The sequence below is a fragment of the Streptomyces sp. NPDC002790 genome (assembly GCF_040295505.1).
GTDB lineage: Bacteria > Actinomycetota > Actinomycetes > Streptomycetales > Streptomycetaceae > Streptomyces.
Genome location: NZ_JBEOVM010000048.1, coordinates 1 through 46,202, shown reverse-complemented (window position 1 = coordinate 46,202; position 46,202 = coordinate 1). Strand labels below are relative to the sequence as shown.

General features: G+C 64.8%; 61 protein-coding genes, 1 tRNA gene and 1 pseudogene. 29 read left to right on the top strand and 34 right to left on the bottom strand.

Annotated features, from left to right (window positions below):
- Positions 1-383: 383 nt before the first annotated feature.
- The 18 genes and pseudogenes from ABT004_RS21645 to ABT004_RS21560 form a co-directional block, all read right to left on the bottom strand.
- Positions 384-2,186, bottom strand: a complete 1,803-nt coding sequence (locus tag ABT004_RS21645; RefSeq protein WP_351339281.1) for a DNA polymerase — start codon at positions 2,184-2,186, stop codon at positions 384-386.
- A 14-nt stretch (positions 2,187-2,200) separates the two neighbouring features.
- Complete coding sequence (locus ABT004_RS21640; RefSeq protein WP_351339279.1) at positions 2,201-2,443, bottom strand: hypothetical protein; 243 nt, start codon at positions 2,441-2,443, stop codon at positions 2,201-2,203.
- A complete protein-coding gene (gene thyX, locus ABT004_RS21635) occupies positions 2,440-3,108 on the bottom strand; it encodes an FAD-dependent thymidylate synthase (RefSeq protein ID WP_351339276.1) in 669 nt (222 codons plus the stop codon). The genes ABT004_RS21640 and thyX overlap by 4 nt, the downstream gene beginning before the upstream one ends.
- Positions 3,109-3,218: 110 nt before the next feature.
- Positions 3,219-3,755, bottom strand: a complete 537-nt coding sequence (locus ABT004_RS21630; protein WP_351339273.1) for a D29-gp49 family protein — start codon at positions 3,753-3,755, stop codon at positions 3,219-3,221.
- Between the two features lie 71 nt (positions 3,756-3,826).
- On the bottom strand, positions 3,827-5,878 hold the full coding sequence (nrdJ, locus tag ABT004_RS21625) for a ribonucleoside-triphosphate reductase, adenosylcobalamin-dependent (protein WP_351339270.1): 2,052 nt from the start codon (positions 5,876-5,878) through the stop codon (positions 3,827-3,829).
- Positions 5,875-6,102 (bottom strand): hypothetical protein, encoded by a 228-nt coding sequence (locus tag ABT004_RS21620; protein WP_351339268.1) that lies wholly within the window; start codon positions 6,100-6,102, stop codon positions 5,875-5,877. Before ABT004_RS21620 ends, nrdJ begins: the two co-directional genes overlap by 4 nt.
- Positions 6,099-6,674: a hypothetical protein gene (locus tag ABT004_RS21615; RefSeq protein WP_351339266.1), complete on the bottom strand. Its 576-nt coding sequence runs from the start codon at positions 6,672-6,674 to the stop codon at positions 6,099-6,101. The genes ABT004_RS21620 and ABT004_RS21615 overlap by 4 nt, the downstream gene beginning before the upstream one ends.
- Positions 6,667-7,434 (bottom strand): metallophosphoesterase, encoded by a 768-nt coding sequence (locus ABT004_RS21610; RefSeq protein ID WP_351339264.1) that lies wholly within the window; start codon positions 7,432-7,434, stop codon positions 6,667-6,669. Before ABT004_RS21610 ends, ABT004_RS21615 begins: the two co-directional genes overlap by 8 nt.
- Entirely contained in the window at positions 7,431-7,952 is a 522-nt protein-coding gene (locus ABT004_RS21605) for a DUF3310 domain-containing protein (protein ID WP_351339263.1), read from the bottom strand. The genes ABT004_RS21610 and ABT004_RS21605 overlap by 4 nt, the downstream gene beginning before the upstream one ends.
- Positions 7,952-8,632: a toprim domain-containing protein gene (locus tag ABT004_RS21600; protein WP_351339260.1), complete on the bottom strand. Its 681-nt coding sequence runs from the start codon at positions 8,630-8,632 to the stop codon at positions 7,952-7,954. Before ABT004_RS21600 ends, ABT004_RS21605 begins: the two co-directional genes overlap by 1 nt.
- A 43-nt stretch (positions 8,633-8,675) precedes the next feature.
- Positions 8,676-8,849, bottom strand: a pseudogene (locus tag ABT004_RS21595) (CHC2 zinc finger domain-containing protein); the annotation flags it as partial.
- Positions 8,830-9,294, bottom strand: coding sequence for an endonuclease domain-containing protein (locus ABT004_RS21590; protein WP_351339257.1), 465 nt, complete (start codon positions 9,292-9,294; stop codon positions 8,830-8,832). The gene ABT004_RS21590 and the pseudogene ABT004_RS21595, both read right to left, overlap by 20 nt.
- Positions 9,295-9,486: 192 nt before the next feature.
- Positions 9,487-9,912 carry an endonuclease VII domain-containing protein gene (locus ABT004_RS21585; protein WP_351339255.1) on the bottom strand — a complete coding sequence of 142 codons (426 nt, stop codon included), beginning with the start codon at positions 9,910-9,912 and terminating at the stop codon, positions 9,487-9,489.
- Positions 9,909-10,250 (bottom strand): hypothetical protein, encoded by a 342-nt coding sequence (locus tag ABT004_RS21580; RefSeq protein ID WP_351339252.1) that lies wholly within the window; start codon positions 10,248-10,250, stop codon positions 9,909-9,911. The genes ABT004_RS21585 and ABT004_RS21580 overlap by 4 nt, the downstream gene beginning before the upstream one ends.
- A 66-nt stretch (positions 10,251-10,316) precedes the next feature.
- Entirely contained in the window at positions 10,317-11,111 is a 795-nt protein-coding gene (locus ABT004_RS21575) for an AAA family ATPase (RefSeq protein ID WP_351339284.1), read from the bottom strand.
- A 125-nt stretch (positions 11,112-11,236) separates the two neighbouring features.
- Positions 11,237-12,010: a RecB family exonuclease gene (locus ABT004_RS21570; protein WP_351339249.1), complete on the bottom strand. Its 774-nt coding sequence runs from the start codon at positions 12,008-12,010 to the stop codon at positions 11,237-11,239.
- On the bottom strand, positions 12,007-12,363 hold the full coding sequence (locus ABT004_RS21565) for a hypothetical protein (RefSeq protein ID WP_351339247.1): 357 nt from the start codon (positions 12,361-12,363) through the stop codon (positions 12,007-12,009). Before ABT004_RS21565 ends, ABT004_RS21570 begins: the two co-directional genes overlap by 4 nt.
- 219 nt (positions 12,364-12,582) lie before the next feature.
- The gene (locus tag ABT004_RS21560; RefSeq protein WP_351339244.1) at positions 12,583-13,101 is read right to left on the bottom strand and encodes a hypothetical protein; all 519 of its coding nucleotides are present in this window, start codon (positions 13,099-13,101) and stop codon (positions 12,583-12,585) included.
- 516 nt (positions 13,102-13,617) lie between these two features.
- Between ABT004_RS21560 and ABT004_RS21555 the strand changes: the two genes are divergently transcribed.
- The 29 genes from ABT004_RS21555 (at position 13,618) to ABT004_RS21410 (ending at position 37,705) form a co-directional block, all read left to right on the top strand.
- Positions 13,618-13,687, top strand: a tRNA-OTHER gene (locus ABT004_RS21555).
- A gap of 20 nt (positions 13,688-13,707) precedes the next feature.
- On the top strand, positions 13,708-14,031 hold the full coding sequence (locus ABT004_RS21550; protein ID WP_351339241.1) for an HNH endonuclease: 324 nt from the start codon (positions 13,708-13,710) through the stop codon (positions 14,029-14,031).
- A gap of 44 nt (positions 14,032-14,075) precedes the next feature.
- Positions 14,076-14,252 (top strand): hypothetical protein, encoded by a 177-nt coding sequence (locus ABT004_RS21545; protein ID WP_351339238.1) that lies wholly within the window; start codon positions 14,076-14,078, stop codon positions 14,250-14,252.
- Positions 14,253-14,255: 3 nt separating this feature from the next.
- Positions 14,256-14,693: a phage terminase small subunit gene (locus ABT004_RS21540; protein WP_351339235.1), complete on the top strand. Its 438-nt coding sequence runs from the start codon at positions 14,256-14,258 to the stop codon at positions 14,691-14,693.
- A gap of 14 nt (positions 14,694-14,707) precedes the next feature.
- Complete coding sequence (locus ABT004_RS21535) at positions 14,708-15,313, top strand: terminase large subunit domain-containing protein (protein WP_351339232.1); 606 nt, start codon at positions 14,708-14,710, stop codon at positions 15,311-15,313.
- On the top strand, positions 15,306-16,322 hold the full coding sequence (locus ABT004_RS21530; RefSeq protein WP_351339230.1) for a hypothetical protein: 1,017 nt from the start codon (positions 15,306-15,308) through the stop codon (positions 16,320-16,322). Before ABT004_RS21535 ends, ABT004_RS21530 begins: the two co-directional genes overlap by 8 nt.
- Before the next feature lie 28 nt (positions 16,323-16,350).
- A complete protein-coding gene (locus tag ABT004_RS21525) occupies positions 16,351-17,838 on the top strand; it encodes a phage portal protein (protein WP_351339227.1) in 1,488 nt (495 codons plus the stop codon).
- Between the two features lie 74 nt (positions 17,839-17,912).
- The gene (locus ABT004_RS21520) at positions 17,913-18,455 is read left to right on the top strand and encodes a hypothetical protein (RefSeq protein ID WP_351339225.1); all 543 of its coding nucleotides are present in this window, start codon (positions 17,913-17,915) and stop codon (positions 18,453-18,455) included.
- Positions 18,456-18,582: 127 nt separating this feature from the next.
- Entirely contained in the window at positions 18,583-19,635 is a 1,053-nt protein-coding gene (locus ABT004_RS21515) for a hypothetical protein (RefSeq protein ID WP_351339222.1), read from the top strand.
- A 4-nt stretch (positions 19,636-19,639) separates the two neighbouring features.
- Positions 19,640-19,996: a hypothetical protein gene (locus ABT004_RS21510; protein WP_351339219.1), complete on the top strand. Its 357-nt coding sequence runs from the start codon at positions 19,640-19,642 to the stop codon at positions 19,994-19,996.
- Positions 19,980-20,306 carry a hypothetical protein gene (locus ABT004_RS21505; RefSeq protein ID WP_351339216.1) on the top strand — a complete coding sequence of 109 codons (327 nt, stop codon included), beginning with the start codon at positions 19,980-19,982 and terminating at the stop codon, positions 20,304-20,306. The genes ABT004_RS21510 and ABT004_RS21505 overlap by 17 nt, the downstream gene beginning before the upstream one ends.
- The gene (locus tag ABT004_RS21500; RefSeq protein WP_351339213.1) at positions 20,306-20,653 is read left to right on the top strand and encodes a hypothetical protein; all 348 of its coding nucleotides are present in this window, start codon (positions 20,306-20,308) and stop codon (positions 20,651-20,653) included. Before ABT004_RS21505 ends, ABT004_RS21500 begins: the two co-directional genes overlap by 1 nt.
- Positions 20,650-21,036 carry a hypothetical protein gene (locus tag ABT004_RS21495; RefSeq protein ID WP_351339211.1) on the top strand — a complete coding sequence of 129 codons (387 nt, stop codon included), beginning with the start codon at positions 20,650-20,652 and terminating at the stop codon, positions 21,034-21,036. Before ABT004_RS21500 ends, ABT004_RS21495 begins: the two co-directional genes overlap by 4 nt.
- A gap of 2 nt (positions 21,037-21,038) precedes the next feature.
- A complete protein-coding gene (locus ABT004_RS21490) occupies positions 21,039-21,386 on the top strand; it encodes a hypothetical protein (RefSeq protein WP_351339208.1) in 348 nt (115 codons plus the stop codon).
- A gap of 68 nt (positions 21,387-21,454) precedes the next feature.
- A complete protein-coding gene (locus ABT004_RS21485; RefSeq protein WP_351339205.1) occupies positions 21,455-22,357 on the top strand; it encodes a phage tail tube protein in 903 nt (300 codons plus the stop codon).
- A 103-nt stretch (positions 22,358-22,460) separates the two neighbouring features.
- The gene (locus ABT004_RS21480) at positions 22,461-22,748 is read left to right on the top strand and encodes a hypothetical protein (RefSeq protein WP_351339203.1); all 288 of its coding nucleotides are present in this window, start codon (positions 22,461-22,463) and stop codon (positions 22,746-22,748) included.
- A 38-nt stretch (positions 22,749-22,786) separates the two neighbouring features.
- Positions 22,787-23,161: a hypothetical protein gene (locus ABT004_RS21475; RefSeq protein ID WP_351339201.1), complete on the top strand. Its 375-nt coding sequence runs from the start codon at positions 22,787-22,789 to the stop codon at positions 23,159-23,161.
- Positions 23,162-23,170: 9 nt separating this feature from the next.
- On the top strand, positions 23,171-29,170 hold the full coding sequence (locus ABT004_RS21470) for a transglycosylase SLT domain-containing protein (RefSeq protein ID WP_351339198.1): 6,000 nt from the start codon (positions 23,171-23,173) through the stop codon (positions 29,168-29,170).
- A gap of 17 nt (positions 29,171-29,187) precedes the next feature.
- Positions 29,188-30,174, top strand: coding sequence for a phage tail domain-containing protein (locus tag ABT004_RS21465; protein ID WP_351339196.1), 987 nt, complete (start codon positions 29,188-29,190; stop codon positions 30,172-30,174).
- Between the two features lie 8 nt (positions 30,175-30,182).
- Positions 30,183-31,532, top strand: a complete 1,350-nt coding sequence (locus ABT004_RS21460) for a siphovirus ReqiPepy6 Gp37-like family protein (RefSeq protein ID WP_351339195.1) — start codon at positions 30,183-30,185, stop codon at positions 31,530-31,532.
- The gene (locus tag ABT004_RS21455) at positions 31,533-32,597 is read left to right on the top strand and encodes a hypothetical protein (protein ID WP_351339192.1); all 1,065 of its coding nucleotides are present in this window, start codon (positions 31,533-31,535) and stop codon (positions 32,595-32,597) included.
- A 17-nt stretch (positions 32,598-32,614) separates the two neighbouring features.
- Positions 32,615-33,376, top strand: coding sequence for a hypothetical protein (locus ABT004_RS21450; RefSeq protein ID WP_351339189.1), 762 nt, complete (start codon positions 32,615-32,617; stop codon positions 33,374-33,376).
- Positions 33,366-34,196, top strand: a complete 831-nt coding sequence (locus ABT004_RS21445) for a hypothetical protein (RefSeq protein ID WP_351339186.1) — start codon at positions 33,366-33,368, stop codon at positions 34,194-34,196. Before ABT004_RS21450 ends, ABT004_RS21445 begins: the two co-directional genes overlap by 11 nt.
- Before the next feature lie 4 nt (positions 34,197-34,200).
- Complete coding sequence (locus ABT004_RS21440; RefSeq protein ID WP_351339184.1) at positions 34,201-34,776, top strand: hypothetical protein; 576 nt, start codon at positions 34,201-34,203, stop codon at positions 34,774-34,776.
- Positions 34,776-35,423, top strand: coding sequence for a hypothetical protein (locus ABT004_RS21435; RefSeq protein WP_351339182.1), 648 nt, complete (start codon positions 34,776-34,778; stop codon positions 35,421-35,423). Before ABT004_RS21440 ends, ABT004_RS21435 begins: the two co-directional genes overlap by 1 nt.
- On the top strand, positions 35,420-36,049 hold the full coding sequence (locus ABT004_RS21430; RefSeq protein WP_351339180.1) for a hypothetical protein: 630 nt from the start codon (positions 35,420-35,422) through the stop codon (positions 36,047-36,049). Before ABT004_RS21435 ends, ABT004_RS21430 begins: the two co-directional genes overlap by 4 nt.
- Before the next feature lie 15 nt (positions 36,050-36,064).
- Entirely contained in the window at positions 36,065-36,352 is a 288-nt protein-coding gene (locus ABT004_RS21425; RefSeq protein ID WP_351339177.1) for a hypothetical protein, read from the top strand.
- A gap of 59 nt (positions 36,353-36,411) precedes the next feature.
- Complete coding sequence (locus ABT004_RS21420; RefSeq protein WP_502966963.1) at positions 36,412-37,413, top strand: peptidoglycan-binding protein; 1,002 nt, start codon at positions 36,412-36,414, stop codon at positions 37,411-37,413.
- A 22-nt stretch (positions 37,414-37,435) separates the two neighbouring features.
- Positions 37,436-37,705 carry a hypothetical protein gene (locus ABT004_RS21410; RefSeq protein ID WP_351339174.1) on the top strand — a complete coding sequence of 90 codons (270 nt, stop codon included), beginning with the start codon at positions 37,436-37,438 and terminating at the stop codon, positions 37,703-37,705.
- A 278-nt stretch (positions 37,706-37,983) separates the two neighbouring features.
- Here the strand turns inward: ABT004_RS21410 and ABT004_RS21405 are convergent, their stop codons facing one another.
- The 16 genes from ABT004_RS21405 to ABT004_RS21330 all read right to left on the bottom strand — a co-directional run bounded on the left by ABT004_RS21405 (position 37,984) and on the right by ABT004_RS21330 (position 46,137).
- Entirely contained in the window at positions 37,984-38,241 is a 258-nt protein-coding gene (locus tag ABT004_RS21405; RefSeq protein ID WP_308941113.1) for a hypothetical protein, read from the bottom strand.
- A gap of 322 nt (positions 38,242-38,563) precedes the next feature.
- The gene (locus ABT004_RS21400) at positions 38,564-39,217 is read right to left on the bottom strand and encodes a hypothetical protein (protein ID WP_351339172.1); all 654 of its coding nucleotides are present in this window, start codon (positions 39,215-39,217) and stop codon (positions 38,564-38,566) included.
- 20 nt (positions 39,218-39,237) lie between these two features.
- Positions 39,238-40,608, bottom strand: coding sequence for a DUF3987 domain-containing protein (locus ABT004_RS21395; RefSeq protein ID WP_351339170.1), 1,371 nt, complete (start codon positions 40,606-40,608; stop codon positions 39,238-39,240).
- A gap of 23 nt (positions 40,609-40,631) precedes the next feature.
- Positions 40,632-41,246 carry a BRCT domain-containing protein gene (locus ABT004_RS21390; RefSeq protein WP_351339167.1) on the bottom strand — a complete coding sequence of 205 codons (615 nt, stop codon included), beginning with the start codon at positions 41,244-41,246 and terminating at the stop codon, positions 40,632-40,634.
- A 465-nt stretch (positions 41,247-41,711) separates the two neighbouring features.
- A complete protein-coding gene (locus tag ABT004_RS21385; protein ID WP_351339164.1) occupies positions 41,712-42,080 on the bottom strand; it encodes a hypothetical protein in 369 nt (122 codons plus the stop codon).
- Positions 42,077-42,316: a hypothetical protein gene (locus ABT004_RS21380; protein WP_351339162.1), complete on the bottom strand. Its 240-nt coding sequence runs from the start codon at positions 42,314-42,316 to the stop codon at positions 42,077-42,079. The genes ABT004_RS21385 and ABT004_RS21380 overlap by 4 nt, the downstream gene beginning before the upstream one ends.
- Positions 42,313-42,543 (bottom strand): hypothetical protein, encoded by a 231-nt coding sequence (locus tag ABT004_RS21375; protein ID WP_351339160.1) that lies wholly within the window; start codon positions 42,541-42,543, stop codon positions 42,313-42,315. Before ABT004_RS21375 ends, ABT004_RS21380 begins: the two co-directional genes overlap by 4 nt.
- Complete coding sequence (locus ABT004_RS21370) at positions 42,540-42,902, bottom strand: hypothetical protein (RefSeq protein ID WP_351339158.1); 363 nt, start codon at positions 42,900-42,902, stop codon at positions 42,540-42,542. Before ABT004_RS21370 ends, ABT004_RS21375 begins: the two co-directional genes overlap by 4 nt.
- Positions 42,899-43,183, bottom strand: a complete 285-nt coding sequence (locus tag ABT004_RS21365; RefSeq protein ID WP_351339155.1) for a hypothetical protein — start codon at positions 43,181-43,183, stop codon at positions 42,899-42,901. Before ABT004_RS21365 ends, ABT004_RS21370 begins: the two co-directional genes overlap by 4 nt.
- Before the next feature lie 38 nt (positions 43,184-43,221).
- The gene (locus ABT004_RS21360; protein WP_351339153.1) at positions 43,222-43,446 is read right to left on the bottom strand and encodes a hypothetical protein; all 225 of its coding nucleotides are present in this window, start codon (positions 43,444-43,446) and stop codon (positions 43,222-43,224) included.
- 9 nt (positions 43,447-43,455) lie between these two features.
- Positions 43,456-43,974: an antirestriction protein ArdA gene (locus tag ABT004_RS21355; RefSeq protein ID WP_351339151.1), complete on the bottom strand. Its 519-nt coding sequence runs from the start codon at positions 43,972-43,974 to the stop codon at positions 43,456-43,458.
- Positions 43,975-44,270: 296 nt separating this feature from the next.
- On the bottom strand, positions 44,271-44,522 hold the full coding sequence (locus ABT004_RS21350; protein ID WP_351339148.1) for a hypothetical protein: 252 nt from the start codon (positions 44,520-44,522) through the stop codon (positions 44,271-44,273).
- The gene (locus ABT004_RS21345) at positions 44,519-44,890 is read right to left on the bottom strand and encodes a hypothetical protein (protein WP_351339147.1); all 372 of its coding nucleotides are present in this window, start codon (positions 44,888-44,890) and stop codon (positions 44,519-44,521) included. Before ABT004_RS21345 ends, ABT004_RS21350 begins: the two co-directional genes overlap by 4 nt.
- The gene (locus ABT004_RS21340) at positions 44,890-45,270 is read right to left on the bottom strand and encodes a hypothetical protein (RefSeq protein WP_351339145.1); all 381 of its coding nucleotides are present in this window, start codon (positions 45,268-45,270) and stop codon (positions 44,890-44,892) included. The genes ABT004_RS21345 and ABT004_RS21340 overlap by 1 nt, the downstream gene beginning before the upstream one ends.
- A 307-nt stretch (positions 45,271-45,577) precedes the next feature.
- Complete coding sequence (locus tag ABT004_RS21335; RefSeq protein ID WP_351339142.1) at positions 45,578-45,892, bottom strand: hypothetical protein; 315 nt, start codon at positions 45,890-45,892, stop codon at positions 45,578-45,580.
- A 2-nt stretch (positions 45,893-45,894) separates the two neighbouring features.
- Positions 45,895-46,137: a hypothetical protein gene (locus ABT004_RS21330; RefSeq protein WP_351339139.1), complete on the bottom strand. Its 243-nt coding sequence runs from the start codon at positions 46,135-46,137 to the stop codon at positions 45,895-45,897.
- Positions 46,138-46,202 lie beyond the last annotated feature (65 nt).

Here is a 46,202-nt window from a genome sequence, read left to right as displayed (position 1 = left end):
TGAGTGAAAGGCGGTAGCGGGCATGGCCAAAGAACGGCGTGGGTGTGGAGTGACGGTGTGGCTGTCGGTGGACGTGCGTCAGCGCGCCTTGGCCTTGGCGTGGCCCTCTGGTGTGCCGGATGGGGAGGAGCTGACTCCTCGGGAGAACTGGTGCGAGTTGCCCCATGACCCGTGGCACAAGTCGCACTACCGGCAGTTGGCCGGGGCCCCGGAGGTTGGGGCCTGGCTCCGCTGGACCGATGACATGGATGGCGAGTTGCTGGCGCTGCCCCACTGCGGCAGTACCTCGACGGGAGACGAGGACACCATGGCCACGGAACACTGCACGCTCTTTGCAGGCCACGACTGTGATCACACTTGGATGTGGGACTAGCTGACGCCCCCTAGTGCTTGCTTGCTTCGAGGTCGAGGACGCTCCCCCACGACTGCTTGCCGATTTCGGCGTCCACGGGGACCAGGAGGCCGCGGACGGCCATCTCCATGATTCGCGCGGTCTTCTCGGCCAGCTCGGCGGCGCGGTCTTCGGGGAAGGAGAAGACCAGTTCGTCGTGGATGGGGAGGCGAACGAACTCGGTGTATCCGTGGCGGTCGAGTTCGATCAGGGCTCGGGCCGTGATGTCGCGGCTGGTGGACTGGATGAAGTAGTTGAGGGCGGCGTAGATGCGGTCGCGGTCGACGGGGATGCGCCGGCCGGTGCCGGTGTAGATGTAGCCGGTTCGCCGGGCCTCACGCTGGAGGCGATCGGCGAGACGCTTCACGCCGGGGTAGGTCTCCCAGAACGCCTTGACGGCCTTCTTGGCTTCGGCGTCCAAGACGCCGTACTGCTCGACGATGGCCTTCCAGCCGCCGCCGAAGCAGACGGTGAAGTTGGTGCCCTTGCCGGCCTTCCGGTCGACGCCTGCGGCGTCGGCGGTGATCTGGTGGAGGTCCAGGCCGCGGTGGAACGCGTCGAGCATTGTCGGGTCGCCGCTGAAGGCGGCGAGGACGCGCAGCTCCATGTTTCCGTAGTCGCTGCTGACGGTGACGTGTCCGGGTTCGGCGAGGAAGCAGTGCCGTACGTACGAGTCGCCGGCCGGAAGGGTCTGCGCTGGGACGGCGCCCGAGATGGTCATGCGAGCTGTCCTGGCTTGGCAGGAGTTGATACTCGCGTGCACTCGGCCTTCGGCGTCCTGGCCGTGAAGGGCCCGGTCGAACCAGGTGGCCTTCCACTTCATCGCCTTCTTGGCCTGGATGATGGCCTCGGTCAGCGGAATGCCGACCGCGGACAGCACCTCGTCATCGACCGATAGGTTCCCCTTCTTGGTCTTCTTGGTGAGCTTGACGCCGCGCCCCTGGAGGGCGGCGATGATCTGCGCGTTGGAGTTGACGTTGTCGACGCCTTCGCGGCGTGCGACCTCTTCCCACTTGAGTTGCTGCTCGTACAGCTCCGCCGACTTGGCCTGTGCGTACTCCGTGTCGAGGAGGTACCCCCGGCGCTCGATCTTCGCCGTGATGTGGGCGAGGCGGTGCTCCCAGGAGATGAGCCCCTTCTTCCGGCTGCGCACCGGAACCATCGGCTTGAGGATCTTGAAGAGCCGGAAGGCGAGGACGGGGTCCATACCCGCGTACAGGTTGTAGCCGTGGTGGTCGATCGGGATGACGGGCCATACGTCGTCCTTCTTGACCTTGAGTTCCTTGGCGATGGCCGTCATGGAGCCTTTGACCTCATCGGCCACTACAGGGCAGATGTAGTGCTTGGTCAGCTCTTCAAGCTTGAGACCAGGCCCGCCTTCCTTGACGGCCCGAGGGTCGACGAGGTGGGCGAACAGCTTGGTGTCCCAGCTCTTGGGCGCAAGCTCCTCCATCGGGATGCCGAGACAGGCTTCGGCAACGTGCAGGTCGAACGTGCCGTTCTGCGCGATGAGCCGGTATGCGGTCTTGAGCGCCCAGCGGACCGCGTTGCGAAACGGCCGCCCCTTCTCGACGGGCACCACGAACGACTCGTGGGCGTTGCCGAACTGCCAGAGACGGGCCCGGAACGTGCCGGTAGTCGCGTTCCACCAGTCCAGGCCCGTTGTCTCGGAGTCGTGGGCAAGGAGGTCCTGGTTGGCCAGGATGAAGGACTCGAAGTCGGGAAGGTCGTCCTCGGTCTCAACGACGTGGATGCGAACCGTCTGGCTCTTGATCGGGTATTCGATGAGCCGCAAGGAGACCTCCTGTCTCATTCCTCTGCGAGGTATTGGGTGACTGCGTCGGCGAGGTGGGCGTCCAGGGCCTTGGCGATGTCGCGAACGACCTTGAGGGCTGCGGTCCTTGAGAGGTGGACGACCTCTGAACTGGCGAAGTGCTCGTCGGCCCGATAGGTGGCCTCGACGGTCACCGTGCGTTCTCCGGTGTGGGAGATCGTGGGCCGTGCGGACGCCTCGGCCTTGATGACGCCGTTCTGGTGCTGGATCTCGGTCACGGGGCGACACGTCCGTTCTTGTCGAAGGCCGCCATGGCGTCGGGGGCGACGGCGCGGGCGAACTGGTCGATCTGCTGGGCTACGGCCTCGATCTCGGCGAGGGGGAAAGTGGGCACGGTGCTGTCCGGGTGTGCCCAGCGCAGGGAGAGCAGGTTGAGGAGCGACCGGAGGTTCAAGGTCACGTAGAAGCTCGTGTAGAGGCTCAACGGCAGTACGTTGCGGGCCACTTCGCGGGCGATTCCGCGGTCGAGCATGAACCGATAGCGACTCCAGGCTTCGGCGGCGGCGTCCTGGTGCATGACCAGGACATCGATGGCCTGCTGTGGCGTGCCGGCCTTGAACTTGTAGGCGCCGGGCTTCCCGGTCTGCTTGAGGGGGCGGCGCTCGTCGGGGACGTAGAAGACGGGCTGCATCTCCTGGTAGCGGCCGGAGACTTCGTTGTACGAAGCGATGCGGTGGCGGAAGAACTCGCGGGCTACGAAGAGCGGGCACTCGATGCGGAACTGGAAGGTGACGGCCTCGAAGGGGCTGCCGTGCCGGTCGCGCATCAGCATGTTGATCAGGCCGCGGTCCTTCTCGGGGGTTCCGGTGGTGCCGGAGGAGACGCGGGCCGCACGGGCGATGCTGTGGTCATTACCCATGGAGTCGATCAGCTCGACGGTCATGTTGGAACGGAACTCGATGTGCACTGTGGTCCTTCGGTGAGGGGCGGGGGCCGGCCGAAACCGACCCCCGAATTACCGCAATCAACTTCCAGGTCAAAAAAGAGACCTAGTCAGCCCTTGGCGACAAACTTGCCGGTCTTCTTGTCCTTCCAGGCCGGCGGGCACTGCTCGGACTTCTCGCGGGCCGGGCAGAACATTGCCTCCCAGGTAGCGCCCGTTCGGTGCGTGCGCTGACCGTGGACGCAGGTCACGTCACCCTCGGCGGCGCCGTCACCGCCCGCCGCGACGACGCGGCCACCCTCGAACTTCTTCGGGGCTGCCTTCGCGACTGCGCCCTTGAACTGGCCGCGGGTGTATTCGGCCGCCTTGCTCGCCAGCTCGATGACGCCGTGCTCCTTGAGTGCGCCGATCAGGTCGACAGTGCGCTGTGCGACCTCGTCGGCGGAACCGCCGTAGACGGTCGGAGTGATCCACTCGGCGTCGAAGCCGGAAGCGGCCTTGAAGGTGAGGCCGATCTTGAACGGGTTGGGGGCGGCGGAAACGGCGGCGGGGGCAGTGGTCACGGGCGACTCCTTGGGGGTCTCGGTGATGGGGGCTTCGTTGGGCTCATCCCACGGGGAAACGTCGGCGAACGGGTCAGTGCTCATGCGCTTTCTCCTTCTGTTTCAAGGTTACGCGAATGCGTTACCGCAATCAACTTCTAAGGTGGCGATCTAGGTCACACGGGGCACGCGCCGGAGGCGCAGATCTCGTCGTAGGAGGTGTCTGCGGTCTCGATGCCGAGCCTGGCGATCTCGGCCGCATACTCCCCTGGCGTCAGGCGCTCGTAGGGCGCCTGCGATCGGCTGAACTCCGGGAAGAGCGTGGAGCCCTTGAGGTCCGGCATGAACTCCCTGAGCACTAGCTCAACGTCCTCGACTGCGTACAGCTCCGGGTCGATCGACGCCGTGTAGGACACTGCCTGGTCAGCCCAGCACTCCTGGTAGAGCTTCTGTACCGCGAGCATGTCGCGAAGCGAGAGCTGCCCGGCGTGCTGCACGTACGAGGGGTCGAGTACCTGCTCCAGGAGCGGGTCCTTCGTCGGGATCTCCACAACCGCAGTGTTCGCCGCGTAGATGCACGGCTCGACCTTGTAGCCCTTGCTCCGGTACTCCTCCACCTGCCTCACCTCGGACGGTTCGACCATCGAGAACCGGATGCGGCGCAGGAAGTACGTCGCGAACGGAGCGTGGATGCCCTCGCCCGAGGCGCCGGCCAGCTTGCTCGTGGTGCCGGTCGGAGCGATGACGCGAGTCTTGATCGGCCGCGGGATACGCAGCTCGTTCGAGTACTCGTCCGCCGCCTGGTCGACGACGCCTGCCAGGTTCTCCAGCGCGGCCCGGACAAGCCGGTCCTCGGGTGCCTCGGTGTACAGGACCCCCTGCTTGGCGAGGAAGTCAGCGAACCCGAGGTGCCCCACGCCGATGCGGTGGAACCGGTTGATCGCCTTCTTGGAGCGGTTGTCGGCGACCGGCGCCATGGTGGCGCGGATCAGGTACCGGGTCAGCAGGTAGTGGGCCTCGTGGAGGCCGTCCCAGTCGACGATCCCCGAACTGTCCACGTAGACACCGAGGTTGACGTTGCCGAGACAGCACGGTTCCCACGGAGTCAGGGTGGCCTCGCCGCACGGGTTGACCGTGAAGGCGCCGTCGACCTCGCCCTCCGCGGTCTTCGCGGAGTTCCAGAAGCCTGGTTCGCCCGTGGTGCGGGCGCCCTCAGCGATCTTGCGGAGGATGGGGTGGCTCGGGCTGTCGAGCTTGTTCAGCACCTCGAAGAAGCGGGTGTCCACCTCGACTGAGATGTTCGTCGTCCACATGGACTGCTCGGAGTCGGCCTTGCAGTCGAGGAACCAGTCGATGAGCGGGTCGTCCCAGCGCATGATGCTCATCCGGGCCGAGCGGCGGACGCCGCCGGAGACGATGCACTTGGCTATCTCGTGGTCGATCACCATGGCGTCCCGGCCGTTGATCCGGTCCACGACGTACCGCTTCAGACCGGCCGGATCCTCATCATCGACCCACACCTTGGCCCGGAGGACCGCGCCGATGTTGACCAGCATCTCGGCGAACGGCTGCGGGCCACTCGCAGTGCCGCCGAAGGACTTGAGGGCGGCGCCCTTGTGGCGGACCCGGGACACGTCGTACACGCGGGCCGTGTGCTTCGTGGCCCGGTTGTGCGCGGTGGTGATCAGGTCACCCAGGGCTGCGGCCCAGCCCTCGCGGGAGTCCTCGACGGCGTAGGCGCCGGCCCAATCGTGGCCGTACGCGTCGGAGAGCAGTCCGGCCGTCTTGAGGTCGGCGAAGTCGGGGTGGCTCGGGTCGCACACGATGTGCACCTCGACGGGGATCTGTACGTCCGGGAAGTCGTCGAGGTAGCGGGCCGAGTAGTTCGATCCGACGCCGCCTCCTTCGGCGAGGCGGAGCAGGACGAACGTGAAGTGCTTCTCGGGACGGGCGGCGTCCCAGCCCGCGGCCCAACAGTTGTTGAGGGCGTAGTCGGAGACGCCGGACGACTTCAGGTGGCGGCCGGCGGGCAGTAGCTTGAAGGACTCCATCAGTTCGATGAGCCGTCCGCGCTCGTCCGCGCGGTGGTAACGGGGCTCGACGAGGGCGAGGTTGCCGTCCACGACGCGGCGGACGGTCGCCGGCCAGGTCTCGTGGTCGCCGTTGGGCTTGATCCGGGAGTAGGTGCGTTCGTAGACGGTCTTGGCGGTCTCGGTGGGGAAGGTCATTCGGTCTCCGTGTCCTTGGCGAAGTTGGCTGCGTGCAGCATGGCTATGAGTGCGGTGAGATCCCGCGGGGCGAGGTTCATCTCGTGGGGGTCGCCGTTCTCATCCCAGTAGCCGACGTAGGTCGACGAAGTGGGCGTGGGGTCGTAGACGACCTTGATCTGGACGGGCTGACGGCCCGAGACGGCGGTCGCGGTGCGGCGGTAGGTCTTGACGGTCTCGATCACGCGGCGGCCTTCTTGATGCGGATGGTGCGGTTCATCTGCTGTGCGAGGGCGACTATCGCCCGCGAGAGGGCCATGCGATCGCTCTGCTCGGCGATGGGTACGCCGTACACGAACCGCTTCATCAGGAGCTGCTGGTAGCGCTCGGGCAGCTTCTTGAGGGAGGTCGCTGCGTCGATGCGGGCAGAGACGAGGTTGTCGGTCACGCGGGACGAGAGGAGGTCGTCCTTCTTGCCGATCATCTGGCCCAGCTCGTCATCGGTGTAGAGGAACGTGCGCAGGGCGGACTTGGCTTCGTCGGGGGTGTAGTAGTACGTGTCGTCCTGGAGGTCGTAGTAGTTGCGTTCCTTGGACGCGTACTGGACGCCGGCCTTGTTGAAGATCTTCCAGAGGAAGTCCTCGTTGGCGTAGTTGGCTTCGATGGCGGGCCGGTGTTCGTAGGCGTGGAGCAGGATCTCTTGCTTCACGTCGTCCTTCTCGACGATGGCCCACTTCTGCGCGATGTTGTAGGCGACCTTGTCGGCCAGGTTGGCGAGGTAGACCCAGTCCAGCTCGACGGTCTCGGAGTTAGGCAAAGTACTTCTCTCCATTCACCACGAAGGCGCCGTTGTTGATCATTACGAGTTCCGGGAAGACCTTGGTGCCGCTGATGCGGACGATCCCGAATGCCTGCTGCCAGTTACCGGCGCCGTGCTTGAGGTAGTTGGCCTGCTTCATGTCCATGAGGTTTCCGATTTCGAGGCCGGTCAGGGTCTCGACGCGGCCCTTGTAGCCGCGGGATTCGGAGATGATTCCGGCCCGGTGCGTGTGACCGCAGACCACGGACTTTCCGATCTTTCGGGCGGCCCCCATGGCGGTGCCGCCTGCATACCTGCTGAGGCTGAATCCGAGGTGGCCGTGCGTGGCGGTCCAGCCGGGGGCGAAGTCATAGAAGTCCTCGTGGAAGTCCATCTCGTACTCGTCCAAGCGCAGGAGCTTTTCCTCGGTGAACGGATTGGGGTGCTCGTCGTCCAGGAGGGCCGGGTTGTTCTTGGCGAAGTACTGGCCCGGCCGGAGGCCGTGGTTGGAGCCAAGGAGTCCGGCCGGCCCGTCGTAGACGCTGCGCAGGGCGTCGCAGTAGTAGCGGCGGGTGTACGCGGCGTCCTTGAGTGCTCCGCCTTCGAACTCGGCCTTGGTACCGCGGGTCCAGCGGCTCGGCTGGGGGTAGTCGGTGACATCGCCGATGTTCACGACTTCGTCGGGCTGGGTGTCGCCGATGAAGTTCAGGACGGCCTTCCATGCCTTCCTGTCGTGGTATGGCATTTGGAGGTCAGAGATGAATGCGAAGGTCTTCACTTGGCGGACTCCTTGAGGCGCTGGATCTCGATGTCGATGTACTCGCGTGCCTTTTCGAGGTCTTGGATCGCGTCGCCCTTGAGTCCTGCGCGCCACAAGTATTTGATAGCCGAGCCGAGGGTGAAGCTCATGTGCTTGGTGATCTCGATGCACTCGATGCCGCTGGGGTGACTGGTGTAGTGCGAGGGGTGCCGTACTCCATCGTTACCGCAATCAACTTTTTGGTCAGCGAAAAGGGCTGCCTTCATGACCTTCTGTGCCTCCTGGGAGTCGACGCCCAGGGCGAGGCCCTTGGTCTCGGTGAGCATGCGGCGTCCAGGGTTCTGCTCAGGCGCCGGCCGCAGCTCGTCGGCGGTAAAGCACAGGGCGCCGACGTTCTTGAACGTGACCTCGTACGGGTACGGGCCACCCTCGTAGACGTTCTCGACGGTGCCGATCCGCTCACCGTAGAGCCAGGTGGCCATCTGGCCGCTGACGGTCCGGACCTGGACCTTGTCCCCGATCTTGTACTTCGCCATCAGAGTCCCAACCTTCCGCGGAATGCTTCATACCCGTGCTGCTGAATGAATGAATTGACGTCCTGGCCGTCGCCCAGGTCGATGGGCTTGGCGTTGGGGAGGCGTTCGCACATCTTTTCCGTGAACTGCCGCCCCGCCTGGTCACCGTCGCCGATGACGAAGACCGACTCGAACCCGGCGAACGCGGGGTCGAAGTGATCCCTCCAGGAAGAGACTCCCGGCAGCCCCACGGCTGGCACTCCCGCGGCCTCTGCCGACATGGCGTCCAACTCCCCCTCACACAGAGCCACGTACGGCAGGTGCGTGAGCAGGGCTTGCGTGTTGAACATCAGCGGGCTGTGGCCGGGCAGGCTCAGGTACTTGGCTCCGCCGAGGGGGTCTTCGAACTCCCCGAGAGCAGCGGCATCCGCCGCGGTGATGCTGTCGATGCGCCGGAACCGGAGCGTGGCGACGGCGAATTGCCCGCCGGCCGGTCGCAAGTACGGGATGGCGAGGTGCCCCCGGTACCGCTCATGACCAACCACTGGCTCCGAAACGAAGCCGAGACCGCACTTCCCCGCCAGATGCCCCAAACCGCGGGCGACGATCAACTCCTCGGCCGGACTTGCCTCGTACTGGTTGCTGTAGTGCTTGGCTGCCGCGATCAAATCGGCCCTCTGCGAAGCGCTGAGCTTCGACAAACCCGAATCCTTCCTCACGCTGGATTACGTCGATGGAGTCGAGGGACAGGTCGCAAGCGAAGCAGTTCACCCGGTCCCTCTCGAAGTTGATGGAGGCCGATGGCCGGTCCTCCACATGAAAGGGGCACAGGCACTTGACCCATCCGCCCCGTCTTGTCGGGGGCGACCACTCAGGGAAGTAGCTGGCCAACACGTTACTAATCGAGGGCTTTCGCATTCAGATAATCTTGAGCCTTTCTGAGAACTTCCGGACGATCAGAAGCCATTCCGAGGAGGACGTTGCACTTCGTACACAGGACGCCTCGGACGCATTTCCCGCAACTGGACGCCTTTGGGCAACACTTGTGGTCGTGGTCGATACACGGCTTCTCCATGAGTGCCGCACAGATTTCACAGCGACCGCCCGCACGCTCTAGCAATTCCCGGAGTCCATAGCGGCCTAGCCCGTGAACATATGAACTTCGGAGCCGGTTACTACATGGCTTGCAGTAGGACTGAAGGCCGTGCCTACTAGCCTTGGCACCCTTCCACGCATGAAAATCCTCCACAGGGACGTAGCGTGAGCATTCTTTGCACCACTTCAGCCCGTCGCGCACCACCCACTTTCCGACCGGGTACAGAGAGTCCGTTCGCCGAACCTGCCGGTAGTGGGTGTCACACATCCCTTTGCGCGTAGCACGTGAGTCACACCACTCGTACGAGCACTCAGCCACGTCCCCGAACCCCATAGTTACCGCGATCAACCTTTCGGACATGAACAGGGAAGTCGTAGCGGCGGAAGGCGCTCTCCATGTAGCGCCGGTTGCCCAGCCACTCGCGGTAGCTCGATAGGGTCTGCTTCGTAGCGGTGTCGCTCATGCGTCCTTGCCTTGGTAGTAGCGCAGGCCCAAGTGGTGCTGCGCTGGGGGACTTTCGAGATAGTGAGCTGCGGCGTGGAGGACTTCCGGCCGGTCCCTGGCCGCGGTGAGGAGTCGGCCGTTGCACATGCGGCACAGCAAGCCGCGGACGAGGTTCGTCTTGTGGCAGTGGTCAACCGAGAGGCGCTGCTTTCGCGTGCCACCGCAGATGGCGCACTTGCCGCCTTGGAGGCGGAAGAGTTCGTCGTACTCGCCGGGCCCGAGTCCGTAGGTGGTCTGGACCCTCGCCGAGTGGCTGGACTTGCTCCGGGACTTCTTGCGGCAGGCGGCGCAGACCTTGCCTCGTGCAGAGGTGAAGAACTTCTCCGCCCGGTTCCGCTCGCACTTGGTGCACGTGCGGAATCCCTTCTTGGGCTCGCTCATCCCTTCGCCTTCACCGCCTTGCGGACGCGAGCATCCTCAACGAGGTCGTCCAGGTTCCGGGCGAGGGCGGCGATGTCGGCGGCGTCGACCAGCTCGACCCACCGCTTGCCGTTCTTGCGGGGGTAGACGGTGACGGCCTGCCCCTTGATGCCGCGCAGGTCGCGGGTGAGGCGGCGGAAGCTGATGGTGCGGCCGGGGGCGAACTCGATGATGGGCGTGGTCGGTTGGTCGAGCTTCTTGAGGATCTTGGCGTTCAGCTCAGGGATGCGGCCGGCCAGGAGGTCTGTGATCTCGATGGTGTAGTTGTAGCCAGGTCGGTTGATGTCGATGGAGGTCATTCCCTCGCGCCCTTCTAGTTCAAGTTTAACGGATTGAGTTACCGCAATCAACTTTTTGGATGTGACTTAAAACTCGATCTCAGTTTCAACGTCGGCGAGTCGGATATTCGACGTGTTGAAGTCGAAGCTCGCGAAGGTCTCGCCGGAGCTGTCCTCGAACCCCTCGCGGTTCTTGACCGGCGAGATGTGCAGCGTCCGCCCGTCCATGCCGTCGATCTCCTTGTGGATGGTGAGGATCATCGACGGGACGCGGGAGATCTTGCCTTTGAGGCCGGACTGCGGGATCGGCTTGAGGCCGTCCGAGTAGTCCCCGATGACGTGATGCATCGCCATCACGTGGGCATGCGTCTCGCGAGCCATCTCGTTGAGGTAGTCGCACAGCCCTTCCAGGCCGAACGTGAACTCCTCGGCCGTGCCCGAGCCTCCGGCGTCCACGTTGGTGATGTTGTCGATCACCACCAGGTGCGGGTAGATCCCGAACACCGCTTCGTACGCCTTGAGATGCAGCTCCAGCTCCGCTGGAGTCGGCCGGGCGCTGTAGTTGAACCTCTGCCACCAGCGCTTGGCGAGGACTTCCTCGTACTCCTCGAACTTGTCGGCATGGAGCTGCGACTTGATCCGCTTCGCGTCGTGACCCGTGAGGATCGCGGTCGCCCTGCTGAGCTGTGTGGCGGCCGTCGAGTCGGCGCTGAAGTACAGGGTCGGGACGTTGCTCTGGATCGCCAGGTTGATGGCGACCACGGACTTGCCGGTACCGCCGGCCGCCGCCACCACCGACAGCTCCCCGCGGCGGAACTCCGCCTCCAACTTGGCCAGCCCCTTGAAGGGGGACGGCAGCGGTTCGCCGGCCGCACCCTTCATCCTCACGCTCTGACTCAGTGAGTACATTACCGCAATCAACTTTCTGGTCCGAAAAAATGCCCGCCGGCTCACGGGCCCCTCTTGCGTCTTCGACTCTACCTGAACGCGTTACCGCGATCAACTTTTTACTTAAATGAGCAAGCGTGGCTCACGTCACAGAAGCGGCAGTCGTAGCCGGGGCGTGCAGGAAAGTCCCCGCGCTTCACCCCCTCGTCCATGGCGACGAAGCGTTCGGCGACGTCCACTTCCCGGACCTCATCGAGCTTCACCGGCCGCGACAGGCGACCCTCCTTGGCCAGGTACCAGTCCGCCTTGTTGACCTCGACGTCATAGAGCTTGCGCACCGCGACGCCGTACGTCTGGAGCTGGAATCGCGACTTCGTCGAGCCGGTCTTCCAGTCCCTCGGGCGCACCGCGCCTTCGTCGTCAACGAGCTGGTCGATGTAGCCGCGCACCTTCACTCCGCCCAGCTCGACCATGAAGTACAGCTCCAGGCCGGGCGTACCGTCGGGCGTCTTCCAGGTCGTGGTCGGGTGCTGCTCGGCCCACGTGGTGACGTAGTGCTTCACCTGGTTCTGCCCGAGGACGTAGCGGCGTTCGATGTCTGCGCCGCCGGTATGGCCCGCGGCCAGCCACTTGTCCGTATCCGGCTCCTTCTCCAGAGCCTTGTTCACGAGGGCGCTGTACCGGTCGGAGAAGAGCTGCACGGCTTCGTCCTCACCTATGGTGCGGTCGGACAGCTCGAAGGCTTCTGCGACCGCATGGAAGGCCGTGCCGTGATGACTCCAGGCCGCCGGCCGCGGCACCACTCGCTCAACGCGCTGGAGGTAGAAGCGCCACGCGCACTTCTCGTACTGCTCGGTCTGACTAACGCTGCGCGGCTGGGTCTCAATGGTCATCGGGCTGCCTCCGGGTGGACGGTGAAGAGTTGGATGTGGGTGCTGTCAGGGAAGTACGGGTGTGCGCTGTCGGCCTCGGCGGCGTCTATGACCTGCTCGCGCCAACGCGGCAGACCTTCGGCCTCGAAGGTCATCTCGACGGCGATCGTGCACTCGTCGGTGGCAAGGTCCGTCACGACCAGGTCGTAGTAGTGGCCAGCCTGGATCGTCAGCTTGGAAATGTGGGCGCCCGCCGTCATGAGCAGATTTTCCGCGGGCTTTGCAAAGTTACTCGAAAGGACTTCCGCTGCCAGATCCTTGCGGTCCCGCTTGCGGGTACCGGGGACCACGGGGGCAGGGAGGTTGTAGATCACGGACCATTCCTTCGCGTCGTACCGAGTCATACTTGCGGCGTATGCGCGGTCATACCCGGGAACGACCCCCCGCGTTACCGCAATCAACTGCCCGCACTTCAGTAATACCAACCGCTCAGGACAAAAAGCAAACCCCCCGACGAGGTCGGAGGGCTCCAGTTGGTGGGGCGAAAGTCTTGACTTTTTGGGACCTGCGACCTAGCTGGGCAGGTCAATCATTCATTCAGCCGTGCCACCGGGGGAGCCCTCGGACCCCTCGGGTGCAGCCGGCAGCGTGTTCGCCTTCCGGAACTCGGCGGTCGGCTCGACCCCCGCGGGGTAGCGCGCCACGTTGCGACCATCGGCGGACGTCCGGGGCTCGAAGACCCACCCGTCGCGCTGCTCGCGGTCGTAGACGAGGACCACGCCGTCCCGCTCGATGCGGTCGAGCAGACGTTTGATCACACGTTCCTGGTGGTCAGACAGGGTGTCGCCCATATTGCGGCGCAGCAGGTACTTCAGGGCCTGGAACTGGCGGTTGTCGTACGGGGCACGGTTCTCCTTCTGCGGAGCCATGTCCCAGACGTCCTTGACCTGCTCCTGGACGGTGCTCGCCAGCGGCTTCTTCCGCAGCCCCATGCGCACCAGGCGCTTGTTGACCGCCTGCGGCGTCACGTCGTACTGCTCGGCGATCTGCTGGTCCGTCTGACCGAGCTGGGCGAGCTTCCGAAGGACACCGTCTACAGGCAGTTTGGCCATGGTTGTACTGCTCCTCGTGTGATCTTTCAGACTTCATGGTGGGCGCCGTCGAGTGGTGATCATACTACCCAGGGATGACCGCAATCAACTCCCAGTCGTAGTTCATCATCCCCAGGTAGGACGACAACCATTTGCCGTCTACAGGTACCGCGATCCACCATCGTCTCTGCTACCCCCGGTACCGCGATCTACCGGTGATCCACGTCTCATTTTCCGGTGAGGCCGTTATTCGGCCTCTCGGTAACACCTACATACTTAGTGAGACCGAGCGAAGCGAGGTCGAACCAAAGTGTCTATACAGCCAACTTAAGAAGTTGGTAAGAAGCCCTCAGATCCTTTTGAGGATCTGAGTTCAGTTTCCTCTCTGTAGAACTCCAAGGTCGAGTGCTCTCCCTTGTCGAGTCCCAGGGAGGACCGAGGCCCCGGTCGCCAGACAAGTAACCGGCCGGGGCCTCTCCCATGCAGTCCGCACCGGCTGATCCCCGGTGTGGGTAAAGGCGGGGTCGCCACCCGCTGGAGTCGCGGTGTGCGGAGTGCACTGCCCCGTTCAGGGGGCGGAGCGGGTTCGAATCCCGCCGACTCACCACGTCACGGAGGGAGGCCACGATGCCCCGAGCGAAGTCGATCTGCATGTCAGTGGGCTGCACCTCTGTGACTGTTCGTTCCGGTCGCTGTGAGGAACACGCCCCTCCCAAGAGGGGCTGGAAGACCTCGGCCAGGAACAAGAACCGACCTGCCGACTTCCACAAGCGACGGGCCACCGTGCTCGCCCGCGACCGCTTCACCTGCCAGCGCTGCGGCTCGAAGACCGAGCTGGAAGTCGATCACCTAGTGCCGGTCGCCAACGGTGGCACCTGGGCTCTGTCGAACCTATGGGTCCTCTGCCGCAGCTGCCACCGCCAAAAGACCTACTTCGAGGACCGCAGGTAGCCCCACTCGAATCATTCATTCACTCATCCCATTGGAGGTTCCCCGTGCCCGACTGCGACGGCCTGTGCACCGACTGCACCTGCGCCTCCCCTCCGGCCAAGGCTGCGACGCGGCCCACGAAGGCCGCCGAGAAGCGCTCATGGCAGCAGGAAGCACTGTTCGAGATGCAGGAACTCGGGGAGCTGTACGGGGTCCAGGCCAGCCTTCTGACGAGGTGGTGACGGATGCCAGCTCGACGCGGGCCGGCACCGAGCCCGAACTCACGGCGCCGCAACACCGACCATGCCCTCGGCGATCACAGCCTCACTCTCTCCTCCGGTGAGAGCAGGGCCCTTCCGAAGGCCCTGGCCATCACCTCCGGGGGCGCGAAGCGCTTCTGGAAGACGTGGGCCAGTGCTCCTCAGACCGAGCACTGGCTTGAGACCGACTGGGCCGAGCTGGAACTCACGACCAAGCTCGTCGATGCCTTCTACCAGGGCGACGTCAAGCTCGCCGGCGAGATCCGGCAGCGGGTCGGCAAATGGGGCGCAACAACGGAGGACCGTGCGCGTCTCCGAATGAACTTTGACAAGCAGGCCGAAGAAGAGGCCCAAAAGGCAGCTCAGGAAGCCAGCACATCAAGCATGGACGAAGAACTGTTCAAGATGCTTTCTGAGCCCTAGAAAGGCGGTGAGGGATGCCGACTACGGGAAACGTGCCGTCCGGCGTCCCTCATCCGACGAGAAGCCTCGGATACGGGATCATCCGTTGGGCACAGCGGTACATCGTCCAGCCGGACGGCGAGAACGCCGGCCAGCCGTGGAAGTTCACGCAGGAGCAGTTGCGCTTCGTGCTGTGGATGTACGCCATCGACGAGAACGGCAAGTGGCAGTTCCGGTCCGCGGCCCTGCGCCGCGCCAAGGGTTGGGGCAAGACACCACTGCTCGCCGCTTTGGCGATCGTTGAGTTCATCGGGCCGGCGCGCTTCTCGCACTTCGACAAGAACGGGATGCCGGTCGGCAAGCGTGTGCCGCTGCCTCTCGTGCAGATCGCTGCAACCTCCCTCGACCAGACCGCGAACACCCGCGACATGATCCGCGGCATGCTCGCCGAGTCGCCGGCCGAGAAGGAGTTCAAGCTCGACATCGGCAAGGGCATCATCCAGTTCAAGGACGGCAAGCCCGGCCGCATCGAGCCCGTCACGTCCTCCTCGCGAGGGCTTGAGGGGGCGAGGCCAACCTTTGGCCGGCCCCGGTGGGATCTCTCCTGCCGGGGCCGGGCCATGCCCGTTTGTTGTGTGTGACGAGGTCCACCACTGGATCGAGTCGAACCAGGGTGTCTACGTCTGGGAAACCCTCGACCGCAACGTCCAGAAGACGGCCGGTGCCGGCTCCCGTCTCATCGAGACAACCAACGCCTTCAACCCCAACGAGAACTCCATCGCCCAGCGGACCTACGAGGCCGCCATGGAGTACGGGGCGAAGGGCCTGTTGTACGACTGCCGGGAAGCCAACCGGGACATCGACCTGAAGGACGAGGACGCAGTCCGGGTCGGTGTCATTGACGCGTACGGCGACTCCCACTGGGTCGACGTTGACGGCATTGTCGACGCGATCATGGACCCCCGCACCGCCCCCGCGGTCGCGTACCGCTTCTACCTGAACAACATCCAGGAGAACGCGGACGGTTGGCTCATCAAGAGCGAGTGGGATGCCTGCCTCGACGAGGACGACCCGATCCGCCCCGGTGATCAGATATCCATCGGCTTCGACGGCTCCCTCCGGGGAGATGCCACCGGTCTGGTCGGCTGCCGTCTGCGGGACGGCAAGCTCTTCCTCCTCGGCCTGTGGGAGAACCCCCGCGATCTGAAGCAGCCCGACTGGGAAGTAGACGTACTTGCTGTCGAGGCCGCCGTGAAGCGGGCCTTCGAGACGTACAAGGTCGAGTGGTTCTACGGCGATCCGCCGTACTGGCAGGAGGCCATTGGCCGTTGGGCCATCACGTACGGCGACGACTACGTCTTCGAGTACTGGACCAACAAGCCCATGCGGATGTGTGAGGCCACCGAGCGCCTGCACTCCGCCGTCGCGGTTGGCGACGTGAAGCACGACGGAGACCCGGACCTGACCCGGCACTGCCTCAACGCCGTGACCCGGGAGGTCCCGCAGGGGCTCCTCATTTGCAAGGACTCCCCCCGGTCGAAACGAAAGATCGACCTGGCCGTGTGCGCGATCTTGGCCTTCGAGGCCCGCGCGGATGCGATTGCTGATGGACGAATGCAGATCAAGCGAAGGCGTGTAGTTGGGTTCTGAGTAAGGCCCCGCACAGAAAGGGGCCTGCATGACAGCTGCCACTTTGCAGAAGACTCCCGGCGACAACATAGGTTCGCCGCCGGCCACTCCCGGCGAGTGGATGGACTACCTGAAGGGCAAGCTCACCGCCCAGAAGGGCAAGTTCCTCCGGTTCGGCGAGTACTACGACGGCCGGCATCAGAAGATGCTGTTCGCCCAGTCCAAGTACCGCACCGAGTTTGCGGATGTCTTCGATCACTGGAACGACAACTTCTGCGGCCTGGTCATCGACTCGGTGAACGAGCGCCTGGCCATTGACGGCTTCCGCATGACGGACGAGCCGCAGGCCGACAAGGAAGCCCGCCGCATCTGGCAGCGCAACTTCCTCGACGCCGAGTCGGCCTCCGGCCACCTCGACGCGATGGCGCAGGGCTCCGCCTACGTCGTCGTGTGGGCCGACAAGGACGGTGACCCGGTCATCACCGTGGAGTCAGCCGAAACGGTGGTTGTGCAGTTCAAGCCCGGCTCCCGACGCGAAGTCGAGGCCGCGGCCAAGTTCTTCGTCGATGACTGGGGACGCGAGCACTGCACACTGTGGCTCGAAGAAGTGGTCTGTACGGGTGGGCCCTCCCTCGCCGGCTATTCGATCGAGACGACGGAGAAGAACCCGCTCAAGGTCGTACCGGTCGTCCCGCTCCAGAACCGCACCCGGCTCATCGGTGACCCGATGTCGGACCTGGCGCCGATCATCCCGATCCAGGACGCGGTCAACAAGGTCACCGCGGACGCGCTCGTTGCGTCCGAGTACGCGGCCTGGCCGCAGCGGTACGTGACCGGCCTGGAGATCCAGGAGGACGAGCAGGGCCGGGCCATCGAGCCGTTCCGTGTCGCAGTGGACAAGCTCCTCCAGGCCGAGGACCCCGGAGCGTCCTTCGGCCAGTTCGACGCCGCGGACTTGAGCAACTACGTCGACCTCGTCGACATGCTCGTCCAGCACATGGCGTCGATCTCCCGCATCCCCTTCCACTACATGCTCAAGGGCGGGCAGGTCCCGTCCGGAGACTCCATCACTTCCGCGGAGGCCGGCCTGATCGCCAAGACCCGAGAACGAATGCTGCACTTCGGTGAAGCGTGGGAGCGGGTCATGAGGCTCGCGTTCCTCGTCCTCAAGGACAAGGAGCGGGCCGAGGCGTACGAGGCCGAGGTCATGTGGAAGGACCCGGAGAACCGCACCGAGGCTCAGCACATGGACTCGCTGCTCAAGCTCCAGATGCTCAACGTTCCCAAGCAGCAGCTCTGGCTCGACGCGGGGTACACCCCTCAGCAAATCGAGCGTTTCCAGGACCTGTTGGAGGAAGAGGCCAAGACCGAAATGGAGATGGCCGACAAGTATCAGACGCAGGCTGAGAAGGCTGCGATGGTTCAGCCCGGCCAGGAAGCCAAGCCTGGTGGGGGCGACAAGAAGGCCCAGAAGGCAGCCAGCAAGGCGCCGCAGGGCAACAGCGGTAACGCGGCCCGTGAGAAGGCCGGCAAGTAGTACCGCGCACCTCACATGACGGTCCCCGAAACGGGGGCCTTTTTTGTTTCCCCTATCCGAAATGGATGTTGCACATGACTGAGACTCCGAACGAGACGCCCGCCGAGTCCACTCCCGACGTTGCTGCCCTTCACGCAGAGGTCGAGAAGTGGAAGTCGCTGTCCCGCAAGAACGAGGACCGCTTCAAGCAGGCCAGCACCGAGCTGGACGGTTTCCGGCAGTCATCGCTCAGTGACCACGAGAAGGCTCTTGAGGCCGCCCGCGCGGAGGCCCGCAAGGCAGTGGTCGGCGAGTTCGGTACCCGCCTCGCTGAGGCAGAGCTTCGCGCCCACGCCGCAAAGGCCGGCGTCGACCTGCCTGGCCTGGAGTACCTGAACGTCGGCTCGTTCGTGACTGACGACGGCGCCGTCAACGGCGACGCCATCGGCCAGTTCGTCTCGTCGCTTCCGAAGCCGGTTGAGAAGCCCGAGTTCGCTCAGGGCCTTGGTCTCGGCCGACAGGGCGGCACGGGTGTCCCGCAGCTCACGCGCGAGGACATGGCCCGGATGTCGCCCGCCCAGATCGTCACCGCGAAGAAGGAGGGCAAGTTCGACGCCCTTCAGCGCGGCGAGATCTGATCTCCCCCTTTTTGACTCAACGGTTGATTGCGGTAACGTACATCTCTTTTTTTGACCTAAAAGTTGATTGCGGTAACGCGATGCCTCAAGCCGCCTCCGGGCGGCATTTTCATTTGGAGCACCGCCTATGACTTCTGCGCCTGTCTTTTCGAACGGCTTCAACACCACCGCGGGTGACGGCTACCAAGCCGCGAGCGGCAACGTCTTCGTCCCCGAGCTGTACACGGCCCAGCTCCTCACGGACCTGGAGGAGAACCTGGTCCTCGGCTCCTCTCTGATCTGCAACCGCAATTTCGAGGGCGAGTTCCGGCGCGAGGGCGACGTGCTGCACGTGCCGCACTTCGTCGACACCGTGACCGACAAGGGCGCCGTGCCCGCGTACGGCGAGATCGCCGGCCAGGCCGACCACGCCTCCCTTGAGTACATGGACGTGCGGGTCCGCAAGGGCTCCTCGTTCCACATCGAGGTGGACAACGTCCACCAGTGGCAGACCAAGGACGGCGTGAACCTCTTCGAGAACCTGGTCACCCAGCGCGCTCGCAAGACCGCCATCGGCGTCGACTCGCTCATTGCCAAGACGATCGCCTTCGGTATCGACGGCAAGGACTACAACGGCGTCGAGGCCGGCAAGACGCCCGGCGCGAACACGCTGCACGGCAAGATCAAGAAGTTCGAGGGCACCACCGAGAACGGCGCCGACGACCGGCTGACCGACGACGTGTACGACATCCTCATCGACATGATCCAGGAGCTGGACATCAACCAGGCTCCTGAGTCGCGCTACCTGATGATCTCGCCGAAGGTCCGCGCCAACCTCCTGCGCAACCCGGAGTTCAAGGACCAGTCCCACTGGGGTTCGGGTGCTGTCATGCCGTCCGGCCAGATCGGCCAGATCCTCGGCATCCCGGTGTTCACCACGACCACGCTCGGCAACCACAACCGCAGCACGGCGAAGTTCACCAAGAACGCGCACACGGATGCTTCCGGGATCGACATGATCCTCGGCTCCACCAACGCCGTGTCCCTGCTCATCCCGCACGCCGAGATGAAGCAGTACGAGCCGGAGGCCAAGTTCACGCAGGCCGTCAAGAGCCGCGTGTTCTACGACGCCAAGGTCATCCGACCCGAACAGCTCGTCGTGTTCTCCGCCAAGGCGAAGGCCGCGGGCGGCGGCGCCTGATCCCATGACCGTGACCGTGACTGACATCGAGGTCAGGATCGGCAGGACATTCGAGGACGCTGAGAAGCCGAGGGTGGAGGCGTTCATTCACGACGCCTCCGCCCTCATCGCGGACTACTGCGGCAGCGGCTACCGCGAGGGCGCACCCGGTATCCGTGCCGTGCTGTGCTCGGAGGTCATCCGGTGGCTGGCGGTACAGCCCGGCATCGTCTCCGAACGGGTCGGCGACATCGAGGTCCAGTTCGGTTCCACCTCATCCATCCAGCAGCTCTCGCCGGCGGCCCGAGCCTCCCTGAAGCGCTACCGCCGGAAGCTGGCCTCCATCTCCCTGACCAGGGGGGCGGATGATCTTCTTCAATGATCCTGTCGAGATTCACAGCGCCCCGATAACCGAGGGCGCCTACACCCGTCACCGGGGCTGGGACAACGCCACGAAGACCTGGGCGGGACTCGCCAACGTCCAGCCCGAACGGTCCTTCGAGACCCGCAGTCCCGAGCGCGAGACCGCGCAAGAACGGCTCCTGGTCTACCTGCCGTGGGGGACTCCCGTGGATGCCCCGGACCGGCTCCTGTTCAACGGCCACTGGTTCGAGGTCGACGGCGAGCCGATGCGCTGGAGCTATGGCTCCCTCCGGCACGTCCGTATCCGAGCTTGGAGGGTGACCAACTGATGGCAGATTTCAAGCTCGTGATGCACCGGAACTGGGAGTACGCTGTCTTCCATTCCACCGGCACTCGGGACCTGGTGGCCAAGCACGCAGCGAAGATTGCCGGAGAGGCCATCAAGGAAGCACCGCGTGCGAGTGCCACCAAGGGCAACTGGAACCAGGTCAAGAAGCACATCGAGGCGCACGCCGAAGCGGACGCCTGGGGCTGGCGCGGCAACGTGACGATCGAGGACAACCCGAAGGTCCGGCACGCCATGCTCCAGGAGCGCGGCTGGACCGACCGCAAGGGCCGCCGCCATCCGGGCCGGCGATTCCTGAAGGCGGCGCTGTTGAAGGCGAGGGTCGAATGACACGTGACCCCATCGCCTTCCTCGTCCAGTACCTCCGGGCATGCCTGAAGCTCCCGGCCGGTGCCGTGACCGGCGACCTGGTGGGACGCAATCCCGGTGACGTGACGGTGTGCCTGGAGCACTCTGGCGGCTTCCGCATCGTCCGCCATAGAGCGGACCGAGCCGATGTCGAGTACTCCGTCTTCCACCCCGACCGCGAGAAGGCCGCGGGCCTCGCCTATGAGATCCGCACTGTGCTGCTCGAAGAACTGCCGGGCGCCGACGTGGACGGCGTCCTGGTGCTCGACGTTGCGGATATCGACTCCCCCAAGTACCTGCCGGACAGCACTTCTCGGGAGCACTGCTACGGCGGCGAGGTCGCCGTTTCTTACATCGAGGAGTAGCCATGGCCAGCATCATGAAGTTCGACTTCAAGTCGATGAACTTCGTCGGCGTTCCCGGCACTGAGATCGTCCTTGAGATCACTCACATCAACGCTCACCCGGACACTCCGGAGGACGAGCGAGTGAGGGTCATCAACACCGGCCAGGACTGGCCGGCGACTGACTTCACCCTCACCGAGGACGCCTACGGGAAGCCGTTCAACGAGGGCGACATATTCCAGGTCCGCGCCAAGGTCGCGAAGACCGATGGCGGCGAGTCTGAGTGGAGTATCCCGGTCTCCACTCCACCGGTTCCGTATGTCCCGCCGAAGATCCCGGAGATCAGCGAGATCACCTGGGAGACGGACTGACAACCGAATAACTCACCTCTCAAGCCCCCTTCTAGGGGCTTTTTTCATGCCCTTTTCCAGGAGGCTCTATGTCTACTCCCACAGAGACCGGCAACCCGCAGAAGATTCGGTTCGCCCCCAACGGTGCCCTTCACATCGCGCCGGCCCCCCAGGTGAGCGACGCTCCCGGCTCCGGCACCGTCCTCCCGTCCAGCCTCGATGCACTTGGCGCCCCATTCAAGAACCTCGGCTACGTCGACGAGGGCGGCGTGACCATCACTCCGTCGATCGAGACGGACCCGGTCAACGTGTGGCAGTCCGCCGTACCTGTCCTCTACAACGTCAAGAGCGCTTCGTTCCAGGTCAAGGCGACCCTGATGGAGACCTCGAAGATCACGACCGAGCTGTTCTTCGGTGCGTCGTGGGTGGAGTCCAAGGAGACGCCGGGTCTCTTCCGGCTCGACCTGAAGTCCACGCCCGAGCTGAACGAGCTGGCTCTCGTCGTTGACTGGTCGCAGGGCAAGACCAAGTACCGCTGCGTCATCGGCCGCGCGATGATCTCCGACCGCGGCGCGATCCAGCTCCAGCGTGCCGAGAACGGGAAGTTTGAACTCACGATCGACGCCCTCGACTACAACGGCGGCCTTGGATACGTGCTGACGAACGACGACCTGAACGAGTCGGGCAGCTCCGTCCAGGAGCCTGCCGCGGCCCGCCTGTCCGGCAACACCACGGAACAGGGCGGGACCGTCACCCTGACCGGTGAGAACTTCGCTCCGAGCGCTGCGGCCGTCTTCACCATCACCGGCCCGGCTGGCTCGGACGGCAAGGTGACGGCCGGCTCGGCGACCACCGACCCGCAGGGCAATGTCACCTCGGTCATCGCGGCTGCGGAAGACGCCCCTGTCGGCTCGTACACGGTGAAGGTCTCCGTCAGCGGCGTTGAGGCTTCCGCCGGCTCCCTCTCGGTCACCGCGAAGACCGGCGAGTAGCAGAACGAATCCCTTGCCGGGGAGGGACAAATTCCCCGGCCCCTCTCTCATACCCCGCACTGACTTCAGGCCCCCAACGGGGCCTTTCCTATTTGGAGTTGCCATGACTGCTGCGAAGACCCCGCGCAAGACCACCGCTGCGAAGAAGGCCGAGGCCGGCGTCGAGGACCAGCCGACGACGTTCGAGCACAACGACGTCGAGTACACGATCCCGGCCCCGCTCGACCTGCCCGTGGGCCTTCTGGAGGTCGACGACGAGGTGGAGGCGATCAAGCTGATCCTCGGCGTGCAGTGGGACGCCTACAAGGCGACCGGTGCGACGATCCGGGACTTCCAGGCATTCGCCGAGAAGGTCTCCGAGGCGGCTGGGTTCGGCGATTCGGGAAACTGATCCGCGCCGTCCATGCCGTACGCGACTTCTCCGACGAGTTGGAGGCTGACTTCCTCGAATTCTTCGGGGTCGATCTCCTCGACGTATGGCGTGGGCGGCTGTCTCTCAGGCGCGTACACGTCCTCATCCAGTCGCTGATCAAGAAGGCCGGCCGGTCCACCTTCCTTGCGGAAGTCGACGTGACCGCGGCCTGGTCCATCACAGACCACCTGATCGCTCGTGTCAGCGATGCAGCAGAAGTCTCCAACTACCTCTTTATCAAGGCCAATTCGGAAGATTCGGCGGACTTGCAGGTCCCCGAGCCCGTCGAGAGGCCAGGCCAGGACAAGCAGGAGAAGCCGAAGGAATCTGACCACGCATTCGCCGATGGTGCCGAGCTGTCCTCCTTCTTCACGCACATGAGCAATCTCTAAGGAGGCGCTATGGCAGGTTCACGCGGCGCCATCAAGGTCGGTACGGGATATATCTCGATCGAGCCGCACCTAGACCGCGATGCCCTCGCCCGGATGCGGACTCAGCTCACGTCGACCATGGGTCGCTACGGGCGCGAGTTCGGCAAGGCCCTGAGCACTGGCATGAGCCGCGGCTTCGAGGGTCTGACGCGGGAAGCCACCTCCGAGGCCCGGAAGATGAACCGGGCCCTGAACCAGCAGGCCAAGCAGGGTGCTTCGGAACGCGGCAAGACCCACAAGCAGGAAGCCAAGAGCTTCGCCGAGGTCGAGCAGGAGATCAGCCGGACGCACGGGAAGCAGGTCGCAGCCCGCGCCCGTCAGGCCCTCGAAGCGTCGCAGAAGCGGACCGAGGGGCACTCCAAGGAAGCCAAGCAGGCCCTGCGGCTCCACCAGCAGAGCGTCGAGGGGATGGCTCGCGCGGATCGCGAGCTGGACACCGAGCAGCGTCGGACCGCACAGGAGCGGGCCCGCCGTCTCCTGCGGGGCTATCAGGAAGACCTCCGTGAGTACCGGAGCACGGAGGCCGCCAAGCGGCGTTCGCTGGAGGACTCGGCCCGCATGGACCGGGAGGTCCACCAGGAGCAGCTTCGCCAGGAGCGGCAGCGTCGTGCCGAGCAGGCCGAGACGCTGCGGCAGCAGAAGGCGGCGCTGCGGGAGATGGCCCGTGCTCGTCGAGCTGACCTTCAGAATCAGATCGAGGCGGCGCAGGTCCAGCGCCGCATGCTCCAGGACCAGGTGGCCGAGCACCGCCGTGCGATGAGCACGATGACAGCCAACACCGAGCCGTTCTTCAAGCGGTTCAACAGGGGTTGGGAGACGTCGGCGAAGAAGCTCGACACCTTCGGTACCCATGTCACCGAGACCGGACGCCTGATCACGCACCACCTGATCGGCCCGCTGGGGCTTCTCGCTTCCGGCCTGTCCCTGGTCGGTGTGAAGTCGGCCGACTCGATGATGCAGGCGCAGACCGGTCTCCACGGCATGGGCCTGGCCGTCAAGGACGTGAACAAGCTCCTCAAGGAGATGCAGCAGTACGCGATCCAGACGCCGTACTCGCTGGAGGACATGCAGAAGTACTCGACGCGGTACGCGCGAGCGCTCGCCTCCCACAACGAGGACTTCAATTCGAAGGACGCCCGCCGTAAGGCGAAGGGGTCGAAGGCCGTCTCCCAGAAGGCCGGCGACATCGTCGAGATGATCGGTGACCAGGCCGCTTACGGCGGAATCATGGACCCGACGATGGTCTCGCAGGGCATGTACGCCACCGAGGTCATCCTCGACATGGGCCGTACTCCGATGCGGAACATGAAGCAGCTCGAACGTGCGACGGGTATCCCCGCGAACGAGCTGGCCCGGATGTACGGCTTCAAGGACCGGATGGTCAAGGACAAGGCCAACCCCGGCAAGATGAAGAAGCAGTCGGCTTCGGCGCAGATGTATGAGTTCATGCAGAACGCCAAGGAGACCGGCGGTATCGAGGGCTCCGACCTCATCGACAAGCTGCTTGAGCGCTGGGAGACACATCCCGGCATCAAGGGGTCGGCCAACCGCATGGCGAACGCCACGATCAGCGGTCGCGTCCAGCAGATGAAGGAGAACGCGCAGGTCTCCCTCGGAAAGCTCTTCTACTCCGAGAAGAAGGACGGCTCGTTCGCCTACACCGGTCTCGGCTCCACGATCATGGGCAAGAAGAACGAGAAGACCGGCGAGATGGAGGGTGGTCTCCTCAACGAGCTGCAAGGCATGGGCTCCGAGCTGCTGCCGATGATCCGGGAGCTGCTGACCGAGTTCTTCCAGGTGCTGACGAAGTTCGTCCAGTGGATACGCTCGACGGTCGACTTCCTCGCCGCTCGCCCAGAGCTGCGGAACTTCGTCCTCAAGGTCGCGAAGATGGCCGCGATGGCGGCCCCGTTCATCCTCGGCCTGGGCCTGCTGACCAAGACGTTCGGCAAGCTCGGCAAGCTGCTCTCCCCGGCCCTCGGCCTGGCCCGTGGCTTCGTCAGCGGTCTGGCCGGAGCGGGCAAGGTGCTCGGCCAGATCAAGGCCGGCCGCCAGAGTCGTCAGAACGGTGGCACCTTCCGACAGGGCTACCGTGAACGTCGCACCGAGCTGCGGGGCGGCGACAACCGGAGCATGGGTCGCCGTACTTGGGACCGTTTTCGGGGCCAGAACAGCCGTACTGAAGAGGTCCGGATTCAGACCGGGCACGCCGAACAGTCGCTCCGGACCCTGGACGAGAAGATTCGCGGCCTGAAGCAGGAGCTGCGCGGCGTCAACAACATCAGCCTCGACCCGGCGATGAACGCTCTCGGCGGGAGGGCCGGCCAGAGCCTCGCGTCTGCTGCTCGGGACGCGTCCACGCGTATTCAGCAAGCCACGAACAACATGCGGGAGTTGAACGAGCGCACAACTGGCGGTGTCCGTCAGCAAGTTGGGCTTCTGTCGCAGAAGACGGAGACCGCCGAGCACAAGGTGAAGGACGCCTCTGCGGCGGTGAAGAAGCTCAACGGCCGGGGGCTGAAGGCCCTGCGCCAGGAGTTCGACTGGACGAAGCCCAAGGTCACCGCGGTCCGAACCGCTGTGCAGCAGGTCATCGACCGCATGACAAAGCTCAACGGCAAGCCGCTGAAGGCGCTGCGCGACCGCTTCAAGGGCGGGGGCTCCTCCCTGTACTCGGCGGTCAACGCTGTCGCCGGGAAGCTGACCACGGTCAACAGCCGGATGGATTCGCTCGCCAAGCGGCGGGTCACCTCGACGACGACCTCGGTCAACAACCTGAAGCGGGCGTTGAAGGGCGCCGCCGACGAGGCGAGCGACCTGAGTACGAGCGTCGGCGAGGTCAACGCGATCACCGGTCTCGGTGGCGGCAAGGGGAAGGGGAAGCACCGCAAGCCGGGCAAACACGCTATGGGTGGTGTCCTGCCGGGCTATGCGCCCGGCGTCGACAACATCCCGGCGATCCTCTCCCCGGGCGAGGCGATCCTCCGTCCGGAGGTCGCAGCTCATCTCGGTGAGGGCACCATCAACACGTGGAACGCGCAGGCGGCGCGTGGCCGGCTCTCGCGCTTCGCCAAGGGTGGTGTCGCCAAGGGCAAGGGGCACGGCGGCGGTAAGCGCTGGCCGTTCTCGATCCTCGACGAGCTGACCAATTCGATCAACTTCGCTCCCGCGTTCAACGCGTTCAGCGGCGGCATCGACATGGCCTCGGCAGGGTCGAAGATCGGCGGGTCTACGGGTGCCAACGTGCGCTCCTGGGGTGCCCGGACGGGCGGTGACTCGTCGGGCCGTGCGGCGAACAACCGCTTCACGAACATGCGCGAGTTCATGTTCTCGCGGCTGCCGGACTTCCTGAAGGCCACGCCGACCGGAATCGGCAACGTGATCGGTCTCGCGGCAGGCGCTATCGCCCCGACTGCCGGTCAGCTCTTCTGGGACGACGTGTGGAAGGGCAACGGGAACATCCTCCAGCGCGGAGCGAAGTTCACCACCGACCTGCTCAACCCTTCGAACCTCCTCGACATGATCAAGGATCTGTTCTCGGGCCTGGCCGACATGGTGAAGGGCCTGGGCTCCCTGGCCAAGGATCTGGTGACCAACCCGAAGAAGGTCCTGGACGAGGCGATCGGCACCTTCACCGATCTGTTCAACGGCGTGATCGACTCCGTGAAGGGCATGATCGATCTGGTCGGCAAGATCATGGGGAACCCCTCCGAGTTCGCCCGTGAGGTCTGGGACTCCTTCTACGCGCAAGCCAAGGAGAACCTGCCGAACACGGAGGGCCTGTTCAAGTTCGCGGACGGCGGTGTCGTGCCCGGCTACTCGCCCGGCAACGACCGCGTTCACGCGATGCTGTCCCCCGGCGAGGCGATCCTCCGCCCAGACGCGGTAAGGGCCCTCGGATACAAGACCGTGCTCGGCCTGAATCAGCAGGCGAAGGGCGGCAAGCCCGCGACGGCACCCACTGCCCCGGACCAGGCTGTGACGCCGATACCGGACGCTGAAGCCTTCGAGGCCGCAGCGAAGCGGATCGAGGCGGCGCTCACCTCGATGACGGCCGCGGTGCGGTCGCACCAGTCGGCTTCGGCCGGCTCGTGGGCCGACATCGGCGCCAAGGTCGCTCAGGCCGTGGACGGGCAGATCAAGCCCGCTCAGGGCAGGTGGATCAACCACCTGGGTCAGCTGACGGCGACGGAGCGGAACTTCCGCAGCTCGAACCAGGGTGCCTGGTCGGACGTGGCCCGTCAGGTGTCCTCGTCGACCTCGAACGCGCTCAGCTCGTTCGGTCGCCTCCGTAATGGGGTGGACCAGACGAAGCGGTTCTTCGAGCAGGCGTCCAGCCGTATCCGTGAGGTCTGGCGTTCCGCGATGAACTTCGTGGACTCCTCGACCAGGAGCACGGTCAACGGCCCGTACAACAAGGGCGCGGTCGGCATGATCAGCTCGATGGCGAAGCTCGCCGGGACCAGCTCCCCGCTGCACCCGGTGAAGTTCAACACGGGTGGTGTCGTGCCGGGCTTCCTGCCGGGCGTCGACAAGGTGCCCGCGGTGCTGTCTCCCGGTGAAGGAATCCTTCGGCCCGAGGTCGTTCGCGCTCTCGGGAAGGAAACGATTCTTCACTGGAACGAGCAGGCCCGTAAGGGCGGCAACATGTTCGCCAACGGTGGCGTCGTCGGCGACGGCGCGTCCTGGGTGCGCAGGCACAAGGACGATCCGTACGAGGGCTACGAGGAAGCGGTCCACAAGGGCTGGGACGCGGCTATCGCGCCGCAGCTCAAGTCCATCGCCTCGAAGTTCGGTGAGGCCGGCAAGCTCAACGCGGGAGCGTTCGGCAAGGCTGAGCCGTGGCTCGCCAAGTGGGGCAAGTGGGCCGACGACCACACGGGCGGCGGTGGCGGCCAGGTCGTCAAGCTCGCCCTCCAGGAGGCCAAGTCCGGGGACCTGTCCGGGCGGAAGTACATCGGCAGCTCGGCCTACGAGTCGTGGTGTGCCGACTTCGTGTCGTACGTCGTCGACCATGCCGGGGCGAACGCGGCCTACGGCGGTTCCCCGAAGGGGACGCCGAAGAACCGCTGGCCCGCGGTAGCCACCTGGGTCAACAAGATGAGCCGGGTGCCGACCGGTCAGGCTCGTGCTGGTGACCTCATGGTCTACAAGGGCTACGGCCCTGGTAACTGGGGACACATCAACATCGCTACCGGCAAGCAGGGCAAGTCCCTGGAGACCGTGGGCGGTAACGAGTCCCGGTCCATCCGCCGCCAGCTCGGTTACGGCGACCGTGCTGACGGTGCTCTTCGCCCTCGGGGCGGTGCACCGGGCACCGGGAAGGGCCCTGTCCTCAACCCGTGGCCGGGTTCGCTGGCTGCTCTGTCCGAGGGTGTCGGCGACTACGACATGCCGACTGGCAGCTCGGTCAACCGCTGGCGCCCGCTGGTTCTGCGAGTCATCAAGGAACTCGGCGGCAAGGGTGGCCTCTCCTCCAAGGACGCTGACCTGATCCTTCGCCGGATCTCGGTCGAGTCCGGAGGCAACCCGCGGGCCGTGAACAACTGGGACTCGAACGCGAAGGCCGGGCATCCGTCCAAGGGCCTGATGCAGACGATCCTCGGGACGTTCAATGCGTACGCCGGGCCGTACAAGTCCCTTGGCCAGTACGACCCGTTGGCGTCGATCTACGCGGGCGTGAACTACGCGATCTCGCGCTACGGCTCCGGCTGGCGCCGGGCCCTGTCCGGCAACAAGGGCTACTGGACCGGAACCAAGTCGGCTACGGCCGGCCTGGCGATGGTCGGTGAGCAGGGGCCTGAGCTGGTGAATTTCCGCGGCGGTGAGCGGGTCTACAACGCCCGCAGGACCGAGGAGATGGTCGCCGGTAAGCGGTACGAGATCCACATTCACGAGGCCAAGTCCGAGAACACCACGGACGCGGTCCTCCGTGCCATGCGCACGGCGGAGGTGATGGCCGGGTTCTAAACGAGAGGTAGGTACGTATGCCCATTCCAGCAACAGAAAACCAGGTCGAGGAGCCGCCGGTACAGCCACGGCCTCAACCTCCTGTTCCAGCGGAGTGGGGATACACCTACGTCTCGATCCGTGGCGCGAACGGTGAGGGGGAGGAAATCCCCCTCACCGGCTCCCAGGGCAAGGACTGGCCGGCCGTCATGATGCAGGCCGGCGCCCAGGGCCTCGACATGCCCCCGGTCGAGCTGCACTCCGACACGAGTCCGAACCTGCACGGTTCGATCTACCGGTCCGCGCGCTATGCCCAGCGCGAGGTCATGCTCCCCGTCTACATCCATGGCATCGACCGCCGTACTCTGCGGCGGCTGAAGGACAAGCTGATCGACGCACTCGACCCGACGAGCGGGTACTGCGTCCTGAAGTTCATGGAGGCCGACTCCAGGCCCCGATACCTCTACGCCTACTACAAGGGCGGCGTGGAAGGCGACGAGGGTGAGGACAGCGCGGGCTTCCGGTGGTGCCGCTTCGGCATCCAGCTCACGGCCTTCGACCCGTGGTTCTACTCGGACCAAATCCAGGTGGCCCAGTGGAAGTTCGGACAGGGAGAAGCGTTCCTGTCGACCGAGAAGTCCCTCCTGCCCCTGCGCATAGAGAAGGGCATGATCGCCACACCCGACCTGTCGGTCTACAACCCCGGCAACGTCGAGGCGTGGCCCGTGTGGGAACTGACCGGCCCCATCCGCGGATTCAAGTTCGCCTTCAAAGGCAAGTCCTTCGAGATCCCCGCCTCCGGCACTGATGTGGTGGCCGCAGGCCGGACTCTCACCGTCGACACCCGGCCCGGATACAAGACTCTCCGGGACGACATGGACAAGAACTACTGGACAAGTCTCGGGACGAACCCGCAACTCTGGTCCATCCCCAAGGGATGGTCCTCGATATCCGTAGAAATGGCCCCCGGCTCGGGGGCTTCTTCATTGAGGCTGTCTTTCCTGCCTCGCTTCAAGACTTACTAGGAGGCTGCATGGGATATCGCATCCTGGTAAGGGGGAATGTCTATAACGGCGAGCGCCGAATACTCGGCGAGATCGATACCTGGATCAAGCTCGACTTCACTGTCCGCTTCAACCAGCCCGGCACCTGGCAGCTCCTCGTCAAGAGCGGCACCTACCAAGAGGGCCTGCTCGCGCAAGGCCGCGGCATTGTCATCTACCAGGACGGTGTCCCCGACCCCGTCTTCTCCGGGCAGATCGACGCCTTCGAGCGGTACTGGACGACCGACCAGCACACTGCCACCGGCTCCGTGTACGTCGGCGGGAAGTGCGACAACCAGTTCCCGTACGGGTACCTCGCCTTCCCCGGCATCGCCGGGGCCGGCTCGGACCAGATGAAGGTTCTGCCCGTCGACAAGCAGTACACCGGCAAGGACTCACGAGCGGCCGGCGGACCTCTCGGCCAAGCCCTGTGGGTGGAGGCCGACCTCGCCTTCGGCGCCCGCGCACTGCCTGACCGCAAGATCGGTGGCTTGAACGTCGGAGCCAACGTCTCGATCGGCGACACGTTCTCCGATTCCCTGCGCTTCGACAACGTCGGCGAGAAGTTCGAGGAGTGGCTGAAGGACAAGCGCATGGGCTACCGCTTCGTGTGGAGCTACGACTCCAAGCAGATCGAGATGTCCATCTACCAGTGCGAGGACCGGTCCGGGGAGGTCCGCTTCTCCCCCGATCTGGGGAACCTCCGCCAGTACGAATGGCAGCTCAAGGCGCCCTCCGTCACCCGCGCCATCGTCGCGTGCCAGGGCGAAGGCTCAGAGCGCTACCTCGTCCAGAAGATCGACTCAGACGGCGAGAGCCAGTGGGGCGTGAAGCGGGAGAGCTTCGTCGACCGCCGTGACATCCCGCTGAAGACCGGCAAGGACGGCAAGCCCGAACTCGTCACGAAGACCGTGAAGGACGAGGCCGGTAAGGACGTGGAAGACCTCGGCCTCGGCCCCGATGGCAAGGAGTGGCCCGGCGCCACGCCCGCCGAGAAGAAGGCTGCGGCAACGGCCCACTACGTAAAGGCAGTCGGGGAAGCCGCGACCGGCGCCCTCAAGGAGGGCGAGAAGTCCGGGCACTTCCAGATCTATCCCATCGACACCGAACAGACAAAGTTCGGCCGGGACTACTTCGTTGGCGACATTGTGACGGTCGCCGTGGACGGTGAGGAATACCAGGACATCGTCAAAGAGGTGAACATTTCGGTGGAAGACGGCGGACGTGTCACCGATATCACTCCCAAGATCGGCGACCAGGGCAGCGGCGAACCTCTCAACCTCTACAAGACCGTGTGGGAAATGAAAGCGAAGCTGCGCAAGCTGGAATCGAGGATGTAAATGGCAGAGAAGAGTTTCCCGTTCGGTGAGGCGAATGCGTCGGGTGGTCAGACCGCGGTTTCCCAGCTCGACTGGCAGGACATGGCGAAGCTGTGGGGCGGTGACCGCATCGACTTCAAGCTCACCAACTACTCGTACCAGAATGCTGCGATGCCGTTCGCAGCCCGCGTCGTGAACGCACGGACCATCGAACTCAAGGCAGGCTCGGCATGGGTGGGCGGGTTCTACTACCAGCTCGACTCGATCCTGACCGTTGACATCGAGGCGAACCCCACGGAGAACCCCCGCCGGGACACGATCGTGGTGCGAGTCGACCTGTCGAAGGGTTCGGCGAACATCGCGGCCGTGAAGGGTCAGCCGTCCAAGGCCCCGATCGCCCCGCGGCCCCAGCGGATCGCCGGTCGCACGTGGGAGATGGTCCTGCACGAGGTTCTGGTCCCGGCCAAGGACGGCGCCCTGGTCCTCACGGCAGTCGCCCCGTACGACATGCCGGCCGCCGTGTCCTCCCCCTGGTACACCCGGCAGACCGCCGACTACCACCCCATGGGCACGCTGATCTACGACCTCGACTCCAACGGCACCGACACGCAGTACGAGGCATTCAACGGCCGTGACGGCTACATGATCACCCGCCACCTGGGTAAGGCCCGTACCTACACTCCGAAGCTCGTGAACACCGGCAAGCTCCCGTCGGGCATTCAGTACCGCGGCATGTGGCGCTGGATCGCGTCGAACTCGGTGTGGTTCTCCATCGACATCAACAACACCTCGAACACGGACATCAAGCAGTCCGGTACGGGACCAATCAGTTTCACGCTGCCGAAGAACCCGTCGAGCGACATCGGCCAAGCCTTCACCGGCTACATGCTCAACAGCGGCTACGACGCCGGACTCCCCAACTTCGTCAGCCTGACGGGCATGTCCTGGTCGGGCAACAAGACGAACGTCGCCAAGATCCTCTACCCCAGCGCGAAGAAGCTGCACGAGGGCCTGGACTACCTCCTGGTGTTCCCCCGGAAGTCGTCGATCATCATCACCGGTACGTACGAGTCCAACGCCCTTTAACCACATAGGAGTTACCCATGGCAGACCGCAATTTGTTCGGCGGTACTCCGGCTGACGTTGCAGAGAACGAGGCCGGCGTCCGCGTGCCGGCCGCAGTGGGCACCGTGTGGTCGAGCAAGGAGGACTCCGCGGAGCAGATCCTCGACCTGGTCGACATCAACGGCACCCCCATCACACAGCTCGTTGCCGACGAACGAGGAGTGATCCCCCTCTTCTGGGGCCCTCCGGGCGACGAGTACCTGTGGATCGACTTCGGCGTCGGCCGCATGAAGGTCACCTCCAACACCCTCGGCGAACGCTTCAAGGCACACACCGAAGCGCTCGACCCGCACAACTCGAAGCAGTACACCGACGAGCAGTTGAACAACTACCTGGCCAAGCGCAGCAACACGCTGACCCTGGAAGACGGCACACGGTGGCTCGATCTGGAGGGCGGCGACGCCCCGTCCGGGGACACAATCCTCCAGCGCAACGGTGCCGCCGGATACAACTTCGCGCTGCGCCGGGACGGTTCGGCGACGCACGTTGCCCACACGGAAAAGAACGTGCCCCTGGAGATCCGGGGCGGGCTGAAGCCGCACAAGTACGCGCTCATCGTCAACGACGGTGCGTCCGGCAATGGCGGCACCAGCTCTCAGTTCAAGGTCGACTTCCAGGGCAACGTCGAGACCAAGGGCACCGTCCAGGCCGGAAACATCGGCACTGCCCGCGTCTTCTCCGGGCCGACTGCACCGGCCAACCCTCGGGTCGGGGATGTGTGGGTGGCCTATGGCGCATAGCTACAACCCGATGATGGTGTGGGACGGTTCGAAGTGGACCGAGGGGACCAAGAAGGTCTGGGACGGAAAAGCCTGGGTGGCCTCGCCCTCCCTGAAGTACTGGGATGGTGCCACCTGGCAATTCAAGGCCCCCGCCCCCATCGGGTACCCGTCCTTCGAGAAGGCCAACAGCAGTGTGTACGGGGCACGGGACTACATCGGCATCCCGCATCCGGCCGGGAAGATCGTCACCGACTACGTGGTGTCGGTTTGCGCATCGAGCACCGTGAAGCCTCAGATCGTCGAGCCCTGGATGCTGAACCAGACGCAGCAGCTTGCTACCGGAACGTGGGTGTCCGTTGCGGTATGGCCATACGACGGGCGCCCCGGCGACATCGTGTGGGACGTGACCGGCAGCAAGCAGGCCACCGTCATGAACCTGCTCTACCGCGGGGGCGACTGGGCGGCCCCCAGCATGACCCCGGTCAAGGAGATCCGACAGTTCGAGCGCGTGAACCGTGTCCCGCTGAACTCACCCGTCGACTTCACGTCCGTGTTCCTCGTGCTCGCCGAATCCACTGACCTCACTGGGTTCGCCTGGCCTGACGGTGTGACGGGACGGGCCTCCCAGCTCGGCAAGTTCGGTTCCCGGAACATCTCTCTCATCGCCTCGGACACCCCCGGCTCCGGCAGTTCGGCCGGAGACCTCGTCCTCGACACCACCGTGCAGGCCGCAGCCTGCATCACCATCCAGCTCCCCGGCGTCAACGACGGCAAGCCCACCTGGATTCTCGGTGACTCCACCGCATCCGTACTCGGCACGACCACCGTCTTGGGGTGAGCACATGGCAGACATAAAGACGTGGGCCAACGGCCAGAAGATCACCCCGGACGACATGAAGACGTACGTCAGCGACGCGCTGCGGGGCTTCATGGAAGCCCCGGCCTGCCGCCGCACGATCGCCAACCAGGCCAGCGAGCAGAAGGCCGCGAAGACCTGGTATCCCGTCACGCTCGAACGTGTCGGCTCCGGTGTCGGCGCCACGCACTCCTATGACAACACCGGCGGACAGATGTCCAAGGACCCGGTGAAGGTCGTCGCCCCCATCGACGGCCTCTACGAGCTGTCGTTCGGCATCATCCTGCGGGCCGTGTCCGGAACACTGACCTACGCGCTCGCCGCGGCAAACATCAATCAGACCAACGGCGGCCAGATCGCCGCCAAGCCGATCGTCCGCACCGGGTGCGGCCGGTCCAGCGCAGCCGAGAAGGTCGGGGCCGGCTCCGCCACGGTCGCGCTCAAGGCCGGCGACTTCGTGTCTCTTGCCGTCCACGCCGATGACGCCTTCTACATAGGCGACGGCAGCTACGCACAGATGATCTCGCATTTCGAACTCAGATGGGTGGGGGTGAAGCCCTGATGGCGACTCCGCTCGTCCACATCTGGCGGCAACGCGAAGTCGTGACCGCCGACACGATGAACAAGTACATCCGCGACGTCCAGAAGTTCCTGTACACACCCCCGGCCTGCAAGGTGACCCTCCGGCAGCGAGGCACATTCGTCGGCAGCAACCCCGCCGACGCCATCGACAAGGGCAAGTGGCTCACGTTCAACAAGTGGCTCACGTACCCGCTGTACGCGCCGGGCGAAGGGTCCGCGCCCAGCGAGGAGTACGACAACACCGGCGGTGCCATGACCTCCACCTCCACCGCGAATCTGTGGCGCCTGACCGCCCCCGAGGATGGCATCTACGCCGTCACCTTCGGTGGAGTCATCGAAACGAACGGCGAAGCCAACAACGTTCACTTCAGGCTCGGCAAGAACCAGCTCGTGGACGGCGACTGGACCTCGGGCCGCGCCCCGTTCGCCTCGCACTCTCCCGGCCGCGTCCACCACGCCTCCAACGGCTCCGGCCGGTACATCGGCTCCATCACTACGACTATCAACCTCAAGCAGAACGAGACGGTCTCCGCAGGCGCGGTCGCGGACAAGGACTTCGTCCTGGCCAACCGTGCCATGCACGGCCGGTCCTTCCTCGAACTGCGCTGGGTCGGGAGGCTGCCGTGAGCATCCCCGCAATCGAGTCCTGGGCACCGCGTGAGCTGGAGGACGCAACCAAGTTCAACAGGCGAGTCTCCGACGTCCACCGGTTCCTCCAGAACCCGCCGGCCGCCCGCGTGATCGGCATGAAGCGCAAGGACATGCCGAAGAACGAGTACTCGGTGATCCCGTTCATCCCGCTGGGCAAGGAGGGCGCTCCGGTCACGTCGTACGAGACGTGGCCCGGCATGGTCCCCACCTTCAAGGACGACTGGACTATGGGCCAGGACACCGCCTGGCAACTCATCGCGCCCATCGACGGCCGCTACCGGATCACCCTCGGCGGCGCCTTCAACACGCAGGTGAGCACCGGCGACCGTCGACACAATCTGTGGGTCGCGATCGGGGCGAACATGACGACCGGCACGGGTGAGGCGGTCGCCGCGGCGTCCGTCGATACGTTCTCGCCCGCGCAGTCGACGAGCTACACGATGTGCGGCGGGCACTCGACCGTGCAGAAGCTCAAGGCCGGCTCGAAGGTCCAGTTCGCCGCCAAGTGCATTGAGTCCACATTCGGCTGGGCCAACGAGGAAGTCACGCTCTCGTACAAGTGGGGCTCGTTCGCCGAAATCAGGTGGGTCGGCACGATCTAAGAAGGGAGGTCCCCAATGGGTACATCGCAGATCCTCAGTGTGGTGTTCGGAACAGGTGGGGTCGCTTCCCTGATCGGTTTCATCAAGCTCTGGCTTGAGCGCAGGGACGCTTTCGACAAGGCCCGGCGCGAGCACATCGAAGACCTCGCCCGCTGGCGAGGCGCACTCCAAGACTCGGTCTACGAGCTGCAAGCGCTCGTCGAGTACTACCGCCACGTGAGTGCGGACTACGCCTACCAGCTCCGGCAGAACGGCATCGAGCCGTTGACCTCTGCCGTAGAGCCGACGCGAGACGCCGACTAGGCGATCCCGCACGTCAGCCCCCTTCTAGGGGGCTTTTTTCATGCCCGAAAGGGGGCACTATGTCGCAGATATCAAAGGTTCTGTCGGTCGCCAAGGGAGAGGTCGGCTACCAGGCGCAGCGCGCGCCCGGCGAGCGCCCGAGCGGACACCAGAAGTACAGCGGGCAGGTTCCGGGGCTCGCATGGTCCAACTACCAGCCGTGGTGCGCAACGTGGGTGAGCTGGGTCGCGCTCAAGGCCGGGGTCGCCAGTCTCTACCCGCGGACCGCGTCCGTGTTCACGGCCATGCAGTGGTTCAAGAACAAGAGCCGCTGGTCGGCCTATCCAGCGGTCGGTGCGCAGGTCATCTACGGCACAAGCGGCAGCACGCACACCGGGATCTGCTACGCCTACGACTCGAAGTGGATCTACACCTACGAGGGCAACACCTCGACCACGAACGACGCCAACGGCAACAAGGTGATGGCCCGCAAGCGGCTCCGCCGTGACGCGTACGTCCACGGCTACGGGTACCCCAAGTTCGCGGACGGCATCACGACCGCGGACCCGAGCAAGAAGGGCAAGGCCGGGTTCACGTACAAGGCCACGGCCTCTGGGCCGTCGAGCGGTTCGAGCGGGAAGAAGCCGAGCGGGAAGACCAAGAAGGTCATCGTGAAGGCTGGGCAGACTCTCGGAGCCATCGCGGCAGCAGCCGGCGTCTCCGTGGCAACCGTGATCGGGCTGAACCCTCAGATCAAGAACCCGAACGTGATCCACCCCGGCGACAAGGTGACCGTGCCGGACAAGGCCCCGGCAAAGCCCAAGCCGAAGCCGAAGCCGAAGACTCCGGCGTTCCCCGGCGCCTCGAAGTTCAGGGCCGGCCAGGTCAACCAGTACGTCACGCAGCTAGGTACCGCGCTGGTGAAGAAGGGGTACGGCCGGTTCTACTCCTTCGGCCCCGGACCGCGCTGGACCAATTCCGACCGCAATGCCGTCCGTGCTTTTCAGCGCGCGCAGGGCTGGACCGGTTCGAACGCTGACGGTTACCCCGGCCCGGACACCTGGGCCCGTCTCATGAAGTAGCCACCCCCACAGAGGAGTTCCCATGTCGTTTCTTCGCGCCCACTCCGTCCGTATCGCCGCAGTCGTCGCGGCCCTCGTCCCCCTCCTGGTTGCCCGGTTTCCGGACATCGACTGGTACGGCCTGGTAGCCGTCGTCGGTGCACTGCTCGGCGTTGGCGAGGTCGCGCAGCGGGTTGAGGACGGCAAGACCCGCGAGGCTCTGCACGAGACCTCGCCGAACGATGCTCTGGCCGAGCTGCACATGCGGCTCGCCGAGTACGAGACGAATCATTCACAGGCTTTCGGGCGGTAGGGGTACCGCCCGGGGGGATTGAGAGAGTGCCGTGAGTGAATGAATCATTGGAGCCGTGTCCATGTCATTCACTGGGCAAACAGAAAGGCCCCCGGCCGTCCCTTCATGGGACAGGCCGGGGGCCTTTCTTGCGTTACCGCTGGCTACGCCTCTCGTGCTGCGCGATGCAGTTCACGTCCACGCACTTGCGGCAGTGCCGACATTCCGAGTGCTTCTCACTCGCATCCATCTTCACGCCGCAGTCAGCACAGTGCTTCTCGTTCGTCATGTTCCCCTCCTCAGAAGCCAACCCCGTTGGCGTTCTTCCTTGCGTCGTCCCGCCGCATCTCGACCATGACCGAGAGGACGATGGCGATGATCGTGGCGGGTATCCAACCCCAGGCGGCGACGAAGTCGAGGACCGGACCGAGGAGGAACACGTCCTCCGTGAGGATCGCCAGCGTGATCATGACGATCCCGGTGAAGAACCAGGTCCCCCAGATCATCTTCTGCGTGTCCTCAGCGGCCTGCTTCGCGTCCTTGTAGCCGTTGCTCACCGGAGCCCCCTCCTTGGTTGATCTTTCGATCACCCTATATGAGGGCTAATCTGACGCTTTCGTCGCCTCTGTCGCCAGTCGGTTCCACTTGCTTGCGAGCGAAGAAAAGCGGCCCTGCACGATGTGTGCGGGCCGCCTCTTCGGCATGTTCGACGGGTTCACTCGCCTCTGTTCTGCCTGCGCTTCTCGGCCCGTGCTCGGGCCATGGCTGCGTGCTGGTCGCATCGCGGGACGGTGGTCCCGGTGCCGCTTGTGCTCTCCCGGTACATCACCTCTCCGGCGCATCCGCCGTGCCGGGAGTCGAGGCACACCAGCTTCTCTGTCACTGCTCTTTCACCTGGTCAATCGGCGTGAACCTGTCGGGCGTGAGGTAGCCGACCAGGTCACCCGTCACCACGTGGCGGACGGGCTGACCGAGGTCTTCGACCACAGTAGCCGCGGTGTCTGACAGCGACTCCGAGTCCGGCTCGGGCTTGGAGGCCGTGGCCCTCGCGTGCAGCCACCAGAGCTGTGCCGACAGTGTTCCGGTCAGCAGTACGTCCCCGCTGTCCACGTCGTAGATCTCGTACCGGCCCTCCCCGATGTGGCGGATGCCCGCGAGGACGACCGGCTCGTCCGGTTCCGAGGAGCGCTTCCCTCCCTTACCCCCGAAGTAGATCCGCACGTTGGGGTTCTGTATCCGTACGCCCGGCACATTCCGCAGCTCGGAGTTCTGCCAGGTGGGCGTTGCCTTCTCGACCGCGCCGAAGTCGTCGGTGAGCATGACCCATGTCGATCGCTCGTCGAGGTCCGTGCCTTCGGCTCCGACGTACAGGCGGACCCCCTTCACCTTCCTTCCGCTCCGCTGGAGCGTGACCGGCTTCGGCCGCCCGAGGAACGTCGCGGTGCGGGTCACCTCGTGCCCGCGAGTGTCCTGGCCAGTGGCTGTCACGTAGTCGCCGACCTTGAGGCCGGCGAGCATGTCTTCCAGGGCCATAGCCCTCCTTCATCTCGATGTCACAGCAGCGCTGCGAACGGATTGGCCGCGGCCGGCTGCGGCTGCGGGTTAGTGATGACGACCTTCTTGGGGGCCGCCTTCCTCGGGGCGGACTTGGGCTTCGACTCCGGTACGAGCTGGAGCGCAGGGGCTTCCTCGGCCCGCTCGTCGGGCTTCTGCCGCTTCGTTTCGTCCGTGATCAGCCGGTAGATCGTCGGCTTGGGCCCGCTCGTCTGCGACTTGCCCTTGTAGTGCTCGACGTCGTCGAGCTGGTCGACGGTCTCCTTGAGTCCCGCGGCGTTGGTGTGTGCCTGGAGGGAGCGGAGTAGGAGCGTGGACGTGGCCTCACCACCGTGACGCTTCAGTACCTCGCGGATCATGTCCGGCAGGCTCTTTACCTTGGCGGCGCCGCCGTCGTGGGCCTCGGTGACCAACTTCTCGACCGAGTTGATCGAGTACTGGACGAACGCCCACGCGGCCTGGAGTGCCTTCTTCGAGATGCGGGTCTTCATCTCCGAGGCAGCGAGGACCGCGGCCACCCGGAGTACCTGCTCCGCGGTGCGCTCGAAGTACACCGCGATGTGCTCGGGGGTGTTCGCCATCTTGCCGAGCATGAACGCGCGGATCTCGTCGAAGGTCTTGTACGCCTCCTTGGCGAGGGCAATCTCCCGCGGCTTGGCCTTGGCCCACCTGTACGCCTCAGCCAGACGGAGGTCAGCCTTGATCGGGGCCCGCTTGCCGTAGGGCAGCATCTTCGACTGCTCGACGAGAACGGGGAGCAGTCGGTTGTAGGAGCCGCCGAGTGCCGCGGTCGCGGACACGAACTTGGCCCACTCGCCCGGAGTGATGTGGACGTGGAAGCCGAGGAGCGGGGTGTCGACCCTTTGCACGTCGCCCGTCCCGTCCTTGCCCTTGGTCCGGTTCTGGATCTCGCCGCCATCCCAAGCGGTGCGGAGCTTTTGGTCGAAGGTTGGGCAGCGCTTCGCACGCTTCAGAATCTCCGCCCACTCCTCTTCGATGATCAGGGCCCGGCTGTCCGGCCCGTCCTCACTGCCCATGGAGGCCAGCTCGATGCCGTAGAGGTTGCCGACGAGGGAGGGGCCGGAGGAGATGCCGGAGATGATTCGCGTGGAGAAGAAGCCGTCGAACTGGGCGCCCATGAGCGAGCGGGCGTTGCGGTAGGCGGTGCCCTTGCACCCGATGCCGGAACGGCCGGCGAGCACGGTCCAGATCGCGACCGGCCGGCCGTTCTCGGTACGGACATGGCCGTTGATGGCGGCCGAGAACAGAGAGAGCGTCGAGGCGTAGACGCCGATCGGGTCGGCCTCGGTGCCAGGCATCGCCTTCTCGACGGCCTCTCCTATCGGCCCGTACTTCATGGTGTCGAACATTGGTCTTGCCTTCCTTGTGGGGGTCAGGCCGCGGGGGCGTGGGCCTGCGCGTACGCCGCACGAATGGCGGGCGGGATGTCGTCGGCGGGGTCCAACTCGAAGCCGATGCCGGAGGCCCATGCGCGAGTGGCCTCCGCCTCGCGCTCGGCCTTGATGTCCTCGGCCGTCTTCTTGGGCTGCATCGCCTGCACGGACGGGAGGTCATCGACGCCGAGGCCGACGAGACTTTCCAGGTCTCCCGCGGCGACTGCTCGGGCCAGTGCCTTGGGCTGCGTCCCATCGAATGCAGGGGTGTTGTGCTCGCGGGCTTCGTCGACCTTGTGCTGCGCGGGGCGCAGCCCACAGACGATGACCGCGGTGTCCTCCTGGACGTGACCGGCGATGCGGTAGCCCAGGTTCTCGATGGCGGTCCGAGCGGTGGCGTGGTCGTATCCGGGGATCTCGCCCGTGACGACGACCGAGGGCCGTTCCCTGACGGCCTCAAGGTCTCCGCTGTCCTGGAATGCATCCGCGAGATAGCCCGCAAATCTGTCGGCGTGGACCTGGCACAGATCCCAGACCTTCACTCCGACGGCGATGATCGCGACCGCCACGGTCTCCTCTCCCTTGGCCTTGCAGCCGTGGCATAGCGCTTCCATGTGTTGCTCCCTTTCTGTCGAGCACCCATGGCGAGGGGCCAGGCCCGTAGACCTGGCCCCCACCAAAGGCACGTCCGCGGTTACGCGGGCATGAAGAGAGCGGCCCGCCAACTGGCGTCCGCTCGGCTGGTGTTGCTATTCGGTTGTGATGGGTAGACCGGTGGTGCACGCGCGCCTATCTTGGAGAGATAGCGCATCAACGCCTGCCCCGGACTTGAGCCACGGCGGGCCGGACGGGGGAAGAAAGGTGCGTGCCCGATGGCAATCGGGCTCCTCTCGATCGTTGCTGCTGTGTTCTACGGCGGAACCGTCTCAATCCTCGCTCTCACTGCAACCTTTGCTCGGCGTAACACGCTGCGACGTGAAGCGCGCACTACCCTGTCCATCCTCATACCCGGGCAGGTGGCTGAGCCACCACAGGGAGACGGCAGACAGTAGGCGTGAGCAGCTCGGTCACGGCACTACCTAGCCGTAGACGACCTCGCCCAGTACGGCGACCTGTAGAACCTCGTCGGCCGTTCCGGCGTCGAAGTCGGCTTCGTCGCGCCGGAAGATGAAGTCCGAACAGGACTTCTGGGCCGAGTCGGAGACGTACTTGCCTGCCTCCTTGGCGGCGATCTTGCGTATGGCCCGGACGATCTCCACGTGACCGAGCTGCACCGGCAGCTCCGCGGGGCTGTCCTCGTAGGGGTTCTCGATAGTGCCCTTCACGATCCAGTCATCCGGCGCGTCCCCCAGGCCGCTGACGTTGCTGTCCAGGTCCCACCAGGACCAGTAGTCGGGGCTTGCGCCCATGATGTGGTCGTAACTCTCCTGCGGAGTCGGGGGCTTCATGCCGCGACCTCCGTCCACTGAGTGCTCCGAGCGGTCCTGAACGAGTCGGCCGCGCGGTGCACGAGCATCCCGGCGACGGTCCGCGGGTCGTGGTACTGGCGGGCGAGCGTCCCGCACAGCTCGAACGTCCGGGTGATGGCATCGATCCGTTCCCGTGCGGTGCTGTGCTGTGCGGCCAGGCCGGCCGACTGCTCGACCTCCCGAGCGTCCTCGATGTACGTCTTCATGCGGCTCACTGGCCTACCTCCTTGATGCGTCGTTCCTTGTGACCGGCCTGATCGGACTCCCAGTCCCCGTGCTCGTCGCAGTAGGCCGTGCTCAGCCAGCGACGGATGCCGTACCGCTCCATGTCCATCCAGCGGGTGGCCAGCTTTCCGCAGGACCAGCAACCGGCGCGCCCGTCGTCCCGCTGCTTGGCGTGCTGTACTTCGCTCTTCGTCGAGCCCTTGCCCATGCCGGTCACGCCCCTTCGACGGCGGGAGCGGTGGTGTGGCCGAGCGTCGGCGTGGTCAGTGGCCGCCCGTTGGGCTTGGCGTCAATGTCGGGGCTGACCTGAATCCAGCCGCCGGGTATGTGGTCGAGCCGGTACGTGGGGCCCCACTCCGTCCACTTCGTGGCCGCGTCCTCGCCGTCTTCGAAGGGCATGGCGTAAGTAGTGATGTCGTCCCCGAAGTGCTCGCGCCACCCCTTGAAGATCGCGAACAGGTCCGCGAAGTCGTCGACCAGGACCGCGGCCCGAGCCGTCAACGGGCTCACGTCCTCTGCATAGTTGGGCACGTCCGGGCGGCTCCGCTCGGCGAGCGACATGATCCAGGTGGTCACGTCAAGATCTCCTTTTTCAGTGGGTGGGACAGGACAACTCGGTACGACGCAGAGAGAGCACGTGCATAGAAGCGACGGCCCGCACGGTCATGCAGGCCGGGCGTCCCGAAAGCGGTCAGCTCGGCGACGACGCGTCTCACGAGCGAGGGGATGTCGAGGCGGTCGATGATCTCGGCGCACAAGGTGCACGCATTCCAACGGCCATCATCGAACTGATCGACGCGAGCGGTTCCCCGCACGATCGGAGGCAGGAAGCCCATGGGGATCACGTAGACGTACACGGGTGACGTGGGGTGGCAGAAGTCGCAGTGCATAGCGGTCACCGACCGAGCCACACGATGTCGGCCCAGTGGCCCCCGTACCTGGTCTCCTTCCACTGCCCCGCGGGCGCGTAGCCCTGCCGAAGGAGCACGTCTTCCGCCTCGGCCCGCGTGGCGGCCGGCCAGCTTCCGAAGGGTCCGGACACTCCGGCCCACACGTTCTGAATGACGGTGACCTCTTGCTCCTCGGGATTCCATGCGGCCTGATAGCTGATCTCGGGCATCGTTCTCTCTCAGTCGTTGCTCAGGACGGCTACGCCGTCGCTCGTACGGATAGTGAGGTAGGAGCCGGAGTGCTCCCAGTCGTTGGCGATTGCCTTCGCGAGCGTCCATCGGTGGTCCTGGAAGCGCTCGGGGAGGTCGTCCCCGATGTCCTCCAGCGCGAGATCGGCGAGCGATTCCCACACGCCGCGGGACCGGTCTTCGATCTCGTCCCCGATCTCGTCGACCGCGTATCCCTCGCCGTGGAAGTGGGCGACCAGCTCGGGCGGATGCTCAGTGACGAGCCTGGCGAGCGTGGCCACATCGTCGATGCTGATGAACTCGGACAGCTCCACGGCTCCGAAGTTCTCGCAATCGTGGATCGCGTAGTCCTCGGCGTCGCCCGTGGGCGAGCGGTCGAGCATGGTCTTGATCTGGGCGCGGATCTCTTCCGCGTCCTGGTCGGCGTCAATCCAAACGCCGTGGTGGCGACTGGCGTTGTAGTCGGCGAGACTCGCGACGTAGATGCTCGGAGTTGGAGTACGGGTCATGTCGTCACCCGCACAGACGGCAGTGACGGATGTGCCCTTCCAGCCGCCGGGCCATAGTGCGGCGCGTTGAGTAGGCCGAGGCGCGGAGCGTCTTCGCCTGGCCAACGTTCTCGCGGTCGCACGCGTACCTCTCGTCAGTGTCGGCCGCGTGGGAGTAGTCGTCGTAGATCTCGTGGAATCGGGCACAGCGGTGCCGCATTGGCTGTCCTTCGGGTTGGTGTCGAGCGGTCCTGTCGTGCTGACAGGCCATGCAAAGGGCCGCTCACCAGGTGGCAGGCGGCCCGAGGCAAAGCGCGTCAGTGCGCGGTTAGTTGCTCAAGCGTGCGGATCATCTTCAGAGCGTCAGCGCGCGTGATCTGCATGGCCGATCGCGAATCGATGTGCGCGCCGGAGTCCGCAAGGGAGTCCGTGATCCACACGAGTTCAAGGGCGTCGCCTGCCCCTTGAATCTCCAGGGTGTGACGGACGTAACCGCCCGCCCGCACCCAGAACTCCCGCGCCGTGCCGTCCGGCTGCTCTTCGTCGAAGTAGGCGTCCGGGATCTTCACGCGGTCACCGCCGCGAACTTCTCCAGGAGGTCACGGAGCAGGAGTTGAGCGTCAAAGGCTTGGTCCGTCTGGACTTCGTCCATGCGGTTGGCCTCCTCGCCCTGGTCCGCGTTGTTCTCTTCCAGGTCGTACGAGGGGACCTCTTCGCGGAGCGTGGCGAGCCAGTCGGCCTCATGCGCACGTATCCGCTTCACGGCGTCCCGCAGCACGCGAGCGGCAACCCCTTCGGGGCACTCGTGCCGCTCGTTCTCGCAGTGACCGCAGTACACGGAGCCCTCCGGGCCTATGTCGTAGTCACTGGGGTACGCGGCAAGGTCCATGCCGCAGTCGGAGCACTCGACCATTCCGGTCCACACGTTGACTCGCATTACTTCGCCTCTCCCTTGAGGAACGCCTCAAGCTGCGGCAGCCCGCGCGAGCGGAAGTCCTCCGTAAGCTCGTTGGCCGCTTGCTCGATGGCGTCCTGTTCCATCTCCGCCCATTCCTCCTCGACTTCTTCTGCGAAGTGCATTGCGCCCGAGGCGACCAGCAGCGCAGGGGCAACGTCGTTCAAGCGGGCCAGGTGGAAGATGTTGGCCAGGAGATCGCCCGCCACCTCCCTCAACGCGTCCTCCGACATGGTGAGAGTTCCGGTGAAATATTCGTCTCCCTTCTGTCCGGTCTGCTGTCCGAATGCTTCAAGGGCAGTCAATGCCCAGTGGGCACGGGTCTTGTTGGTTTCGGCTGCGCCGTCGTCGTAGATGCTCACGTGAATGCCTTTCGAGGGTTAGCCGGACCCGCTACTCACGGGGCCCGGCACGTTCAGGAGGAGAGGTATTGCGCTAGATGTTCGTCGGTGCCCCAGTGAGCGACCGCAGCGTTAGGGATTTGCACGACGACCGTCGTGCGCAGACCGGTTACGACGTCACGGAGTTGGGCTACGTCCGCCCATTCCATGGAGGACAGGAACGCGACAGCCCGTACGAGTGTGGGGAATTCCAGGTCTGTCCAGTCCCCGCACGAGCCGTGCACGGAGCCGCCCGACCGCCGGACCAGATACGCCAACTCGCGGGGGTTCACGCGTTGGCCTCCACCTTTTCGAGCTGTACGAGCAGGCTTTCCCCGATGCGCAACAGGTCTGCGGAAAATGAGTGCCCGGCGACGTTCATCACGCCTATCCAGTGCAGTTCGCGGCCACGGAGCCATACGGCGCCGTCCTGCCGCTGCTCGACAATGGCCCACCACGCGTCACGCAGTAGGTCAATCTCCCTGGTGTAGCGGGAGCGTTCACGCTGAATCAGGATCATTGCGGCCAGCGTCGACCAGTCGTCGTCGCTAAGTACGATCCGGTATTCCTTGCTCGCCTTGAGCTTGAGAGGCTTAACGGTCACGGCTAGCTCACCCTCTGCGTGATATTGCCGTCCGCGTAAGCGTCGATGTGCACCCATGCGGGCCCGTAGATCTTTCGCCCCTTGCCGGAGTCCAGCCGGTCAACCGTTGTGCCCTTACCGAGACTCAAGAACAGGCGGCGGTGAACGTGCGGGGATTCCTTGAGCGCGGAATAGATCTCCCCCGCACTGATGTGGGATTCGTGGTCGGTGAATATGTTGTGTGAGTCAACAACGCGAATGCGCATGGCTTACCTTTCTCGATTACCTCTGGTCGGATTGACCAGCCATAGCCGGGCCCGGTGCACCACAC

Excerpts from the sequence above, each read along its gene's own strand:
- thyX (WP_351339276.1), bottom strand. The coding sequence starts at position 3,108 with ATGACCGTCGAGCTGATCGACTCCATGGGTAATGACCACAGCATCGCC.
- ABT004_RS21630 (WP_351339273.1), bottom strand. The coding sequence starts at position 3,755 with ATGAGCACTGACCCGTTCGCCGACGTTTCCCCGTGGGATGAGCCCAAC.
- nrdJ (WP_351339270.1), bottom strand. The coding sequence starts at position 5,878 with ATGACCTTCCCCACCGAGACCGCCAAGACCGTCTACGAACGCACCTAC.
- ABT004_RS21605 (WP_351339263.1), bottom strand. The coding sequence starts at position 7,952 with ATGGCGAAGTACAAGATCGGGGACAAGGTCCAGGTCCGGACCGTCAGC.
- ABT004_RS21590 (WP_351339257.1), bottom strand. The coding sequence starts at position 9,294 with ATGTGTGACACCCACTACCGGCAGGTTCGGCGAACGGACTCTCTGTAC.
- ABT004_RS21585 (WP_351339255.1), bottom strand. The coding sequence starts at position 9,912 with ATGAGCGAGCCCAAGAAGGGATTCCGCACGTGCACCAAGTGCGAGCGG.
- ABT004_RS21580 (WP_351339252.1), bottom strand. The coding sequence starts at position 10,250 with ATGACCTCCATCGACATCAACCGACCTGGCTACAACTACACCATCGAG.
- ABT004_RS21575 (WP_351339284.1), bottom strand. The coding sequence starts at position 11,111 with ATGAAGGGTGCGGCCGGCGAACCGCTGCCGTCCCCCTTCAAGGGGCTG.
- ABT004_RS21570 (WP_351339249.1), bottom strand. The coding sequence starts at position 12,010 with ATGACCATTGAGACCCAGCCGCGCAGCGTTAGTCAGACCGAGCAGTAC.
- ABT004_RS21560 (WP_351339244.1), bottom strand. The coding sequence starts at position 13,101 with ATGGCCAAACTGCCTGTAGACGGTGTCCTTCGGAAGCTCGCCCAGCTC.
- ABT004_RS21550 (WP_351339241.1), top strand. The coding sequence starts at position 13,708 with ATGCCCCGAGCGAAGTCGATCTGCATGTCAGTGGGCTGCACCTCTGTG.
- ABT004_RS21540 (WP_351339235.1), top strand. The coding sequence starts at position 14,256 with ATGCCAGCTCGACGCGGGCCGGCACCGAGCCCGAACTCACGGCGCCGC.
- ABT004_RS21535 (WP_351339232.1), top strand. The coding sequence starts at position 14,708 with ATGCCGACTACGGGAAACGTGCCGTCCGGCGTCCCTCATCCGACGAGA.
- ABT004_RS21525 (WP_351339227.1), top strand. The coding sequence starts at position 16,351 with ATGACAGCTGCCACTTTGCAGAAGACTCCCGGCGACAACATAGGTTCG.
- ABT004_RS21520 (WP_351339225.1), top strand. The coding sequence starts at position 17,913 with ATGACTGAGACTCCGAACGAGACGCCCGCCGAGTCCACTCCCGACGTT.
- ABT004_RS21515 (WP_351339222.1), top strand. The coding sequence starts at position 18,583 with ATGACTTCTGCGCCTGTCTTTTCGAACGGCTTCAACACCACCGCGGGT.
- ABT004_RS21510 (WP_351339219.1), top strand. The coding sequence starts at position 19,640 with ATGACCGTGACCGTGACTGACATCGAGGTCAGGATCGGCAGGACATTC.
- ABT004_RS21505 (WP_351339216.1), top strand. The coding sequence starts at position 19,980 with ATGATCTTCTTCAATGATCCTGTCGAGATTCACAGCGCCCCGATAACC.
- ABT004_RS21500 (WP_351339213.1), top strand. The coding sequence starts at position 20,306 with ATGGCAGATTTCAAGCTCGTGATGCACCGGAACTGGGAGTACGCTGTC.
- ABT004_RS21495 (WP_351339211.1), top strand. The coding sequence starts at position 20,650 with ATGACACGTGACCCCATCGCCTTCCTCGTCCAGTACCTCCGGGCATGC.
- ABT004_RS21490 (WP_351339208.1), top strand. The coding sequence starts at position 21,039 with ATGGCCAGCATCATGAAGTTCGACTTCAAGTCGATGAACTTCGTCGGC.
- ABT004_RS21485 (WP_351339205.1), top strand. The coding sequence starts at position 21,455 with ATGTCTACTCCCACAGAGACCGGCAACCCGCAGAAGATTCGGTTCGCC.
- ABT004_RS21480 (WP_351339203.1), top strand. The coding sequence starts at position 22,461 with ATGACTGCTGCGAAGACCCCGCGCAAGACCACCGCTGCGAAGAAGGCC.
- ABT004_RS21470 (WP_351339198.1), top strand. The coding sequence starts at position 23,171 with ATGGCAGGTTCACGCGGCGCCATCAAGGTCGGTACGGGATATATCTCG.
- ABT004_RS21465 (WP_351339196.1), top strand. The coding sequence starts at position 29,188 with ATGCCCATTCCAGCAACAGAAAACCAGGTCGAGGAGCCGCCGGTACAG.
- ABT004_RS21460 (WP_351339195.1), top strand. The coding sequence starts at position 30,183 with ATGGGATATCGCATCCTGGTAAGGGGGAATGTCTATAACGGCGAGCGC.
- ABT004_RS21455 (WP_351339192.1), top strand. The coding sequence starts at position 31,533 with ATGGCAGAGAAGAGTTTCCCGTTCGGTGAGGCGAATGCGTCGGGTGGT.
- ABT004_RS21450 (WP_351339189.1), top strand. The coding sequence starts at position 32,615 with ATGGCAGACCGCAATTTGTTCGGCGGTACTCCGGCTGACGTTGCAGAG.
- ABT004_RS21445 (WP_351339186.1), top strand. The coding sequence starts at position 33,366 with ATGGCGCATAGCTACAACCCGATGATGGTGTGGGACGGTTCGAAGTGG.
- ABT004_RS21440 (WP_351339184.1), top strand. The coding sequence starts at position 34,201 with ATGGCAGACATAAAGACGTGGGCCAACGGCCAGAAGATCACCCCGGAC.
- ABT004_RS21435 (WP_351339182.1), top strand. The coding sequence starts at position 34,776 with ATGGCGACTCCGCTCGTCCACATCTGGCGGCAACGCGAAGTCGTGACC.
- ABT004_RS21425 (WP_351339177.1), top strand. The coding sequence starts at position 36,065 with ATGGGTACATCGCAGATCCTCAGTGTGGTGTTCGGAACAGGTGGGGTC.
- ABT004_RS21420 (WP_502966963.1), top strand. The coding sequence starts at position 36,412 with ATGTCGCAGATATCAAAGGTTCTGTCGGTCGCCAAGGGAGAGGTCGGC.
- ABT004_RS21410 (WP_351339174.1), top strand. The coding sequence starts at position 37,436 with ATGTCGTTTCTTCGCGCCCACTCCGTCCGTATCGCCGCAGTCGTCGCG.
- ABT004_RS21400 (WP_351339172.1), bottom strand. The coding sequence starts at position 39,217 with ATGGCCCTGGAAGACATGCTCGCCGGCCTCAAGGTCGGCGACTACGTG.
- ABT004_RS21395 (WP_351339170.1), bottom strand. The coding sequence starts at position 40,608 with ATGTTCGACACCATGAAGTACGGGCCGATAGGAGAGGCCGTCGAGAAG.
- ABT004_RS21390 (WP_351339167.1), bottom strand. The coding sequence starts at position 41,246 with ATGGAAGCGCTATGCCACGGCTGCAAGGCCAAGGGAGAGGAGACCGTG.
- ABT004_RS21385 (WP_351339164.1), bottom strand. The coding sequence starts at position 42,080 with ATGAAGCCCCCGACTCCGCAGGAGAGTTACGACCACATCATGGGCGCA.
- ABT004_RS21360 (WP_351339153.1), bottom strand. The coding sequence starts at position 43,446 with ATGCCCGAGATCAGCTATCAGGCCGCATGGAATCCCGAGGAGCAAGAG.
- ABT004_RS21355 (WP_351339151.1), bottom strand. The coding sequence starts at position 43,974 with ATGACCCGTACTCCAACTCCGAGCATCTACGTCGCGAGTCTCGCCGAC.
- ABT004_RS21345 (WP_351339147.1), bottom strand. The coding sequence starts at position 44,890 with ATGCGAGTCAACGTGTGGACCGGAATGGTCGAGTGCTCCGACTGCGGC.
- ABT004_RS21330 (WP_351339139.1), bottom strand. The coding sequence starts at position 46,137 with ATGCGCATTCGCGTTGTTGACTCACACAACATATTCACCGACCACGAA.